The sequence below is a fragment of the Mycolicibacterium aubagnense genome, from assembly GCF_010730955.1.
Taxonomy (GTDB): Bacteria; Actinomycetota; Actinomycetes; order Mycobacteriales; family Mycobacteriaceae; genus Mycobacterium; species Mycobacterium aubagnense.
On sequence record NZ_AP022577.1, the window covers coordinates 5,706,137 to 5,763,807 of the forward strand.

52 protein-coding genes (2 of these 52 running past the window's edge) are annotated in these 57,671 nt (G+C 67.7%); 42 read left to right on the plus strand and 10 right to left on the minus strand.

Annotation, left to right across the window (positions count from 1 at the left end; genetic code table 11):
* On the plus strand, positions 1 to 524 hold the 3' portion of the coding sequence (locus G6N59_RS27265) for a phosphatidate cytidylyltransferase (protein WP_179970243.1). Its footprint begins 349 nt before the window's first position; the window shows 524 of its 873 coding nt (coding positions 350–873); the start codon falls outside the window, past its left edge; it ends in the stop codon at positions 522 to 524.
* Here G6N59_RS27265 and G6N59_RS27270 read toward each other — a convergent pair.
* Positions 415 to 1,380: a DMT family transporter gene (locus G6N59_RS27270; RefSeq protein ID WP_138230015.1), complete on the minus strand. Its 966-nt coding sequence runs from the start codon at positions 1,378 to 1,380 to the stop codon at positions 415 to 417. The two genes, G6N59_RS27265 and G6N59_RS27270, sit on opposite strands and share 110 nt — an antisense overlap.
* Before the next feature lie 82 nt (positions 1,381 to 1,462).
* Between G6N59_RS27270 and rlmN the strand changes: the two genes are divergently transcribed.
* Positions 1,463 to 2,587 (plus strand): dual-specificity RNA methyltransferase RlmN, encoded by a 1,125-nt coding sequence (gene rlmN / locus G6N59_RS27275; protein WP_138230016.1) that lies wholly within the window; start codon positions 1,463 to 1,465, stop codon positions 2,585 to 2,587.
* Positions 2,588 to 2,593: 6 nt separating this feature from the next.
* Here rlmN and G6N59_RS27280 read toward each other — a convergent pair whose 3' ends face one another.
* Both G6N59_RS27280 and G6N59_RS27285 read right to left on the minus strand, forming a co-directional pair.
* Positions 2,594 to 3,133 (minus strand): TetR/AcrR family transcriptional regulator, encoded by a 540-nt coding sequence (locus G6N59_RS27280; RefSeq protein ID WP_138230017.1) that lies wholly within the window; start codon positions 3,131 to 3,133, stop codon positions 2,594 to 2,596.
* 25 nt (positions 3,134 to 3,158) lie between these two features.
* Entirely contained in the window at positions 3,159 to 4,499 is a 1,341-nt protein-coding gene (locus tag G6N59_RS27285) for a wax ester/triacylglycerol synthase domain-containing protein (RefSeq protein ID WP_179970244.1), read from the minus strand.
* Positions 4,500 to 4,646: 147 nt separating this feature from the next.
* Between G6N59_RS27285 and G6N59_RS27290 the strand changes: the two genes are divergently transcribed.
* The 9 genes from G6N59_RS27290 to G6N59_RS27330 all read left to right on the plus strand — a co-directional run bounded on the left by G6N59_RS27290 (position 4,647) and on the right by G6N59_RS27330 (position 14,662).
* A complete protein-coding gene (locus G6N59_RS27290) occupies positions 4,647 to 5,024 on the plus strand; it encodes an ArsR/SmtB family transcription factor (protein WP_138230019.1) in 378 nt (125 codons plus the stop codon).
* Entirely contained in the window at positions 5,021 to 6,667 is a 1,647-nt protein-coding gene (locus G6N59_RS27295; protein ID WP_138230020.1) for a SulP family inorganic anion transporter, read from the plus strand. Before G6N59_RS27290 ends, G6N59_RS27295 begins: the two co-directional genes overlap by 4 nt.
* A gap of 27 nt (positions 6,668 to 6,694) precedes the next feature.
* Entirely contained in the window at positions 6,695 to 7,123 is a 429-nt protein-coding gene (locus G6N59_RS27300) for an FHA domain-containing protein (protein ID WP_138230021.1), read from the plus strand.
* Between the two features lie 202 nt (positions 7,124 to 7,325).
* On the plus strand, positions 7,326 to 8,666 hold the full coding sequence (locus G6N59_RS27305; RefSeq protein WP_197907895.1) for a Dyp-type peroxidase: 1,341 nt from the start codon (positions 7,326 to 7,328) through the stop codon (positions 8,664 to 8,666).
* Positions 8,663 to 10,252, plus strand: coding sequence for an ABC transporter permease (locus G6N59_RS27310; protein WP_138230023.1), 1,590 nt, complete (start codon positions 8,663 to 8,665; stop codon positions 10,250 to 10,252). Before G6N59_RS27305 ends, G6N59_RS27310 begins: the two co-directional genes overlap by 4 nt.
* Positions 10,249 to 11,274: an ABC transporter ATP-binding protein gene (locus G6N59_RS27315; RefSeq protein WP_163911801.1), complete on the plus strand. Its 1,026-nt coding sequence runs from the start codon at positions 10,249 to 10,251 to the stop codon at positions 11,272 to 11,274. The genes G6N59_RS27310 and G6N59_RS27315 overlap by 4 nt, the downstream gene beginning before the upstream one ends.
* 197 nt (positions 11,275 to 11,471) lie before the next feature.
* On the plus strand, positions 11,472 to 12,719 hold the full coding sequence (locus tag G6N59_RS27320) for an NHL repeat-containing protein (protein ID WP_138230024.1): 1,248 nt from the start codon (positions 11,472 to 11,474) through the stop codon (positions 12,717 to 12,719).
* 45 nt (positions 12,720 to 12,764) lie between these two features.
* Complete coding sequence (locus tag G6N59_RS27325; RefSeq protein ID WP_138230025.1) at positions 12,765 to 13,847, plus strand: extracellular solute-binding protein; 1,083 nt, start codon at positions 12,765 to 12,767, stop codon at positions 13,845 to 13,847.
* A gap of 62 nt (positions 13,848 to 13,909) precedes the next feature.
* Complete coding sequence (locus tag G6N59_RS27330; RefSeq protein WP_138230026.1) at positions 13,910 to 14,662, plus strand: YoaK family protein; 753 nt, start codon at positions 13,910 to 13,912, stop codon at positions 14,660 to 14,662.
* A gap of 51 nt (positions 14,663 to 14,713) precedes the next feature.
* Here G6N59_RS27330 and G6N59_RS27335 read toward each other — a convergent pair whose 3' ends face one another.
* Complete coding sequence (locus tag G6N59_RS27335) at positions 14,714 to 14,968, minus strand: DUF2631 domain-containing protein (RefSeq protein WP_138230027.1); 255 nt, start codon at positions 14,966 to 14,968, stop codon at positions 14,714 to 14,716.
* A 325-nt stretch (positions 14,969 to 15,293) separates the two neighbouring features.
* Here G6N59_RS27335 and G6N59_RS27340 point away from each other — a divergent pair, with 325 nt between their 5' ends.
* The 10 genes from G6N59_RS27340 (at position 15,294) to G6N59_RS27385 (ending at position 26,180) form a co-directional block, all read left to right on the plus strand.
* Entirely contained in the window at positions 15,294 to 15,800 is a 507-nt protein-coding gene (locus tag G6N59_RS27340; RefSeq protein ID WP_138230028.1) for a histidine kinase, read from the plus strand.
* A gap of 45 nt (positions 15,801 to 15,845) precedes the next feature.
* Positions 15,846 to 16,646 (plus strand): DUF4097 family beta strand repeat-containing protein, encoded by an 801-nt coding sequence (locus G6N59_RS27345; RefSeq protein ID WP_138230029.1) that lies wholly within the window; start codon positions 15,846 to 15,848, stop codon positions 16,644 to 16,646.
* Positions 16,647 to 16,734: 88 nt separating this feature from the next.
* A complete protein-coding gene (gene dxr / locus G6N59_RS27350) occupies positions 16,735 to 17,895 on the plus strand; it encodes a 1-deoxy-D-xylulose-5-phosphate reductoisomerase (RefSeq protein WP_138230030.1) in 1,161 nt (386 codons plus the stop codon).
* Positions 17,892 to 19,127, plus strand: a complete 1,236-nt coding sequence (locus tag G6N59_RS27355) for a M50 family metallopeptidase (RefSeq protein WP_138230031.1) — start codon at positions 17,892 to 17,894, stop codon at positions 19,125 to 19,127. The genes dxr and G6N59_RS27355 overlap by 4 nt, the downstream gene beginning before the upstream one ends.
* 9 nt (positions 19,128 to 19,136) lie before the next feature.
* Positions 19,137 to 20,303 (plus strand): flavodoxin-dependent (E)-4-hydroxy-3-methylbut-2-enyl-diphosphate synthase, encoded by a 1,167-nt coding sequence (gene ispG / locus G6N59_RS27360; RefSeq protein ID WP_138230032.1) that lies wholly within the window; start codon positions 19,137 to 19,139, stop codon positions 20,301 to 20,303.
* A gap of 74 nt (positions 20,304 to 20,377) precedes the next feature.
* A complete protein-coding gene (locus G6N59_RS27365; RefSeq protein WP_138230033.1) occupies positions 20,378 to 21,232 on the plus strand; it encodes a GNAT family N-acetyltransferase in 855 nt (284 codons plus the stop codon).
* Between the two features lie 193 nt (positions 21,233 to 21,425).
* Positions 21,426 to 23,171 (plus strand): penicillin-binding transpeptidase domain-containing protein, encoded by a 1,746-nt coding sequence (locus tag G6N59_RS27370; protein ID WP_425272322.1) that lies wholly within the window; start codon positions 21,426 to 21,428, stop codon positions 23,169 to 23,171.
* A 52-nt stretch (positions 23,172 to 23,223) separates the two neighbouring features.
* A complete protein-coding gene (locus tag G6N59_RS27375; RefSeq protein WP_138230035.1) occupies positions 23,224 to 23,808 on the plus strand; it encodes a DUF1707 SHOCT-like domain-containing protein in 585 nt (194 codons plus the stop codon).
* 22 nt (positions 23,809 to 23,830) lie between these two features.
* Positions 23,831 to 24,688, plus strand: a complete 858-nt coding sequence (map, locus tag G6N59_RS27380; RefSeq protein WP_138230036.1) for a type I methionyl aminopeptidase — start codon at positions 23,831 to 23,833, stop codon at positions 24,686 to 24,688.
* 1 nt (position 24,689) lies between these two features.
* Positions 24,690 to 26,180, plus strand: coding sequence for a cobyric acid synthase (locus G6N59_RS27385; protein ID WP_138230037.1), 1,491 nt, complete (start codon positions 24,690 to 24,692; stop codon positions 26,178 to 26,180).
* On the opposite strand, the gene G6N59_RS27390 is transcribed toward G6N59_RS27385, so the two are convergent.
* On the minus strand, positions 26,181 to 27,779 hold the full coding sequence (locus tag G6N59_RS27390; protein ID WP_138230038.1) for an amino acid permease: 1,599 nt from the start codon (positions 27,777 to 27,779) through the stop codon (positions 26,181 to 26,183).
* Positions 27,780 to 27,983: 204 nt separating this feature from the next.
* Between G6N59_RS27390 and G6N59_RS27395 the strand changes: the two genes are divergently transcribed.
* The 3 genes from G6N59_RS27395 to nicT all read left to right on the plus strand — a co-directional run bounded on the left by G6N59_RS27395 (position 27,984) and on the right by nicT (position 32,943).
* A complete protein-coding gene (locus G6N59_RS27395; RefSeq protein ID WP_138230039.1) occupies positions 27,984 to 28,520 on the plus strand; it encodes an alpha/beta hydrolase in 537 nt (178 codons plus the stop codon).
* 67 nt (positions 28,521 to 28,587) lie between these two features.
* Positions 28,588 to 31,824 carry a DEAD/DEAH box helicase gene (locus G6N59_RS27400; protein WP_138230040.1) on the plus strand — a complete coding sequence of 1,079 codons (3,237 nt, stop codon included), beginning with the start codon at positions 28,588 to 28,590 and terminating at the stop codon, positions 31,822 to 31,824.
* A gap of 15 nt (positions 31,825 to 31,839) precedes the next feature.
* Positions 31,840 to 32,943, plus strand: coding sequence for a Nickel transporter NicT (gene nicT / locus G6N59_RS27405; RefSeq protein WP_138230041.1), 1,104 nt, complete (start codon positions 31,840 to 31,842; stop codon positions 32,941 to 32,943).
* On the opposite strand, the gene mtr is transcribed toward nicT, so the two are convergent.
* The gene (mtr, locus tag G6N59_RS27410; protein WP_138230042.1) at positions 32,940 to 34,316 is read right to left on the minus strand and encodes a mycothione reductase; all 1,377 of its coding nucleotides are present in this window, start codon (positions 34,314 to 34,316) and stop codon (positions 32,940 to 32,942) included. The genes nicT and mtr overlap by 4 nt on opposite strands.
* A gap of 4 nt (positions 34,317 to 34,320) precedes the next feature.
* Positions 34,321 to 35,352: an alpha/beta hydrolase gene (locus tag G6N59_RS27415; protein WP_234884177.1), complete on the minus strand. Its 1,032-nt coding sequence runs from the start codon at positions 35,350 to 35,352 to the stop codon at positions 34,321 to 34,323.
* A gap of 141 nt (positions 35,353 to 35,493) precedes the next feature.
* On the opposite strand from G6N59_RS27415, the gene mqo reads away from it, so the two are divergent.
* From mqo to G6N59_RS27470, 11 genes are all read left to right on the plus strand, one after another.
* Positions 35,494 to 36,990, plus strand: coding sequence for a malate dehydrogenase (quinone) (mqo, locus tag G6N59_RS27420; protein WP_138230044.1), 1,497 nt, complete (start codon positions 35,494 to 35,496; stop codon positions 36,988 to 36,990).
* Between the two features lie 50 nt (positions 36,991 to 37,040).
* Positions 37,041 to 37,508 (plus strand): GNAT family N-acetyltransferase, encoded by a 468-nt coding sequence (locus G6N59_RS27425; protein ID WP_138230045.1) that lies wholly within the window; start codon positions 37,041 to 37,043, stop codon positions 37,506 to 37,508.
* Positions 37,508 to 39,391 (plus strand): magnesium chelatase subunit D family protein, encoded by a 1,884-nt coding sequence (locus G6N59_RS27430; protein WP_138230046.1) that lies wholly within the window; start codon positions 37,508 to 37,510, stop codon positions 39,389 to 39,391. Before G6N59_RS27425 ends, G6N59_RS27430 begins: the two co-directional genes overlap by 1 nt.
* Positions 39,392 to 39,414: 23 nt before the next feature.
* Positions 39,415 to 40,029 (plus strand): cob(I)yrinic acid a,c-diamide adenosyltransferase, encoded by a 615-nt coding sequence (cobO, locus tag G6N59_RS27435; RefSeq protein WP_138230047.1) that lies wholly within the window; start codon positions 39,415 to 39,417, stop codon positions 40,027 to 40,029.
* 7 nt (positions 40,030 to 40,036) lie between these two features.
* A complete protein-coding gene (locus tag G6N59_RS27440) occupies positions 40,037 to 41,401 on the plus strand; it encodes a cobyrinic acid a,c-diamide synthase CobB (protein WP_138230048.1) in 1,365 nt (454 codons plus the stop codon).
* 22 nt (positions 41,402 to 41,423) lie between these two features.
* Positions 41,424 to 42,653 (plus strand): uroporphyrinogen-III C-methyltransferase, encoded by a 1,230-nt coding sequence (gene cobA, locus G6N59_RS27445; RefSeq protein ID WP_138230049.1) that lies wholly within the window; start codon positions 41,424 to 41,426, stop codon positions 42,651 to 42,653.
* 85 nt (positions 42,654 to 42,738) lie between these two features.
* Positions 42,739 to 44,244, plus strand: coding sequence for an MFS transporter (locus G6N59_RS27450; protein ID WP_407665915.1), 1,506 nt, complete (start codon positions 42,739 to 42,741; stop codon positions 44,242 to 44,244).
* A 34-nt stretch (positions 44,245 to 44,278) separates the two neighbouring features.
* On the plus strand, positions 44,279 to 45,691 hold the full coding sequence (locus tag G6N59_RS27455) for an alpha/beta hydrolase (protein WP_138230051.1): 1,413 nt from the start codon (positions 44,279 to 44,281) through the stop codon (positions 45,689 to 45,691).
* Positions 45,692 to 45,749: 58 nt separating this feature from the next.
* Positions 45,750 to 46,166 carry a hypothetical protein gene (locus tag G6N59_RS27460; RefSeq protein WP_138230052.1) on the plus strand — a complete coding sequence of 139 codons (417 nt, stop codon included), beginning with the start codon at positions 45,750 to 45,752 and terminating at the stop codon, positions 46,164 to 46,166.
* Positions 46,167 to 46,214: 48 nt separating this feature from the next.
* Positions 46,215 to 46,610: a VOC family protein gene (locus G6N59_RS27465; protein ID WP_138230053.1), complete on the plus strand. Its 396-nt coding sequence runs from the start codon at positions 46,215 to 46,217 to the stop codon at positions 46,608 to 46,610.
* An 11-nt stretch (positions 46,611 to 46,621) separates the two neighbouring features.
* Positions 46,622 to 48,367 carry a proline--tRNA ligase gene (locus G6N59_RS27470; RefSeq protein ID WP_138230054.1) on the plus strand — a complete coding sequence of 582 codons (1,746 nt, stop codon included), beginning with the start codon at positions 46,622 to 46,624 and terminating at the stop codon, positions 48,365 to 48,367.
* Between the two features lie 64 nt (positions 48,368 to 48,431).
* On the opposite strand, the gene G6N59_RS27475 is transcribed toward G6N59_RS27470, so the two are convergent.
* Both G6N59_RS27475 and G6N59_RS27480 read right to left on the minus strand, forming a co-directional pair.
* On the minus strand, positions 48,432 to 48,899 hold the full coding sequence (locus G6N59_RS27475) for a ferritin-like domain-containing protein (protein ID WP_138230055.1): 468 nt from the start codon (positions 48,897 to 48,899) through the stop codon (positions 48,432 to 48,434).
* A complete protein-coding gene (locus tag G6N59_RS27480) occupies positions 48,896 to 49,432 on the minus strand; it encodes a hypothetical protein (RefSeq protein WP_138230056.1) in 537 nt (178 codons plus the stop codon). The genes G6N59_RS27475 and G6N59_RS27480 overlap by 4 nt, the downstream gene beginning before the upstream one ends.
* A 168-nt stretch (positions 49,433 to 49,600) precedes the next feature.
* On the opposite strand from G6N59_RS27480, the gene rimP reads away from it, so the two are divergent.
* The 7 genes from rimP (at position 49,601) to G6N59_RS27515 (ending at position 57,466) form a co-directional block, all read left to right on the plus strand.
* Positions 49,601 to 50,155: a ribosome maturation factor RimP gene (rimP, locus tag G6N59_RS27485; RefSeq protein WP_234884178.1), complete on the plus strand. Its 555-nt coding sequence runs from the start codon at positions 49,601 to 49,603 to the stop codon at positions 50,153 to 50,155.
* Positions 50,152 to 51,216, plus strand: coding sequence for a transcription termination factor NusA (gene nusA, locus G6N59_RS27490; RefSeq protein ID WP_163911804.1), 1,065 nt, complete (start codon positions 50,152 to 50,154; stop codon positions 51,214 to 51,216). The genes rimP and nusA overlap by 4 nt, the downstream gene beginning before the upstream one ends.
* Positions 51,217 to 51,299: 83 nt before the next feature.
* Entirely contained in the window at positions 51,300 to 51,638 is a 339-nt protein-coding gene (locus G6N59_RS27495) for a YlxR family protein (RefSeq protein ID WP_179970245.1), read from the plus strand.
* Between the two features lie 75 nt (positions 51,639 to 51,713).
* Positions 51,714 to 54,578, plus strand: a complete 2,865-nt coding sequence (gene infB / locus G6N59_RS27500; RefSeq protein WP_235678701.1) for a translation initiation factor IF-2 — start codon at positions 51,714 to 51,716, stop codon at positions 54,576 to 54,578.
* Between the two features lie 33 nt (positions 54,579 to 54,611).
* Entirely contained in the window at positions 54,612 to 55,094 is a 483-nt protein-coding gene (gene rbfA, locus G6N59_RS27505) for a 30S ribosome-binding factor RbfA (protein WP_138230087.1), read from the plus strand.
* Positions 55,063 to 56,070, plus strand: a complete 1,008-nt coding sequence (locus G6N59_RS27510; RefSeq protein WP_275938278.1) for a DHH family phosphoesterase — start codon at positions 55,063 to 55,065, stop codon at positions 56,068 to 56,070. Before rbfA ends, G6N59_RS27510 begins: the two co-directional genes overlap by 32 nt.
* A gap of 97 nt (positions 56,071 to 56,167) precedes the next feature.
* Positions 56,168 to 57,466: an MATE family efflux transporter gene (locus G6N59_RS27515; RefSeq protein ID WP_138230089.1), complete on the plus strand. Its 1,299-nt coding sequence runs from the start codon at positions 56,168 to 56,170 to the stop codon at positions 57,464 to 57,466.
* A 155-nt stretch (positions 57,467 to 57,621) separates the two neighbouring features.
* On the opposite strand, the gene G6N59_RS27520 is transcribed toward G6N59_RS27515, so the two are convergent.
* Positions 57,622 to 57,671, minus strand: the 3' end of a protein-coding gene (locus tag G6N59_RS27520; protein ID WP_138230090.1) for an enoyl-CoA hydratase. 700 nt of this gene lie beyond the right edge of the window; only the last 50 of its 750 coding nucleotides appear in the window; its start codon lies off the right edge, out of view; it ends in the stop codon at positions 57,622 to 57,624.

The window sequence follows — 57,671 nt, forward strand, 5'->3', positions numbered from 1 at the left end:
TGAAAGCCGCACCGGTCCACTACACGCGCGACGTCTCGGTGACGATCTTCCTGGCCGCCTGGGTGCCGCTGTTCGGCGCCTTCACGGCGCTGCTGATCTACCCCAACCAGGGCGGCTACCACGAAGGCGCCATGCAGGTGTTCTGCATGATGCTGGGCGTCGTGGCCTCCGACATCGGCGGCTACACGGCCGGCGTGCTGTTCGGCAAGCATCCGATGGTGCCGGCGATCAGCCCGAAGAAGTCCTGGGAGGGCTTCAGTGGGTCGCTGCTGTTCAGCATCATCGTCTCGGTGCTGTCGGTGCACTTCCTGGCCGACCGGCCGCTGTGGGTCGGCGTGCCGCTCGGCATCATGCTCGTCATCACCGGCACCCTGGGTGACCTGGTCGAATCGCAGGTCAAGCGCGACCTCGGGATCAAGGACATGGGCACTCTGCTGCCTGGTCACGGCGGTCTGATGGACCGGATCGACTCGATTCTGCCGTCTGCAGTGGCGGCGTGGCTGGTGCTGGAGGTGCTGGCCTGACGGTCCGCGCCACAGCGCGCGAGTTGAGCCAGCAGGCCAGGGCGCCGAGCACGAGGCCGACCACCACACCGAGGTCGGGCCGCTGGCCCAGCAGCAGCCAGGACAACACGCCCGCAATCGCGGGGATCACGGCGAACAGCATGGCCACCGCGGCGGCGCCGTAGCGGTCGATGGCCCGCACGTACAGCGTCATGCACAGGGTGGCGTTGAGCAGCACCACGGCGCCGACCGCCAAGACGGCGGTGTGCAAGTTGGTCACGGTCCAGGGCATGACGGCGGCCAGGATCGCCACCGGGATCAACGACGCCGCGTTCTGCAGCGCCGCGGTGGCGCGGAAATCCACGCCGCGGCAGAACCGCTGCTGGTAGACGCCGCCCGAGGCCAGCGCCAGCAGCGAGACGACCAGCAGCACGATCACCGCGTCGACCCCGCCGACCATGAGTAGTCGCTGGGCACACGCCGCGAGCACCGCCAGCGCGCCCAGGACCAGCGCGGCGACGCGCATGACCGTCAGTCGTTCACCCAGGAACACGGCAGCGAGCAGGGCGGTGGCGACGGGGTTCATCGAGATGACCACGGCGCCCAACACCGCCGGGGCGCCGTGCATCAGCGCCAGATACAAGCAGATGAATTGCACGGCCTGGGTGAGCAGACCACTGATGACGACGTGCACCAGCCGGGTGCCAGTGGGCCATTTCACACGCGCGGCCAGTGCCCATGTGGTCAGGATGGCCGCTGCCAGGCCGAACCGGAACACCAGTGTCGCCATGGGTGTGAGGGCCGAAACGGCAAGGGCGCCAATGGGATAACCCAACGCGTAGACGAAGGCCAGGAGTGACGCGGGACGGGGCGGCATGGGGCCATGGTGAGCGGTCGCCGGCCTGAGGTCCAATGATTTTCGTCTGTCGGGTCTGGTCGATGCGATACTGGAGCCCGTTATGGCCGTTTCCCTTCCTCTGGTTTTCGATGCGCCGCGGCGCGGTATGCCGCCGCGCCACCTGGCCGACCTCGATGCCGACGGCCGCGTCTCAGCCGTCGCCGAGCTCGGATTGCCCAAATTCCGGGCCAAGCAGCTGGCCAACCAGTACTACGGCCGCCTCATTGCCGATCCGCAGGAGATGACGGATCTGCCCGCCGCGGTGCGGACACAGGTGGCTGATGCGCTGTTCCCCGAACTGATCACCCCGGCCCGTCAGGTGCAGTGCGATGCGGGGGAGACCCGCAAGACGCTGTGGCGTGCGGTGGACGGTACGACGTTCGAGTCGGTGCTGATGCGCTATCCGCAGCGCAACACGGTCTGCATCTCGTCGCAGGCGGGTTGCGGCATGGCGTGCCCGTTCTGTGCCACCGGCCAAGGCGGTCTGAAGCGGAATCTCTCGACCGCCGAGATCCTGGAGCAGGTGCGTGCCGCGTCGGCGGCATTACGAAACGAACACTTCGGTGGAATTGCCGGCACCGTCGGCGGTGGCCGGCTGTCCAACATCGTCTTCATGGGTATGGGGGAGCCGCTGGCCAACTACAACCGCGTGGTGGCGGCTGTGCGCCGGATCACCGCGGCACCGCCGGACGGCTTCGGGATCGGCGCCCGGTCGGTGACGGTCTCGACCGTCGGCCTGGCCCCGGCGATCCGCAAGCTCGCCGACGAGAAGCTGGGCGTCACGCTGGCCTTGTCGCTGCACACCCCGGACGACGAACTGCGCGACACCCTGGTGCCGGTGAACAACCGGTGGAAGGTTTCCGAAGTCCTCGACGCCGCACGGTATTACGCCGACGTGAGCGGTCGGCGGGTGTCGGTGGAGTACGCGCTGATCCGCGATGTCAACGATCAGCCTTGGCGGGCCGACCTTTTGGGCAAGAAGCTGCACAGAGCGCTCGGTCCGCTGGTGCATGTGAACCTGATTCCGTTGAACCCCACCCCGGGCAGCGAGTGGGACGCGAGCCCGAAACCTGTCGAGCGCGAATTCGTGCGCCGGGTGCAGGCGGCCGGCGTGTCATGCACGGTGCGGGATACCCGAGGGCGTGAAATCGCCGCTGCCTGTGGGCAATTGGCGGCCGAGGGCTGAGCCGGGCTAGCGCAGGCCGACGGCGTGGCGCAGCTGTGCCAGCAACTGCTCGGTGTCGTCGCTCGGGACGAGGTAGTGCGACACCGCGATCCGGATGGCGGTCGCGGCCTTCAATTCGGCGTTCGGTCCCGAGAGCAGCTTCTGCAACCGGCTCCGCATGATCGGCACGACGTTGGGCAGCTGTGCCAGCACGGCCTCGGGCTCGATGTCGATGACTCGCACCCCGGAGTAGGTCTTCTGATACTGCACGATGAATCGCAGTGCGGCATCGAGCTTTTCGTTGCCCCGCAGCCCTTCGGTGGCGGCTGTCATGCCGTCGACGAACAAGTCGCGCTCGTACCGCCCGAACGACTCGAGCAGGGCCTCCTTGGAGGCGAACCAGCGGTACAGAGTCGGGCGTGAGACGCCGGCCTGCGTCGCGACCTCGGACAGGCTGAGCTTGGTTTGTCCCTGACGGGCAAGCACTTCCGCCGTCGCCACCAGGATGCGGCTGGGGGTCGAGGCGTCCTCGACTGAGCCGTTCTGGGCGCTCGCGGTACTGTCCACGAAACCGATGGTACTACTCGGTAACTTAGTCGACGGTTCCGGTGAGGCCGAGCTCGTCCAGCGCCTTTCGGGTGGAATCTGCCAGTGCCGCTTTGGTGTTCGATTCGCCCGGTTCCCATGCGGTGACCGTCACGATGATCGACGTCGGTGTCTGGCACAACACCAGGAACAGGTGACCGTTCAGCCGCTCGAGGTCCACCGGCGTCAGTCCCGGCTCGACCAGACGGGCGTGGAAGTTGTCGGCGTCGGTGCCGTCGGGCCGGTTGAACGCGGCGGGGAACAGGCCGAGGTTCGAGCAGCCGATGGGCTTGCCGACCTTGAGCACCATCTTCTCCAGGCGTCGGACCGCGAACTTCGGCACCAGCGGAGTGAGCGGAAGCGGCGTCAGCATCATCCGGGTCCACTCGTCGACACCGGCCAATTCGCGCTTGATGTCACCCCGCAACTCGCTCAGGTCGGTGCTGACCTTCTCGGGGTCGGCCATCACGGTGATGGTGCTCAGCGCGTTGCCCCGGGTGTCACCTTCGGTGCGGATGTTGACCGGGAACGAGAGCATGGCCCGGCCGTCGTCGCCCAACCGTCCCACGACCTGACCGACCTGTGCGGCCAGCGCGGCGAACATGACATTGCTGGTGCCGCCGAGCGCTTTCGCGCGCTGGTGCCACTCCTCGATCTCGATATGGGCGGTGACGAAGGGCGGCGTCACCGGCGTGGTGATCCCGCTCGAGACGGGTGCCTTCACCGATTTGGCGGACGCGGCCAGGTCACCCTTCTGGTCACGGGCGATCTTCACGGCCCCGACCACCGCCTTGAACCAACTGGGTACCGAGCGCACCGTCTGGCGGAGGTCTTCGCGCAGCGCCTGGCGCCGGCTCCGGGTGCCGGGCGCTGGGTAGCCGAGGTCGCGGGGTTCGCCATTGACTGCTTCGGTGACGGCTTCGGTGACGGCCAGGCCGTCACCGACGGTGTGTGACGCCACGAGCGACACGGCCGCGCCGCCGCCTTCGAGCGGCTGCACTCCGAGGTGCCACGGCGGGCCGTATTCGGGGTCGACCGGAATGTATGCGCGTTCGTTGATCCAGTCGTTCAGCTCGGCGACAGGCCGCGTCTCGGTGGCGATGTCGAGATCGAGCGGTCCGGTCGAGCGGACCCACCGGTGCCGTCCGAACGGCAGCGGCGACCGTTCGATCCGGCGGCCCAGTAGGCCGCCGGATCCCAAGTTGCGGTGTAGCCGGCGCAATCCATCGAGGTCAACCGGATGTTCGTAGATCCAGGTGTACTGGATGAGCGGACCGCGGCCCAGTGCCCGTAAGCCGGTGAACGAGGCTTGATCGCCCAGGTCGATCGTGTTGTCGGCGACGGTCATGTCGCGAATGTTACCCAGCCCACAATTTTCTGCTACGCGAGCCCGTGGGTTATCTGGGCGGCCGCCGATCTCGTGAATCTGTTCGATGGGCGAGACGCGCTATGATGGATTGCGAATTTCATCAATCCATCAATTGGGAGTGCCGCAATGGTCGACAGTGTGCTCGATGGCCCCGAACGGCCGCTGTATGAGATCAAGGCGAACCTCTTCAAAGCGCTGGCGCATCCAGCCCGCATCAGAGTGCTGGAGATTTTGTCGACCTCCGACGGCCCGACTCCGGTGAGCGACATCCTCGCGGCCAGCGATATCGAACCGACACTGCTCTCACAGCATCTGGCCGTGCTCAAACGTCATCACGTGGTCAGCGGGTACCGGGCCGGCAACGCGGTGTACTACACGCTGGCGCACCCGAAGATCGCTGAGCTGCTGCTCATCGCACGCACCTTCCTCGCCGATACCCTTGCCGCCCAACGTGATCAGCTCGACGTCGTCGACTCACTGCCGCCGATCGGCACCAGCCGATGACGACTGTCGTCGGCGGCCGCATTGCTCACTTCGCTCGGTTGCTGCCGTCCCGCAAGGACTATGCCGGCCTCAGCCGTTCGTGGCGGCGTGATGTCCTCGCCGGCGTTACAGTCGGGGTGGTGGCCTTGCCCCTCGCGTTGGCGTTCGGAATCAGTTCGGGTGTCGGCGCGGCGGCCGGGCTGGTCACCGCGGTCGTCGCGGGATTGGTGGCCGCGGTATTCGGCGGCTCGCACGTGCAGGTGTCGGGGCCGACCGGGGCCATGACGGTGGTGCTCGCGCCGATCGTGGCCCAGTACGGACTGGGCAGCGTCGCCGCGGTCACCATCCTGGCCGGAGTCATCGTCGTGGTGGCAGGCGTCACCGGCGTCGGGCGCGCGGTGACGTTCATCCCGTGGCCCGTGATCGAGGGCTTCACCCTGGGTATTGCCGTCATCATCTTTCTGCAGCAGGTCCCGGCCGCGTTCGGGCAGTCGGTACCAGCCGGAAGGTCTCCGCTGGCTGCCGCGGGTGTGGTTGTCTCGCACATCGAGATGGGCGTGGCGCGGCCGGCGCTCCTCGTCACGGCACTGGTGGCGGCGCTGATGATCGGGCTGCCCCGGCTGCACCCCGCGGTGCCCGCGTCGTTGGTGGCAGTCGTGGTGGCGACCGCGGTGGTAGCGGGTACCGGATCGAGCGCGAATCGGATCGGGACGCTGCCGTCGCGGTTGCCCGCACCCGTGTGGCCACACGCCGATTTGACGGTCCTGCACTCCCTGTTCGGCGCGGCACTGGCGATCGCGGCGCTGGCCGCCATCGAGTCGCTGCTGTCGGCGCGGGTGGCGGCGACGATGTCCTCGACCGGCCCTTACGACCCCAACCGGGAACTGGTGGGACAGGGACTGGCTTCGGTCGCCTCCGGGTTGTTCGGCGGCATGCCGGCCACCGGAGCCATAGCCCGCACCGCCGTCAATGTGCGCTCGGGTGCACGGACCCGCGTCGCGGCGATCGTGCACTCGGTCGTGCTCCTCGCCGTGGTGTATCTGATCAGCCGATTGGTCGGGACGATCCCGCTGGCGGCGCTCTCGGCGGTGTTGATGGTGACGGCGTGCCGGATGATCGCACCGCAGACGGTCGCGCGGATTCTTCGGTCCACGCGTTCAGACGCGGTGACGTTTCTGCTGACCGTCACCGTCACCGTCTGTTTCGATCTGATTCAAGCCGTCGAGATCGGTATTGCGGCCACGGCGTTGTTCGCGTTGCGTGCGCTGGCCCAACGCAGCAGCGTCACGCGCGAGGACCTGCCGGGGCCATACCTGCCCGGCGACGAGCGCATCGCCTTGCTGCGGCTCGACGGCGCCATGTTCTTCGGTGCGGCCGAACGGATTTCAACCGCGATCACCGATGGCAACCATCCCGACACGTCGGTCGTCATCATTCGGCTGTCTCAGCTCGGCATGCTCGACGCCACCGGTGCGCACACCCTGACCCAGATCGTCGAAGACCTTGAGGCGCAGGGAATCACGGTGATCATCAAAGGCGTCCGGCCCGAACATCGCGATCTCCTCGCCGGTGTCGGCATCATCGACTCCTTGCGGCATGAGAACCACCTGATCGACACGCTGGACGATGCCATCGCCCATGCCCGCAGCCACGCCGTCAAGTAACGCCCAGCTAGGCAAAGGAAAACCGATATGAGCCTGACCGACCACGCGCACCTCAGCGATGACCTCACCGTCGACGCCACTGCCATCCACCGCATCATCGGCGAACCGCTCAAAGGCCCTGCCGCGCAACAGAAGGCGTCCGAGGTCCGTCCAGGCTCGGGCATCCTCGTGATCACGCGCGGCCCCGGTCCGGCCGGACGGTTCCTGCTGGCGGACGCCGTCGTCGCCGCCGGCCGGCACCCCGACAGCGCTGTGTTCCTCGACGATGTCACGGTCAGCCGCCACCATGCTGAGATCCGTTGGCTGGACGACGAATACTGGATCATCGACGCCGGCAGCCTGAATGGCACCTATGTAAACGGCGCTCAAGTCCAGTCTCTGCCGCTTACCAGCGGCGACCAAATCCAGATCGGCAAGTTCCGGCTGACCTTCACCTGTCGGGCTCAAGACCGCTGAGCGCGCTGCCGAGCCCTTCGGTAGCAGGGTGCTGTGAAGCAGCTGCGAACGTGCTGCGGAGCGGGGGTATCGGGTCGAATTGTGTGTAGCCTTACCTGGCCTGATTCAGGCTAGGCTACCCAAATTTTGGACAGATACTGCTGCGAAGTGGACGACAAGATTGCGATTCGATATGGGCAACGCGGATCCGGCGCGGAGGTCGGTGACTACTCCGACTGCCGATCAGGCGGAGCCCGGTAAAGGCCGCATCTCGCGGCGGAACCTGCTGTACGGCGGCCTGTTCGTCGGCGGTGCGGCGGTCGGAGCTGCGGGCGCAGTCACCGCCGGAGCCGCCGTCAAACCCGTCGGGCCATCGGCGTCGGATACCGAACCGTTTTACGGCCGGCATCAAGGTGGCATCGTCACCGACACTCAACAGCACACCGTCATCGCGGCGTTCGACCTGAACACCGACAAGCGTGACCATGTGGTGGAGGTGCTCCGGCGCTGGAGCGAGCTGGCCGCGGAACTAACCCGCGGGGAGTCGGCGACCATCCCGATCTATGACCCGCCAGACGCCGTGAACGCCTACGCCAACACTACGGGTAAGGCCACCACGTCCGACTCGCTGGATACCTGGCAGACGGGTCCGAACCGCCTCACCGTGACGATCGGATTCGGTCGCACCCTGTTCCTGCGCAACGGTATCGATCGCTTCGGACTGCGCTCGCGGTTGCCCGAACAGCTGGTCGAGTTGCCGCACTTCCCGGGCGACCAGCTGGCCGCCGAGCAGAGCGATGGCGACCTGCTGCTGCACGCGTGTGGCGACGACCTGCAGGTGGTGTTCCACGCCATCCGGTCGATTGCCCGGATTTCGCCCGACATTGCGACCCTGCGCTGGACTCAGATCGGCTACTCGCCCAGCAATGCGGCCGGTACACCGCGAAACCTGATGGGGTTCAAGGACGGAACGCTGAACTCCAACGCGCATCCACCAGCGGACCTGAACGCCACCCTGTGGGCCGGCAACGACGGACAGGACTGGATGCGCGACGGCAGCTATCTGGTGTACCGCCGGATCCGGATCACCCTGGAGCACTGGGACCGACTTCCCGTCGCGGCTCAGGAACAGGTGGTGGGACGGCAGAAGGTGTCCGGCGCGCCGCTGGGCGGGCAGGACGAGTTCGATGAACTGCGGCTCGACGCGCGGAATGCCGCTGGTGCGCTGCACATTCCGGAGACGTCGCACGTCAGGCTGGCGGCCCCCGAGACGAACAACGGGGCGATCATCATTCGCCGGGCGTTCTCGTACAACAACGGGACGACGCCGTTCACCGAACGCTGGCCACCGTGGCGACAGGCGTTGGAGTACGACGCCGGGTTGCTGTTCCTCGGGTACCAGAGGGACCCCCGGACAGCTTTCGTTCCGATCAACAGCCGGTTGGCGCTCAATGACGCGCTCACCCAGTTCACCACCCACACCGCCAGCGCCGTCTTCGCACTGCCGTCCGGCGCGGCCGGTCCTGGCCACTGGGTTGGTGAAGAACTGTTCGGACCGTCGTGATCACCCTCGGCCGCACCCGCGCAGCTCTGCCGACCAGAGGAGTCCTTGCACTGGTCAGCATGGCGGTGGTCGGCTGCGTGGTCGCGCCGCTCGTGGTGGTGATCATCGATGCCCACTCGGCAGGTTGGCACGAGGTCCATGGTGTGCTGTTCCGGCGGCGGTCGTATGAGCTGCTGACGAACACCGTCGAGCTGACCGTGCTCGTCGGTATCGGCGTGGCGGTGGTGGGCACGGCCATTGCCTGGTGCCTGGAACGGCTGGCCCTGCGCTGGGCGCGGGCGTGGACGGCGCTGCTGATCCTGCCGATGGCGATGCCCGACTTCGTCGTCGGATTCGCCTGGCACGCGCTGTGGCCGACGATGCAGCCGCTGTTGGCGGCCACCTTGATCATGACGTTGTCGGGGTATCCGCTGGTGCTGCTGCCGGTTTCGGCGGCACTTCGGCGCGCCGACCCCAGCCTGGAAGACGTGGCCCGCGGACTGGGTCTCGGGCCGATCGCAGTGTTCGTGCGCGTGACGTTCCCGGCGATCAGGACCGCGATCGGCGGCGGTACCCTGTTGGCCGCGCTGGCCGTCATCTCCGAGTACGGCGCCTTCGAAGTGGTCAGGTTCCACACCCTGACCACCGAAATCTTCACCGAGTTCAGCTTCGATCAGCGCGCAGCCGCAGCACTGTCAATCCCTTTGGTGTTATTGGGGTTTGCGTTCATCGCTGCCGACGGAGCGCTGCCTCGTCGACGTACTGGATTCACCGCACAGGCGCGCACCGCGCGCATTGGTCGCCCGGTGGCCCGGCGACTGGCGGTGACGGGTTTCCTCGCGATAGTCGTCGCCGGGGTCGTGCTGCCGGTCGGTGTGCTGGTCTATTGGCTTCAGCAGGCCCGGCACACCACGTTGCCGGCCGTGGCGGACCTGTCCACTGCGGCCTGGACGACGTTCGGCTACAGCTCGGCGTGCGGCGTGGCCGTACTGGTGCTGTCGGCGCCGGTGGCCTATCTGGCGGTGCGCTATCCGTCCCGCCTGAATCTGTTGTTGCACAACGTCACTTTCATCACCCGCGCGGTGCCGGGCGTGATCATCGCCGTCAGTCTGGTGTATCTGTCCGTCAACTACCTGTTCAGGCTGTACGAGACGGGGTGGCTGGTGGTCGCGGGCTACACCATCCAGTTCTTTCCGCTCGGCCTGGTGTGCGTGCACGCCATGGTGACCTCGCTGCCCCGTCAGTTCGGCGAAGTGGCCAGGTCGTTGGGGAGGGGACCGGCCTATGTATTCACGAGGGTGACGATCCCGCTGATCGGGCCCGGGCTGCTCGCCGGGTTCTGTCTGGTATTCGTCACTGCGGCAACCGAACTGACGACGACGTTGATGCTGGCCCCGGCCGACAGCAAGACTCTCGCCACTCAGTTTTGGGCTTTCCAATCGGAGAGTGCGTACTCGGCCGCCGCCCCCTATGCCCTGGTGATCATCGCGGTGGCGGTGGTGCCGGGCGCGATGCTCGGGTTGTGGTTCGACCGTCGACCGCAGACCGGCGACGCCGATGCGGTACCCGGGCCGGTTGCTGTGCTGGAGTTGGAGGTGGCCCGATGAGCGCCGTCGTCGTGCAGCACGCGCGAAAGTCCTACGGCCGCAACCCTGTTCTCGATGATCTGGACCTTGATGTCCCGGCCGGCTCGATCACTGCGGTGCTCGGTGCGTCAGGCAGTGGGAAGACCACACTCCTGCGCAGCATTGCCGGGTTCGAACGCCTCGACGCGGGCACCATCGCCATCGGCGGTCAGGTGGTCGACGACGGAGCCAACTGGACGCACGCCCAGCACCGCGGCGTCGGCTACGTGCCGCAGGACGGCGGGCTGTTCCCGCACCTGCGGGTCCGGGCCAACATCGCGTTCGGCCTGCGGCGCCGGGATGTGGCCCGGGTTGCCGAGCTGGTCGACATGTTGGGTCTGGTTGGTCTGGAAAGCCGTTTCCCGCACCAACTTTCGGGTGGTCAGCGACAGCGGGTGGCGTTGGCGCGGGCGCTCGCGCCGCGGCCTTCATTGGTTCTGCTCGATGAGCCGTTCGCTTCTCTGGATGCCGAGCTGCGGATACACCTGCGCCAGTATGTGGCACAGGTGTTGCGCGACGTCGGAGCCACCGCGATCATGGTGACGCACGACCGGGATGAGGCGTTCACCATGGCGGATCAGATAGCCGTGCTGTGCAACGGACGAATCGCCGGTGTCGGTAGCCCGCGGCAGTTGTACAACGCGCCACCCGACGAACATGTCGCGCGGTTCCTCGGGGCCGCAAACCTGCTGCCGGGTAAGGTGGTCGCGGGCGAATTGCATTGTGCAGTACCGATTTACGACCGGCTAGGGTTCGAGGATGGCGCCTACACGGTGCTGCTGCGACCCGAGCATCTGTCCGTAGCGCTCGACGCGGCAGAGGGTGCCGAGGCGCGCGTCGCTGCCGTCACCTATCGGGGCGCCACGATCGCGCTCACCTTGCGGATGGACGGCGAACCGACGGCGGAACTGGTCGCTGAAGTGTCGGGAGACATCGATATCGCTGTGGGGCAAAGGGTTTGGGTGAGCGCATCGCGCTGCGACGTGGCCTGGCCGCTGAGCTGAATGGCCGATGCGGCCGTCGTGGGTGCCAGGCAGGGCGCCGATGCTGGGCAAGCGCTGTGTACCCGTTGCAAATACGCTGTGAGACGCCCTTTTTAGGGTAAAGCATGGGTAGCCTAACCACGCTTCTAGATGGTTAGGCTACCCAAATGTCTGTGGGTGGTGTTGTGGTGAATCGAGGAATGGCAGTGGGTTTCGGTGTGAGGAACGTGGGATCGGCCGGCGTGCCGCGGGTACGGGCGATCAAGATCGGGGCAGCGGCGACGAGCGTCCTGACCGGCTTGTTGCTCACCGGATGCGGCCACGATGCCTCGCCTGCCGGCCCGGCCGGGTTGGAAACCAAAGACGCGCAAGCGCTCAACGCCTCGCAGTTCTCCGACGCCGGTACCGCAGCCCGCACCACGTTGGCTCCGCAGCCGGGGTCGTTCCTGGCTGGAAAGAAGTCGGTGACCACCATCGCCTCGACCACTCCCGACAACGGCGACGTCAACCCCTACGCCGTCTGGCCGGTGACCGCGAATGTCGGCACCCTGCATGCCGGTGACGTCCTGGTCGACAACTTCAACAACAAGTCCAACAACCAGGGCACCGGCACCACCATCGTCGACATCCACCCGGACAAGTCGCTGACCGTCTTCGCGACGCTGCCGCAGAACCTGGCGGGCTGCCCGGGCGGTGTCGGGCTGACCACGGCGATGGCAGTGCTCAAGGATGGTTGGGTGCTGGTCGGAAGCCTGCCCACCACCGACGGCAAACTTGGCACCGCCGGCGCCGGCTGCCTGGTCGAGCTGAACCCCGCGGGCCAGGTCGCCGGCGCCATCGCCGGTGACTTCCTGAATGGTCCGTGGGCGTCCGCCGTCGACGATCATGGCGACACGGCCACCCTGTTCGTCACCAACACGCTGAACGGGGTCAAGGACGCCGGCGGCAAGCCTGTCAACCAGGGCAACGTCGTCCGGATCGGGTTGAGCCAGACCCCGACGAAGGCGCCGACCGTGACCAGCCACACCGTCGTCGCCGATTCCTTCCTGGAGAAGGAGGACGCTTCGGCGCTGGTGAAGGGCCCGACCGGGCTGGTGCTCGATCCGGCCGGGAACCTGTACGTCGGCGACAACCTCGGAAACCGGGTCGCGGTGGTGCGGAACGCCTTGGTCCGGCCGGATTCGGCCAAGACCGGCGACACCCTCAGTAGCGACGGGCAGCTGGCCAACCCGTTGGGCCTGGACCGGGCGCCGAACGGGGACATCCTGGTGGCCAACGCGACCAACGGCAAGATCGTCGAAATCACCCCTGCCGGCAAGCAGGTCGGTGAGTACTACGCCAACCAGGACGTCGCCCAGGACCCGCCCGGCAACGGAAACCTGTTCGGCATCGCGGTGAACCAGACCCACGATGGCATCTACTTCGTCAACGACGACACCAACACCTTGTCGCTGCTGCACGGCTAACCTCTCGTAATTCGCACGCCTGCAAGATATTTCGATCGGAGTCCCATGTTCATCACCAATGGCACCAGCCGTCGGCTGCGCCATCTGGCTGCCAGCGGCGCCGCGCTGGTGGCCCTGACGGCCTTGTCGGCCGGCTGTGGCGCACCGTCGTCCGAGCACCCGAACCAGTCGGAGCAGCCCGCTGCCGGTGGTGAATTGCTGTTGTATTCGGCCCAGCACGAGCAGACCACCAAGGCCCTGGTGACGGCCTTCACCAAAGAGACCGGCATCAAGGTCAAGGTGGTGCACCTGGATGAAGGCGCCGCCGTCGCCAAGATCGAGCAGGAGGGCGACAAGTCGCCTGCTGACCTCGTGTACACCGAGAACTCGCCGTGGCTGGCCCAGCTCGATCAGAAGGGCCTGCTGGCCAAGGTCGAAGACGCCACCCTCGGTGCGGTGCCCAAGGCTGACAGCGCCGCCAGCGGCAACTGGGTCGCGGTGTCGGCGCGGATGATGGGAATCACCTACAACCCGGACAAGGTCCCGGCCAATCAACTGCCGCACTCGGTGCTCGATCTGGCGGGGCCGCAGTGGAAGGACAAGATCGAGCTCGCCCCGTCCGAGACCGACTTCTGGCCGGTGGTCAGCTCGGTGCTGCACGCCAAGGGCAAAGACGCGACCTTGGCCTGGCTCAATGGTCTGAAGGCAAACGCCGGGGCCAATGCCGCCGTGCCGTCGAATGAGAACCTGGCGGCGGACATCAATCAGGGCAACGCCGGGTTGGGCATCCTCAACAGCTACTACTTCTACCGGTTGAAGGCCGAAGTCGGAGTGGACTCGGTGAAGTCCCAATTCGCCTATTTCGCCCCGCAGGACCCCGGCTACGTGCAGGACATCTCCGGTGCCGCGGTGGTGAAGTCCAGCAAGAACCAGGCCGCCGCGCAGAAGTTCCTGGCGTTTCTGACCGGTAAGTCCGGCCAGACCATCCTCGCCACCAGTGACAGCTTCGAGTACCCGCTGGCCGCCGGGGTGGCCGCAAACGCGCAGCTTCCTGCGTTGAACACGTTGGCGCCCAACGCATTCAGCGTGGCCGATATGGGCACCTGCGAGGATGCCAAGACGCTGCTGCAGGAGGCGCAGCTGCTGTGAGAGCGAATACTCGCTGATCGGCAAAGCAAACGCGCTGTGGTGCTGCCGTACATAATGTGCCGGTGGATGAGCAGTCGCCCGACAGGGTTGTGAGCAGGGAAGCCGCAGTCGGGCCGGAGGCACGGCTGTCGTGGCTGTTGTCGTGGTTGGCAGGCATGATCGGCGCGGTCGCGTTCTTGCACAGCGCCGGCTACTTCGTCACCTTCATGACGGGCAACACCGAACGCGCCGTGCTCGGCTGGTTCGACGTTGCCGAACGCCAGAAGGTGGCCGGTGCCGGGCCGGAGGCAGCGCTGTCGTTGATGGCTGCGTTCGTGCTGGGCGTGTTCGTCGCGTCGTTCCTGCGGCGCAAGTTCTGGCAGAACCATCCACACGGCGCCACCGCGTTGGTCACTGTCGGGTTGTTGGTGGCGACGGTCGTCGAAATCTTCGAGGACGGCTGGTACTACGCGGACGTCAACTTCACGGGCATCTTGATCATCTGTTTCTCGGTGGGGGCGCTCAACACCAGTTTCGTCAAGCGCGGTGAAGTGGCGGTGCCGCTCAGCTACGTCACCGGCACGGTGGTCAAGCTGGGGCAAGGCCTGGAGCGGCATATCTGCGGCGAGGGCACCGTGTACGACTGGCTGGGATATTTCGCGCTATTGGGTTCTTTCATGATCGGCGCGGCGATCGGTGGTGGGCTGGCCGACCGGATCACCGGGCCGCAGCTCATCGGGTCGGTCGGATTGATCTGCGGCGCAACGACGATCGTCACGTTCTTCCATACGGACCGGCGGCACCGGGAGTCCGCAGCAGCCCAGGCGGCTGAATGACAAAGGCCACGAACTCGAATGAGTTCGTGGCCTTTCTCGTACTGATCGGAGTTAGCGGATCCAGCCGCCGCGACGCAGCCACCAGCCGCGGATCACGATGGTGAACAGCAGGATGGAGAACCCGATGAGCCAGGCGTCCTCGACGTGGCCGACGTGGTTACCGCGCAGCATCAGCAGCAGGAAGAGGGCAGACAGGATGCCGCCGGCCTGAATGACGCCGCGGTTCATCTTGGACCAGCCCCACTCGGCGGAGGGGACGTCTTCGACATCGACGCCGGTGCTTCGTTCGACCTCGGTGGTGGCCACGGCTACTCCTTAACGATCCGATGGATTGCCGACATTCTTACATACGACGCTCGGTCGTAGTCGCGCGACGATCAAGCGGCGAGGGACGAGTCGCGTTGAGGAGTGCGGCACGTTGGTTGTAGTCGCGCGACGATCAAGCGGCGAGGGACGAGTCGCGTTGAGGAGTTCGGCACGTTGGTTGTAGTCGCGCGACGATCAAGCGGCGAGGGACGAGTCGCGTTGAGGAGTGCGGCACGTTGGTTGTAGTCGCGCGACGATCACGCGGCGAAGTGTGACGTCAGACTGACGCTTGCGATGACACCATTGATGGTGTCATATTAGTGTCATGGATCTGCAACCGTACGTCGACGGGGTTCGGCTCGAGTTGGAAATTGCTGCCGCCGCCGGTGGTCCTGATGCCGCCGAACTCGCCGAACGGCTCGGCGCCCCACTCGACTCCGCCCTGCGGCTGGCACTGCTCGAGGCGCTTTCGGAAGCGGCCGAGCACATCACCCGCGAGCTGGCCCCCGCTTCTGTCGATGTGCGACTCCGCGGCCGCGACCCGGAATTCGTCGTGACCGGGGTGTCGGCCGATGTCGATCCGAGGGATGAGGCCGGCGCAGAGTCGGTCCTTGCCGGCGGCGACGCGGGCGTGCCGGCCGGCGATGACGGTGGTACCTGGCGCGTCACTCTCCGGTTGCCCGAGGGGCTGCGCGGCGGTGTGGACGCCGCGGCGCGACGTGACGGGCTGTCGGTCAATGCCTGGCTGGTTCGCGCAGTCGGTGCCGCCCTCGGCGGACCGACGCCACGTGATCGAAAGCGTGGCAGCACCGTCACCGGCTGGGTCCGCTGACGAAGGCAAGAAGACGAAAACGAAACCCATCGACAGGAGAGAAAAATGCGAACGTTTCCAACGCCCGACCCCATCACCGCCACCGTTGAACTCGGGGCCGGTTCGGTGCGGATCGCCGCCGCCGAGCGGGCTGACACCGAGGTGCGCGTCACGCCACGCGACCCGATGCGGGCCGCCGACGTCAAGGCGGCCGAGCAGGCACACATCGATTTCGCGGGCGGCGCGCTGACGGTGATCGTCGGCCGGAAACTGCTGTCGCTGGCCCGCGGCGCGGTCAACGTCGACATCGAATTGCCGTCGTTGTCCAGGGTCTCGGTCGCGGCGTCGTCGGCTGATCTGGAGGTCGACGGAACCGTCGCGGACTGCCGATTCAATGCTGCCAGCGGCAGCGCTGCCCTTGCCGATGTACAGGGAAACATCAAGGCCGCCACCGCGTCCGGCGACATCACCGCGCGCCGATTGCTGGGCAACGCCACCGTGTCGACCGCCTCGGGGAACGTGGCGATCGAAGGTCTGGACGGCAATCTCAAGTTTCAGGCCGCCAGCGGCTCGGCCGCCGTCGGGACATTGCGGGGAACTGTGCACAGCCGGACCGCGTCCGGATCGCTGACTGTGGCGGGCGCCGAGTCGGGATCGGTGTCGGCCGCCACCGCGAGTGGCGACGTCGAGGTCGGTGTCACGCAGGGGACTGCCGCGAACCTCGATTTGGACAGCCGGTCCGGGAACGTGCACAGCGACCTGACGCCCACCGCGGGCCCCGAGGGCGACGACCGGCGGTTGGCCGTGCACGCCCGGACCGCCTCGGGGGACATCGCCATCCGGCGCGCCACGACGGTGCCTGCCTGACGCGGTTCGCCGTGCCGTGTTGTTTCACTGCTGATCCCGATGTGCCACCTCCGACGCCGAAGCCCGAGTGGGGCGGCACAATGGAGAAGTGAGTGAGCGGCTACGAGTCCTGGTGCTCGGCAGTACCGGGTCGATCGGCACCCAGGCCCTGGAGGTGATCGCCGCCAACCCCGACCGGTTCGAGATCGTCGGTCTGGCGGCCGGCGGCGGCAATGCCGAACTGCTGGCCCGGCAGCGCGCCGAAACCGGCGTCACCAACATCGCGGTGGCCGACGCGGCTGCGGCCGAGCGCATCGGCGACGTCACCTACGCGGGCGCCGACGCAGCCACCCGGCTGGTCCAGGAGACCGAGGCGGACGTCGTCCTGAACTCGCTGGTCGGTGCGCTCGGCTTGAAGCCGACGCTGGCCGCGTTGCACTCGGGTGCTCGGCTGGCGCTGGCGAACAAGGAATCGCTGGTCGCCGGTGGGCCGCTGGTGCTCAAGGCAGCGCGGCCCGGGCAGATCGTGCCCGTGGACTCCGAGCATTCGGCGCTGGCCCAGTGCCTGCGGGGCGGTACGCGTGACGAAGTGGCCAGGCTGGTGCTCACCGCCTCGGGCGGGCCGTTCCGGGGCTGGTCGGCTGCCGCACTGGCGGACGTCACGCCCGAGCAGGCCGGTGCCCACCCGACGTGGTCGATGGGGCCGATGAACACCCTCAACTCGGCATCACTGGTCAACAAGGGGCTGGAGCTCATCGAGACCCACCTGTTGTTCGGCATCGATTACGACCGCATCGACGTCGTCGTGCACCCGCAGTCCATCGTGCATTCGATGGTCACGTTCACCGACGGCTCGACGCTGGCACAGGCCAGCCCGCCCGACATGAAACTGCCCATCGCGCTCGCACTGGGCTGGCCGGCGCGTGTCCCGGGCGCGGCGCCGGCCTGCGACTGGACCACGGCGTCGACCTGGGAGTTCGAGCCGCTGGATGACGACGTCTTCCCGGCGGTCCGGCTGGCCCGTGAGGCCGGGACCCGGGGTGGTTGCCTGACCGCCGTCTACAACGCCGCCAACGAGGAGGCCGCGGAAGCCTTCCTGCAGGGACGTATCGGCTTCCCGGCGATCGTGCGGACGGTGTCCGACGTGCTGGGCGCTGCGGATCAATGGGCCGCCGAACCCAGTACCGTGGATGACGTACTTGATGCGCAGGATTGGGCCCGGGACCGGGCACGGCGCATCATCGCACAGGAGGTTGTGCCCGCCCGATGATGTTCGTGATCGGCATTGCGCTCTTCGCGCTGGCCATTCTGGTGTCGGTGGCCCTGCACGAGTGCGGCCACATGTGGGTGGCCCGGGCCACCGGAATGAAGGTGCGGCGGTACTTCGTCGGCTTCGGCCCGACGTTGTGGTCCACGCACCGGCCCAACCGGCTCGGCACCACGGAGTACGGACTCAAGGCCGTGCCGTTGGGCGGCTTCTGCGACATCGCGGGCATGACGTCGGTCGACGAGATCGCGCCCGAGGACGAGCCCCACGCGATGTACAAGCAGAAGGTGTGGAAGCGCGTCGCCGTGCTGTTCGCCGGACCCGCGATGAACTTCGTCATCGGACTGGTGCTGATCTACGGCATCGCCGTCACGTGGGGCCTGCCCAACCTGCACCCGGCGACCACCGCGGTGATCGGTGAGACCGCTTGTGTGGCACCGCAAATCGCCAAAACGGGGGACAACCCGTTCGGTCCGTGCCCCCACCCGGGTGCCGGCCCCGCCGCGGCGGCCGGACTGAAGGCCGGGGACACGGTGGTCAAGGTCGGCGGGCAGTCGGTGAGCACGTTCGAGGAGATGGCGAAGGCCATCCGTGGCCTCAGCGGCGCTGTTCCCGTCGTCTACGAACGCGGCGGCCACACGTTCACCACCACCGTCGACGTCGAGCAGACCCAACGATTCACCGACAAGGAAGCCGCGACTGCGACACAGGTCGGCGCCATCGGCGTCACCGCTGCGCCGCAGCCCGGACCGACCCACTACAACGTGCTGACCGCCGTGCCCGCGACCTTCACCTTTACCGGTGATCTGGCCGTCGAACTGGGCAAGTCGCTGGCGAAGATCCCGACCAAGGTCGGTGCGCTGATCCATTCGATCGGCGGCGGCGAGCGCGACAAGGAAACCCCGATCAGTGTGGTCGGGGCCAGCATCATCGGCGGCGACACCGTCGACCACGGGTTGTGGGTGATGTTCTGGTTCTTCCTGGCGCAGCTGAACTTCGTCCTGGGCGCGGTGAACCTGCTCCCGCTGCTGCCGTTCGACGGCGGACACATCGCGGTCGCGGTGTTCGAGAAGCTGCGCAATATGATTCGCGCGTCCCGCGGCAAAGTCGCCGCGGCGCCGGTGAACTACCTCAAGCTGATGCCTGCCACCTATCTGGTGCTGGTCGTGATCGGTGGCTACATGCTGCTGACGGTGACGGCTGATCTTGTGAACCCCATTCGAATCTTCCAGTAGGAGACCGTGATGACCTCCATCGGTTTGGGTATGCCGGGCGTCGGCAGTGAGCCGCCGGCACCGCCGACACTTGCGCCCCGTCGCAAGACCCGCCAGCTGATGGTGCGCGACGTCGGCATCGGCAGCGATTACCCGATCGCGGTGCAGTCGATGTGCACCACCAAGACCCACGACGTCAACGCCACGCTGCAGCAGATCGCCGAGCTGACCGCGTCGGGCTGTGACATCGTCCGCGTGGCCTGTCCGCGACAGGAAGACGCCGACGCGCTGGCCGAGATCGCCCGCCACAGCCAGATCCCGGTGATCGCCGACATCCACTTCCAGCCCAAGTACATCTTCGCGGCCATCGACGCCGGATGCGCCGCGGTGCGCGTGAACCCGGGCAACATCAAGGAGTTCGACGGCCGGGTCAAGGAAGTCGCCAAGGCCGCCGGTGCCGCGGGCATCCCGATCCGCATCGGCGTCAACGCCGGTTCGCTCGACCCGCGGTTGCTCGAGAAGTACGGCAAGGCCACCCCGGAGGCGCTCGTCGAGTCGGCGCTGTGGGAGGCCTCGCTGTTCGAGGAGCACGGCTTCGGCGACATCAAGATCAGCGTCAAGCACAACGATCCGGTGATCATGGTGGAGGCCTACCGGCAGCTCGCCGCCAAGTGCGACTACCCGCTGCACCTGGGCGTGACCGAGGCCGGCCCCGCCTTCCAGGGCACCATCAAGAGTGCCGTCGCCTTCGGGGCGCTGCTGAGCGAGGGCATCGGCGACACCATCCGGGTGTCGCTGTCCGCGCCGCCCGTCGAAGAGGTCAAGGTCGGCAACCAGATTCTGGAGTCGCTGAACCTGCGCCCGCGCGGCCTGGAGATCGTGTCCTGCCCGTCGTGCGGTCGTGCCCAGGTGGACGTCTACAAGCTGGCCAACGCGGTCTCGGCGGGCCTCGACGGGCTCGACGTGCCGTTGCGGGTCGCGGTGATGGGCTGCGTGGTCAACGGACCGGGCGAGGCGCGCGAGGCGGACCTCGGCGTGGCGTCCGGCAATGGCAAGGGCCAGATTTTCGTGCGCGGCCAGGTCATCAAGACTGTGCCCGAGTCCCAGATCGTCGAGACCCTGATCGAGGAGGCCATGCGAATCGCGGCCGAGTCCGGCACCGATACGAGCGGTTCGCCCGTCGTGACCGTAAGCTGAGCACGCACCTTGTGACTCCGGTCACCCAGCGCGCCCAGTAACCGCATCAGTCACACACACAAGAAGGTCGGTGAATGTCGGCACCTCCGCTGTTCCGGATCGCAGATGCGCGCCGGATATCTGTGGTGCGCGAAGTCGCCCAGGTGCAGCAGGTCTTCGACCAGGACCCGGTGGGCACCTGCATGGTGGCCGCCCGGGTCGGCGATCACGGCCTTGATCCGGTGGCGATCGGTGGCGAACTGTGGACCCGCAGCCTGCCCACCGAATCGCTGTGCTTCGCCGGCGTGAATCTGATCCCGATGCGGGGGACCGCGGCCGACATGATGGTCTTCGCCGACAAGGTGATGAGCGCGCCGCGGCGGTGTTCGTCGTTGGTGGGCCGCGCCGAGTTGGTGCTGCCGATGTGGCAGCAACTGGCCCAGGTGTGGGGCCCGGCCCGCGAGGTTCGGGACTGCCAGCCGCTGCTGACGCTGTCCGACGCTCCGCAGTGCGCGCTCGATCCTGCGGTGCGCCCGGTCCGAATGGACGAGCTGGACGCGTATGTCGTTGCGGCAGTGGACATGTTCATCGGCGAGGTGGGGGTGGACCCGCGCATGGGCGACGGCGGTCGCGGTTACCGGCGCCGGTTGGCGGGGCTGATCGCCGCCGGCCGGGCCTGGGCGCGGTTCGAGGACGGCCAGGTCGTGTTCAAGGCCGAGATCGGGGCGCAGACGTCGCGGGTCGGTCAGATCCAGGGCGTGTGGGTGCATCCGGATCGGCGTGGACACGGTCTCGGTGCGGCGGGTACGGCGACCCTGGCGTCGGCGGTGCTGCGCAGCGGGCGGACCCCCAGCCTCTACGTCAACGATTTCAACGCCCCGGCCCGCGCCATCTACCGGCGCATCGGGTTCAACCAGTTGGGCACCTACGCAACGGTGTTGATGGACTGACGCCCGCGCTGCGTGCGCGGCCTCACACCGGACGTCGTGCGTCCGGGTGCTCACAAAACTGTCACGGTTACGTCTCGGTGTGCCTCCGCACTACTTGCTTGTCACACTTCTAACATCAGCCCCAATGGCAACGCACACATCATCCGTTTCTCGCTCGGCCGTGTTGTTGTCGGTGGTGGCGGTCGCAGGAGCGATGACGGCCTGCACCCCGAAACCCAACGGCCCCGAGCCCACCGCGCAGGCGTTCTTCGCCGCCCTCGGCCGCGGGGACACCGGCGCCGCCGCCGACCTGTCCGACAAGCCCAATGACGCACGCACCGCGATCAACCAGGCCTGGGCCGGCCTGCAGGCGACCAAACTCGACGCGCAGGTGCTCGGCTCCAAGTACACCCAGGACACCGGCAAGATCACCTACCGGTACACGTGGCACCTGCCCAAGGACCGCACCTGGTCCTACACCGGCCAGCTCAACATGATCCGGCAGGACAACCGGTGGCAAGTGCGTTGGGGCAGTACCGATCTGCACCCGAACCTGGGGGAGCACCAGAGCTTCCAGCTGCGCGCCGACCAGCCCGTTCGGGCCTCGGTCAACGAGCTCGGCGGCAGCAACGTTCTGGTACCCGGGTATCACTACAACTACGCGCTCAATGCACGTTCGGCCGCCGGTGACCTGATGCGGACCTCTCGCGTGGTCGCCGACGTGCTGCGACAGTTCGACAACACCATGGACGCCCAGCGGCTCGCGGAGCAGGCCAGCTCGTCCACCGGACCGCTGAACCTGATCACCCTGCGACGCGAGGACAACGACAAGGTGTCGGGGGCGCTCGGCCATCTGCCGGGCGTGGTGATCACCCCGCAGCCGGAGATGGTGCCCACCGATCCCCGCTTCGCGCCGGCCATCGTCACCGAGGTCAAGAAGCAGGTGGCCGATCAGCTCGTCGGTCAATCCGGCTGGCGCGTGGTGAGCGTCAACCAGAACGGCGCCGACATCGACGTCCTCAACGAGGTGCCGGGCAAGCCGGCCCCGTCGATCACCATCAGCCTGGACCGCAACGTGCAGAACGCCGCTCAGGATGCGGTGAACATGGTGGGCCGCAAGGCGATGATCGTCGCGATCAAGCCCTCGACCGGTGAAATCCTGGCCGTCGCGCAGAACGCCGCCGCCGATGTCGACGGCCCGACGGCCACCATGGGTCTGTACCCGCCCGGGTCGACGTTCAAGATGGTCACCGCCGGTGCCGCCATCGAAACCGACTTGGCCGGACCCAACACGCTGCTGGGTTGCCCCGGCACCATCGACATCGGGCAGCGGACCATCCCGAACTACGACCGGTTCGACCTCGGCGTGGTGCCGATGTCCAAGGCATTCGCCAACTCGTGCAACACCACCTTCGCCGAGCTTGCCAGCCGGATGGCGCCACGAGCCCTCACCAACGCCGCGGCGCAGTACGGGATCGGCGCCGACTACCAGGTCGCCGGCATCGACACCGTCACCGGAAAGGTGCCGCCCACGGTGAACCTCGCCGAGCGCACCGAGGACGGCTTTGGTCAGGGCAAGGTCCTGGTCAGCCCGTTCGGAATGGCACTGGCGGCGGCCACCGTCGCGGCCGGCAAGACACCCCTGCCGCAGCTGATCGAGGGCCGTCCGACCACAGTGTCGGGCAACACCGCGGCGATCAGCTCGAAGATGCTCGACGGGCTGAGGCCCATGATGCAGCTGGTGGTGACCAACGGCACCGCCAAGGACCTGCGCGGCAGCGGTGACGTGCGCGGGAAGACCGGTGAAGCCGAATTCCAGGGCGGCTCGCACGCCTGGTTCGCCGGCTACCGCGGCGATATGGCCTTCGCGGCCCTGATCGTCGGCGGTGGCGGATCGGAGACCGCGGTCCGCATGTGCCGCGACATGTTCAAGGGACTGCCACCCGACTATCTCGCCTGACCCCGGTAACTCCGCTCCTGCCGACCGCACCAGGCCTGAGTAACCTGTTTGGGTGACCAACAGCGACGAGATCGCGGTCTTGCGCGTCTCCGACGCCGACCGCAACGGCACGCTCCGGCGGCTGCACAACGCGGTGGCTCTGGGGCTCATCGACATGAACGAGTTCTCCGAGCGGTCCGCGCTGGTCGCCCTCGCCCGGCAACAGGCCGAGCTGGCGGTGCTGGTCGGCGATCTGCCCGCGCCCAACGCCATCGTGACGGCCTCGGCCGACCGCGTCGAGCTGCGCGGGGTCATGGGGTCGCTGAAGCGGCAGGGTGAGTGGGTCGTGCCGACCCGGCTTGCGCTGGTCCGCCGCGTCGGCTCGATCGACCTGGACCTCACCCGTGCCCGATTCGGCGGGCCCATCGTGGTCATCGAACTCGATCTCAAGTTCAGCTCCCTTGACCTTCGGCTACCCGAAGGCGCCAGCGCATCCATCGACGACGTCGAGGTGGCTGTCGGCAGTGCCACCGACCACCGCAAGGACGCGCCCGCCGACGGCACCCCGCACGTCATCCTGACCGGGCGGGTGCTCTTTGGGTCGGTCGACATCCGGGGACCGCGCCGGGGCTTGTTCGGGCGCGGCGACCGCGGCTAGCCGCGCTCGCTAAGCTGGGACAATGTCTGTTCGTACCGCGCTTCGCCCCGGCGAGGTGTCTCCGACCCTGCCGGTGCCCAAGTCGATCCCGCGCCCGGAGTACGCGTGGAAGCCGACGGTGCGCGAAGGCAGCGAGCCATGGGTGCAGACGCCCGAGGTGATCGAGAAGATGCGCGTGGCCGGCCGCATCGCGGCGCAGGCGCTCGCCGAGGCCGGCAAGGCCGTCGCGCCCGGCGTCACCACCGACCGCCTGGACCGGGTGGCGCACGAATACATGCTGGACCACGGCGCCTACCCGTCGACACTGGGCTACAAGGGTTTTCCCAAGTCCTGCTGCACCTCGCTGAACGAGATCATCTGCCACGGCATCCCGGACTCGACGGTGATTCAGGACGGTGACATCGTCAACATCGACGTCACCGCCTACAAGGACGGCGTCCATGGCGACACCAACGCCACTTTCCTCGCGGGCGACGTCTCGGAGGAGCACCGGCTGCTGGTCGAGCGCACGCACGAAGCCACCATGCGGGCCATCAAGGCGGTCAAGCCGGGCCGGCAGCTGTCGGTGGTCGGCCGGGTCATCGAGTCGTACGCAAACCGGTTCGGCTACAACGTGGTTCGCGACTTCACCGGCCACGGCATCGGCGAGACGTTCCACAACGGCCTGATCGTGCTGCACTACGACAAGCCCGAGGTCGAGACGGTGCTGGAGCCGGGTATGACCTTCACCATCGAGCCGATGATCAACCTCGGTTCGCTGGACTACGAGATCTGGGACGACGACTGGACCGTCGCGACCAAGGACAAGAAGTGGACGGCGCAGTTCGAGCACACCCTCGTGGTGACCGACGACGGCGCCGACATCCTGACCCTGCCGTGACGTGACCGGCGGGGCTCTGCTGGTCGCCGGCACCACGTCGGACGCCGGTAAGTCGATGGTGGTGGCCGGGCTGTGCCGGCTGCTGGCCCGCAACGGCGTGCGGGTGGCGCCGTTCAAGGCGCAGAACATGTCCAACAACTCGGCCGTCACGATCGAAGGCGGTGAGATCGGCCGGGCGCAGGCGATGCAGGCGCGAGCGGCCGGCCTGGCACCGAGCGTGCGGTTCAACCCGATCCTGCTCAAGCCCGGCGGGGACCGCACCTCGCAGCTCGTGGTGCGCGGCCAGGTCGCCGGCACCGTGGCGGCGGGGGACTACTTCACCCGGCGGACGCAGCTCGCCACCGTGGTGGCCGACGAATTGGCGGCACTGCGAAGCGAATTCGATGTGGTGATCTGTGAGGGTGCGGGATCGCCCGCCGAGATCAATCTGCGGGCCACCGACGTGGCCAACATGGGATTGGCGCGTGTGGCGAACCTGCCGGTGGTCGTGGTCGGCGACATCGACCGCGGCGGGCTGCTGGCGCACCTCTACGGCACGGTGGCGGTGCTCGAACCGGCGGACCAGAAACTGATCGCCGGTTTCCTGGTCAACAAGTTCCGTGGCGATCCGGCGCTGCTGGAACCCGGTCTGCGGCAACTGGAATCGCTCACCGGACGCCCGACGTACGGGGTGATCCCGTACAGCGACGACCTGTGGCTCGATGCCGAGGACTCGCTGTCCGTCACGGCGCGCGGGCAGCTGGGCCGGCCGACGGTGCCGCGCGGGCACGATGCCTTGGTGGTGGCCGCGATACGACTGCCGCGGATCTCGAATTCCACCGACGTCGAGGCCCTGGCGTGCGAGCCGGGCGTGCAGGTGCAGTGGGTCGACACCGCGGCCGAGCTCGCGGGCGCCGATGTGGTGGTGCTGCCCGGCAGTAAGGCGACGGTCTCGGATCTGAACTGGCTGCGCGAGCGGGGACTGGCCGATGCCGCCACCGCGCATGTCCGGTCCGGTCGTGCGGTGCTGGGTGTCTGTGGCGGATTCCAGATGCTCTGTACGACGATCCTCGACACCGTCGAATCGGGCGCGGGCCGGGTGCCGGGGCTGGGACTGCTCGACGCGGACATCGAGTTCGACGCCGACAAGACCCTGAAGCACTGGGATACGCCGTTGTACGGCTACGAGATTCACCACGGTCGGGTCGCGCGCAGTGCTGAGCGGGACTGGCTCGGTGTCGGCATCCGGGCGGGCCAGGTCTACGGCACGCACTGGCACGGGCTGATGGACAACGACGCCGTACGCCGGGCCTGGCTCACCGAGGTTGCGGCGGCCTGCGGCAAGCACGGGTTCGTGGTGGCGGACGACGTCAACGTCGCGGCGCGGCGAGACGCTCAGCTAGACGTGATGGCCGATCTGCTTGCCGCGCATGTGGATGTCGACGCGGTGCTGAAACTGGTGGAATCCGGGGCACCGGTCCGCCCGATCATCGCCAGTACCGTGGGTGAGTGATCAGCTCGATTCGGCCACCGGTGCTGTCGGTGCTGTCGGTGCTGTCGGTTCTAAGGGCTCCTCGACCTGCTTGATGGGTCCGGTGAACCAGTTCTTCACCGACACGTGCCAGTAGATGTACAGGAGCACGAGGACGCCACCGACCAGCAACGGCGTGTAGTTGACGAACTTCCACTCGAAACTGGGGTCCCACGGCACGCCGCCCAACGACGTCGGGAACATGGCGATGATCGAGGTGACCGTGATCTCGGCGAGCGCTACCGGGGCCATCCATCGGTGGTGGCCGCGCAGATTCCAACTGCCCGTTTCGAATTCATCGCCCGCGCGCCAGCGGTAGTAGATCGGCACCGCGAAGCACAGGTAGACCCCGACGACCCCGATCGAGACCACGGCGTAGAACGCCACCGGGGTGGGCGTGCCGTTGATGTCCACCTTGACCAGGGCCGGCAGGGTCAGTGCAGCGGCCACGACGGCGGTGATCGTCACGCTGTGCGTGGGCACCCGGTGCTTGTTGACCGCCGACCACCACCGATGGCCGGGTACCGCGCGGTCCCGGCTGAACGCGAACAACATCCGCGAGGCGCTGGTCTGGCAGGCGACGGCGCAGAAGAACTGGCCGGCCGTCGAGATGAACAGCACCAACGTCGCCCATCTCGAACTCATCGCCTGGTTGAAGATGGCGGCGACCGCACCGCCGCCCTTGGACACCGCGTCGGCATCCTGGACCGCGAACAGGAACGCCAACAAGAGAACCCAGCCGCCGACGGCCGAGTAGAAGATGGATCGCCAGATACCCTTGGCGGCCGCGCCCGCCGCGCTCTTGGTTTCCTCGGAGAGGTGCGCCGACGCGTCGTAGCCGGTGATGGTGTACTGCGTGAGGATCACCGAGATCGGCAGCACCACCAACAGCCAACCGGCGCCTGACGTGGCGCCGCCGAACATGCCGCTGTTGTTGATCGTCTTGGCGAAAACGTCCGAGAAGCTCGCATGATGGCTCGGCACGAAGATTAGAATGCCGATGACGGCGGCCGCGCCGAAGACGTGCCACCACACCGACACATTGTTGATGATCGCCAGCAGATGGCTGGAGAAGATGTTGATCAGCGCCGAGATGCCCAGGATGGCCACGAAGATGAGGAACGTGCGGGTGAGGCTGTACCCCGCCAACCAGTCGGCGCTGAGGGTGCCCAAGGTGAGGTCGATGAATGTCGCACAGCCATACGCCACCGACGCCAGGATGGCCACCAGGCCGATGAGGTTGAGCCACCCCGCGTAGAAACCGGCCTTTGCGCCGCCGAGTTTTGCTGCCCACCAATAGATTCCGCCGGACGTCGGGAAGGCGGACACCAGCTCGGACATACAGAGCCCGATGACGAGGATGAAAGCCGCGACGATCGGCCAGCCCCAGGCGATGGCGGCCGGCCCACCGTTGTTCCAGCCCAGACCGAACGAGGTGAAACACCCCGAGAGGATGGAGATGATGGAGAACGAGATGGCGAAATTGCTGAATCCCGACCAGGAGCGCTGCAGCTCTTGACTGTATCCGAGCTTGGCCAGTAGCAGCTCGTCTTCGGTAAGTGCTTCGTGTCCTTCTGGCACTGCGGCCTCCTTAGGCGCCCTGGATGTTGAAGAACAATAGGGGGCATCCGGGTTTCACGCTGGCCAATTGGTGGCGGCGACTCGACGACGCGTCGGTCCGCGCTCCGCCATGCGGGAGTTGTTTTCCGTGACAGCCGGGGCACTGAGTAGCCGACCGCTGAATATTGGTACCTGCGGTCCTGCGGCGTTCGCTACGGTGGCGTCATGCCAATCATCCCGACCGTCGACGGTTTCGGCGCCACTGTCGACGTGTCTGGCCCCGACGACGCCACGACCGTCGTCATGCTCACGACGAAGCACGCGGCGGGCGCCCTGTGCGAACTGCTGCATACCGCATCGCTGCGCACCGTGGTGATCGAGGCCGATGACCGGCTGACCGTGAATTCGGTTGTCGGCATTCTGGATACGCTCGGGGTGCGGTGGGCGCTGCTGTTCGCCGACCGCGGTGCGGGCGGGCTGGCCTGGCGGCTGGCGGCCACCCGGCTGGACCGGTTCACCGCCCTGGTGGCGATCGACGGCACCCATCCGCGAGCCACCGAGGAGTCGGGTGATGCGTGCCCGCCGGTGGAGATCAACACGACCGTGGTGGTCACCACCGCCGATGCCCGGGCGCGGGCCCAGGCCGGGCAGCGCTTCATCTACGGCGAATTCCGGATGTCCGAGCTGGTGGGCCGGCGCAGCGCCGAAGAGTTCACCGCGCAGGTGGCCAACGAGATCGTGCTGCGCAGCAGTACCTGGTGACCGGTCGCCCAGGGCGAGCGAAGCGACGGGAGAGCACCCTGTCGGTCCTGGCCGTTATCGTGACGAGATGGACGGCACGGACTCGACGGCCGGGCTAGCGCTCGCGCCTCACGAGTTGCTTCGCGCGTTCAGCGCGAAGACGCTGGCCCGCGGCGAGACGTATGCGGGCCAGGGGCGGGTGGCCACCGCCGAGTACGACCCTCTCGACGGAACGCTCATCGGCTCGTGCCTGGGCTCGTCGGCCGAGTACTACGACGTCGAAGTGGCCCTCTCGGGTGCGCGCACCAGCCTGGAGATCGACTACGCCGTCTGCAGCTGCCCGGTAGGGCGGTACTGCAAGCATGCCGTCGCCCTGCTGATGGCGGCGATTCCGAGCACACCCGACCGGGCGGCGCCGCAACGCTGGCAAGTGGTGCTGGGTTCGCTGCTGAACGAGATGACCGACACCGAAGCCGACGCCGGCGGCAAGCCGTTGGCCCTGGAATTCGGGATGCTGCCGGCGGGTCGGTACCACACCACACCCATCGCTACGGTGCGGCCGCTGACGGTCGGTAAGCGCGGACATTGGATCAAGAGCGGGATCAACTGGCGGCGCCTGTTCGACACGCCCGATCCGGGCGAGTTCGACCGGGAGCAGTACGGCGCGCTGCGAGCGCTGGTGCTCGGCGTGCCCGGCTACTACCCCTACAGCAGCGACCAATTGGTGCTTTCCGGTGTCGGACAAAGCTTTTGGTCCGATCTGGAGCTGGCTGTCGAGGCCGGCGCCACTGTGCTTCCGGGCGCCGGGATCCGAGCCGTGCAGATCGCGAAGGACGTCCAGCTGAGGCTGGACTTCACCGTCTCCGACACCGGCGGCGCGCAGATGTCGACGGTGCTCGTCGTCGACGGTGAATCGCGACCGCCCGAAGGCATCGGGCTGGTCGGCGTCCCCACACCACATGGCATCCATCAATGGGTGGACGGCATCCTGCATCTCGGGGCCTTCTTCCCGGTGCCCGGTCCCACGCTGCTCAAGCTGGTCGCGGGTCGCGAGAAAGTGCAGATTCCGCCCGAGTCGCTGTCCGAGTTCGCGGTGGACGTGTTGCCGCGGCTGCGTCGGACGGTGGCCGTCGACATGGTGGAGGGACTGTTCGCCGAGCCCGACGTCGTGGGGCCGCTGCCGGTACTGAGTATCACGGCCGATGGCGTTGACGGCCACGTGAAGTGGCGCACCCGCTACGAGGTGAACGGCCGGCGTCAGGAGTTCGACGCGGTAGGTGTCACGCGCGCGAGCGGTATCCGGGACAGCGCGGCCGAGGACGCGATGTGGCGGGCGGTCGCGCCGGCGCTGGAAGCCGTCTCGGGACTGTCGGCAGCGGACGATCCGCTGGCCTCGCTGCTGCTGTCGCGCCGGCTGACACTGCCCCAGATCGCGGTGCTGTGCCACGAGGTGCTGCCGCAGCTCGCCGAATACGAACAGCTGATCATCGACGTCGACGAGCGGGTGGCGGCGTTCCGGCGCTCGGTTGCCGGCGCGCAACTGGGGTTCGGCACCGCATCCTCGGACGAGGCGCCGGCACAGGACTGGTTCGACCTGCACATCACCATCGACATCGACGGCTACCCGGTGGCGCTGTCTGCCGTCATCGCCGAATTGGCCTTGGGCGCAACACACATGCTGCTGTCGAACGGGGTGTACTTCCGGCTCGATACCCCCGAACTGCTGAAGTTGCGGGCGTTGATCGAAGAAGCCCAGGCGCTGGGCGAACTCGAGGGCGAGCGCGTGAACGCCGCGTCTCTGAACGCGACGTTGTGGGACGAGTTGCTGAGCCTGGGCGTCGTCGACCGTGAACTCGCGCAGTGGCGCGACAACATGGCGCGGCTGGCCGCGGCGCAGCCACCCGTCGCGGTGCGCACGCCGGCCGGACTGCAGGCCGAGCTGCGCGACTATCAACGCGACGGGCTGAACTGGCTGGCGTTCCTGTGGGACAACGGGCTCGGCGGGGTGCTCGGCGACGACATGGGTCTGGGGAAGACGATCCAGACCCTGGCGTTGATCAGCCGGGCTGTCGAGCAGGGCGCGGGCAAGTTCCTCGTCATCGCGCCCACCAGTGTGGCCGGCAACTGGGCCGCGGAATGTGCGAAGTTCGCGCCCGGCCTCACGACCGTCGTGGTGTCGAGCACCGAAGCCCGCGGCGCGGTGCCTATCGCCGAGCAGGTCGCCGCGGCCGACATCGTCGTCACGACCTACACGCTGCTGCGCATCGACAACGACAAGTACCGGGAAATCGCCTGGGCGGGAATGATTCTCGACGAGGCGCAGTTCGTCAAGAACCACCACAGCAAGACGCACCAGTGCGCGCGCCGGCTCGATGCCCCGTTCAAACTGGCCATCACCGGTACCCCGATGGAGAACAACCTGATGGAGCTGTGGTCGCTGTTGTCGATCACGGTGCCGGGTCTGTTTCCCAGCCCCAAGATTTTCGAGCGCTACTTCCGCAAGCCCATCGAGTCCGAGGGCGAGTCCGGCCGGCTGGCGGTATTGCGCCGGCGAATCAAGCCAGTGCTGTTGCGCCGCACCAAGGATCAGGTGGTCAAGGAGTTGCCGCCCAAGCAGGAGCAGGTGCTGGCCATCGAATTGTCGGCCAAGCACCGCAAGATCTACGACACCCGGCTGGCGCGGGAGCGGCAGAAAGTGCTCGGGCTGCTGGGGGAGTGGGAGAAGAACCGCTTCCAGATCTTCCGCTCGCTCACCCTGCTGCGGCAGCTCAGCCTGCACCCCGGCCTCGTCGATGCCGACTCGATGGAGGCTGGTTCCACAAAGGTGGACTTCCTGATCGAACAACTGGACCAGTTGGTCGCCGAAGATCACAGCGCGCTGGTGTTCAGCCAGTTCACCGGCTTTCTGGCGATCGTGCGGGACCGCCTGGATGCCGCGGGGATCGAGTACAGCTACCTGGACGGGTCGGTCGACGCGCGCCGCCGGGCGGAGGCCATCGACGACTTCAGCTCAGGCCGGACGAAGGTGTTCCTCATCAGCCTGAAGGCCGGCGGGTTCGGACTGAACCTCACCGCCGCCGACTACTGCTTTCTGTGCGACCCGTGGTGGAGCCCGGCCGCCGAAGCACAGGCTGTCGACCGGGCGCACCGCATCGGCCAGCTGCGCCCGGTGAACGTCTACCGGCTGGTGTCCGAGCACACCATCGAGGAGAAGGTGATCGAGCTGCAGGAGCGCAAACGCGCGCTGTTCGCCGCGGTGATCGACGACGGTGACATGTTCGGCACCGCGATCACCGCCTCCGACATTCGCGAACTGCTGGGCTGAGGGAGACTGAACCGCATGCGGCGTGCGTTGTCCGGTCAGGATTGGGGGCGGCTGGCAGCGATGTTCGGCGTCATCGCCGCACTGCATGTGATCGGTTGGGGGACTCTGATCCTCGTCGTCGTACCGGAGCATCACACTGTCGGCGGGACCGCGCTCGGCATCGGGATCGGCCTCACCGCGTACACCCTCGGACTGCGGCACGCGTTCGACGCCGACCACATCGCCGCCATCGACAACACCACCCGCAAGCTGATGGCCGACGGTTCCATGGCTCCTGACATGCGCGGCAGCCACCGTTCGCTCGGCGTGGGATTCTTCTTCTCCCTTGGGCATTCGACCATCGTGTTCGGACTGGCACTGCTGCTGTCGTTGGGCATCACGTCAATCGTCGGACCGCTGCAGGACGATTCGTCGACGCTGCACCGGTACACGGGGCTGATCGGCGCCGGCGTCTCGGGTTTTTTCCTGTACCTGATCGCGGCTATCAATGTCGTTGTGCTGGTGGGCATCCTGCAGGTGTTCATGCGGATGCGCGCCGGCGAGTACGACGAGGCCGCGCTGGAACATCAGCTGGGCAATCGCGGGTTCCTGAACCGCATCCTGCGCCGGTTCACCCGCACCATCAGCAAGTCCTGGCAGATGTATCCGCTCGGCATGCTGTTCGGGCTCGGCTTCGACACCGCGACCGAGGTGGCGCTGCTGGTGCTGGCCGGGACCGGGGCTTCGGCCGGATTGCCGTGGTACGCAATCCTTTGTCTACCGGTGCTGTTCGCGGCCGGGATGAGCCTGCTGGACACCATCGACGGGGCGTTCATGAATGTCGCGTACGGCTGGGCACTGGCCCGGCCGGTGCGCAAGGTTTACTACAACCTGACCATCACCGGGCTGTCTGTCGTGGTGGCCCTGGTGATCGGGACCATCGAGTTGCTCGGGTTGCTGGCCGAGGAGTTCGGCTGGTCCGGGGGCGTCTGGGACTGGGTCGGCGGAATCGACCTGAACATGGTCGGATTCGCGATCGTCGGACTGTTCGTCGTCACCTGGGTCGTGGCGCTGTTGGTGTGGCGGTGGGGCCGCATCGAGGAGAAGTGGACGGCCCGGCTCAGCCCGGCCGACAGTTAGATCAGCCCCAGCAGCGCGTTTTCGACCACCTCGGGCAGAGCCGGGTGAATCCAGTACTGGCCACGGGCCACTTCCTGTGCGGTCTGCCCGAAGGACATGGCCTGGATCAGCGGCTGAATCAGCGACGACGCCTGATGCCCCATGAGGTGCGCGCCCAGGATCCTGCCGGTGCCGCGTTCGCCGATGAGTTTGACGATGCCCGTGGTGTCCTCCATGGCCCAGCCGTACGCGGTGTCGCCGTAGTCCTGCACCTTGACCACGACGTCGAAACCGGCTGCCCGCGCGTCGGCTTCCGTCATGCCGACCATCGCGACCTGCGGATCGGTGAACACCGCGGCAGGGATGAACCGGTGATCGCTGGCCACCAACTCGCCGTCCCAGTCGCGCAGCAGGTTCTCCTTCACAGTCCGGGCTTCGTGGTTCGCCACGTGTTTGAGCTGGTGGTGCGACGATACGTCTCCCAGGGCGAAAACCCCACGCGCCGAGGTGCGTTGGTACTCATCGACCACGACATAGCCGTCGTCGTCGAGGGCCACCCCGGCCAGGTGCACATCGAGCTGATCTCCGTTCGGCACCCGACCGGTCGCCACCAGCAGCGCGTCGGCCGTCAGGGTTTCGCCGTCGTCGAACTCGAGCGCGACACCGCTACCGTCCTGCCGCGCGTCGACGACGTTCTCGTGGGTGCGTACCGTCCACTTCTTGGAGACGACCGTGCCGAACCGCCGGCAGATTTCCTCGTCACACCGCTTCAGCAGCCGGTCGCCGCGCAGCACGATGGTCACCTTCGACCCGAGCGCCGAGAACACGTGCGCGAACTCCACCGAGATGAAGCCGCCACCGATGATCACCAGATGTTCGGGCAGCGCCGGGATGCGCATGATGTCGTCGCTCGTGTAGTAGTGCACACCGGACTTGGCGATGTGTTCCGGAATCCAACTGCGCGAGCCGGCGGCGATCACCACGCGGTCGGACGTGAATTCGTCTCCGGCGGAGGTCCGTAACGTATAGGTGCCGTCGGGCAGCGTCGGGCCGAAGCGGGTGTGACTGCCGTAGACCGTGACATTCGGCAGGCCACGGCGGTACTGCTCCCCACCGGCCGCGATCGGGTCGATCCGGCCGAAGACCCGGTCCACGATGTCCGGCCACCGCACGCTGTCGATGTGGGCGTCGACGCCGTAGGTGGCGCTGTGGCGGACGGTCTGAGCCACGTCGGCGGCGTAGACGAACATCTTGGTGGGGATGCATCCGACGTTCAGGCAGGTGCCCCCGAACGTGCCCTGTTCGCAGATCGCGACCCTCAGGCCGTCATACCGGTCGTCGAGCACGCTGTTGCCCGAACCCGTTCCGATGATGGTCAGGTCGTAGTGCTCCATGACGTCAGGCCTGTTCGTGTTGCGTTGTGGGAGAAGCGGATCGGAGATAGCTGTCGAGCCAATGGTTCAGCTCGGCGAACGCCACGGCTCGTGGCGCCGGCAGCGACAAGAACACATCGTGTTTGGCGTCCGTGACGGGGACGATGGTGCTTCGGTTGCCGACGCACCCCGCCCACCGCGCGATCTGACGGACATCGAGCACCGCGTCGCCGCGCTCCATCCCGACCGGGGTGGTGGTCTCGGCCACCGTGTGGTCGGACCGCAGAATCAGGTTCGGCACCCCGACGTCCAGTCCTCGATGCAACTGCCGCTGCCCCTGCCGGATGGCGCTGATCCAGCCGACGGTGACCGGGAAGCCGCCCAACGGTTTCCAGTCCAAGTTGTAGTCGAACTCGCCGCCGTGGTCGCGGTGCAGGCTGGTGCCGTAGCCACCCTCGGTCGGCTGGCGGATCACCGTTAACTTGCGGAAGCGGGCCAACGCCCGCAGGGTGCCGGACACCGGGGCCGAACGCAGCACTGCCGGCCCGTGCAGATCGAAGAACGGGCTGTTCAGGATCAGGCCCGTCACCCGGTGCGTCCCCAGCGAGTTGTCGCGCCGGAGCTGATCGCTGAACAGCGTCGCGATCAGTCCGCCGGCGGAGTGGCCGTACAGGCATACCCGGGCTCCGCCGGTGTCGGCAGCGATGAGGTGCAGGGCCCGCCGGAGTTCGTCGTAGTACGACGCCAGGTCGGTGGTGAAGTGGGGCGTCTGCCCGGGGCGCCGCGACCGTCCGCATTTGTGCAGGTCTATCGCGTAGAAGGCGAAACCGCGGGCGGCGAATTGGTCGGCGAGCTCGGTGTGGAAGAAGTAATCGGTGTAGCCATGAATGACCAAGACCGCCTGCGCGACTTGCCCCGGCTGACCCCTCCGCGCGACGGTGGCGACAAGGTCACCTTCGCCGTCGGGGTCGGGCCCCAGTGCGATGGTCTGCTGCCAGTACCCGGGCAGCACGTCCGGCTGCCACTCGGGTTGTCCCTGTGGCTCCTGCGGCGTCACGTGCTCAACCCTAACTGCGACGAACATCATGGTCGATGGGAGGAGATAGCGCGTCGGCGCCGAACTCGGTCGCGATAACCTTGAGCACCGAGCATCCGTCAATACCGGCGGGTAACCCGAGTGCGAAGGACGAGCGATCACGTGTCGAATGCAAACGTAGCTGGGAGCGCACAGACCGACGTCGTCCTCGTGGGCGCGGGAATCATGAGCGCCACCCTCGGGGCACTGATCCGGCTGCTCGAGCCGGAGTGGTCCATCACCATGATCGAGCGCCTCGACGGCGCCGCCGCCGAGAGCAGCGATCCCTGGAACAACGCGGGCACCGGCCACTCGGCGCTGTGTGAGCTCAACTACACGCCGCAGAACTCCGACGGCACCATCGACATCAAGAAGGCCGTCCACGTCAACGAGCAGTTCCAGGTGACCCGCCAGTTCTGGGCCTACGCCGTGGAGAACGGCGTCCTGCCGGACGTCAAGAGCTTCCTGAACCCCATCCCGCACGTCAGCTTCGTGCACGGCGGCGACAGCATCGAGTACCTGCGCAAGCGTCGCGAGACGCTGGTGTCCAACCCGCTGTTCTCGACCATGGAGTACATCGACGACAAGGACGAGTTCGCCCGTCGGCTGCCGTTCATGGCCGAGCAGCGCGACTTCAGCGAGCCGGTCGCACTGAACTGGACCACCGACGGCACCGACGTCGACTTCGGTTCGCTGTCCAAGCAGCTCATCGGGTTCGCCGCGCAGCGCGGCATGACCACGATGTTCGGGCACGAGGTGACGGGCCTCAGCAAGCAGTCCGACGGCAGCTGGAAGCTCAACGTGGTGAACCGGCGTACCGGCGACCGGCAGAAGATCAATGCCAAGTTCGTGTTCCTGGGCGCGGGTGGCGGCGCTCTGCATCTGCTGCAGAAGGCCGGTATCCCCGAGGCCAAGGGCTTCGGTGGGTTCCCGGTCGGCGGTGCCTTCCTGCGCACCGACAACCAGGACCTGACGGTGGCGCATCAGGCCAAAGTGTATGGCCAGGCTTCGGTCGGCGCACCGCCGATGTCGGTGCCGCACTTGGATACTCGCATCATCAACGGCCAGTCGTGGCTGCTGTTCGGGCCGTTCGCCGGCTGGTCGCCGAAGTTCCTCAAGCAGGGCTCGGTCACCGATCTGCCGCTGTCGGTCAAGCCCAACAACCTCGCGTCGATGCTCGGCGTCGGCGTCACCGAACTGGGCCTGGTGAAGTACCTGCTCGAGCAGCTGGCCCTCAGTGAAGGCGAGCGCGTCGATTCCCTGCGCGAATTCGCCCCCAGCGCAGTCGATTCCGATTGGGAGCTGGACGTCGCGGGCCAGCGCGTTCAGGTGATCCGCCGCAAGGGCATCGGTGGCGTGCTGGAGTTCGGCACCACGGTCCTGACCGCCGAGGACGGCCGGATCGCCGGTCTGCTCGGCGCGTCGCCCGGTGCCTCGACCGCCGTGCCGGCCATGATCGAGGTGCTGGAGCGCTGCTTCGCCGACCGCTACCAGACCTGGCTGCCCAAGCTCAAGGAGATGGTGCCGTCGCTGGGCATCGATCTGTCCGGCGAACCCGAGCTGTACCGCGAGGTGTGGGACTGGGGGACCAAGGTGCTCAAACTCGACCAGTCGGCCTGATCCGCAGGTGGTCGCATGACCTACCGCGAGGAGTCGAAGGCGGATCGCCCATGAGCGTCGCGCCGAGGCGTAGCTGGGCCAAGGATCTCGACGCCGCAACGCTTTACGAGCTGCTGAAGTTGCGGGTCGAGGTCTTCGTGGTGGAGCAGGCCTGCCCGTACCCCGAACTGGACGGCCGCGACCTGCTGGCCGAGACCCGGCACTTCTGGCTGGAAAGTCCTGACGGACAGGTCATCTCGACGCTGCGTCTGATGGAGGAGCATCCCGGCGGCGAGAAGGTGTTCCGGATCGGCCGGGTATGCACCAAACGCGCCGACCGCGGCCAGGGCCACACCGCCAGGCTCATGCAGGCGGCGCTCGCGGAGGTCGGTGGCTATCCCTGCCGGATCGACGCCCAGACGTACCTCGCGGAGATGTACGCCCGGCACGGATTCGTCCGGGACGGTGAGGAATTCATGGAGGACGGCATTCCGCATGTGCCGATGATCAGACCAGGTCTGGGAGCGGGGCAGCAGTAGTGACGTATCCATTCAGCGCATTGGTGGGCCAGGACCGGCTCCGCCTGGCGCTCATCCTGTGCGCGGTGCGTCCCGACATCGGGGGCGTGCTGATCCGTGGCGAGAAGGGCACCGCGAAATCGACTGCGGTGCGCGGGCTTGCCGAAGTGCTGGCGGCGGTGGATGCCGATGCCCGCCTCGTGGAGTTGCCCATCGGTGCGACCGAGGACCGCGTGGTCGGCTCGATCGATTTGCAGAAGGTGTTGCGGGACGGCGAACATGCCTTCTCGCCAGGGCTGCTGGCCCGCGCGCACGGTGGTGTCCTGTACGTGGACGAGGTGAACCTGTTGCACGACCACCTGGTCGACGTGCTGCTGGACGCCGCCGCCATGGGCCGCGTGCACATCGAGCGCGACGGGGTCTCGCATTCCCACGAGGCCCGATTCATGTTGGTGGGCACCATGAATCCGGAAGAGGGCGAGCTACGTCCGCAGCTGCTCGACCGTTTCGGATTGACCGTCGACGTGTACGCCTCGCGGGAGGTCGATGTCCGCGTCGAGGTGATCCGGCGCCGGATGTCCTATGAAGCAGATCCCGCCGGTTTCGGCGAGCGGTACGCCGCCGACGACGCCGAGCTGGCCGGCCAGATTGCCAAGGCGCGTGCGGCGGTCTCGTCAGTGTTGTTGCCGGACAACGAGTTACGACGGATCGCGGCCCTGTGCGCGGCGTTCGACGTGGACGGGATGCGCGCCGACCTGGTGGTCGCGCGCACGGCTGTCGCGCATGCCGCCTGGCGTGGTGCGACCGGGGCGAGCGAAGCGACGGGGAATGACCTGGTGGTGACCGAGGAGGATATCCGGGTCGCCGCGGAACTGGCGCTGCCGCATCGGCGGCGCCGCGATCCGTTCGACGACCTGGGCCTGGACCCGGGGCAGCTCGACGATGCCATGGCACAGGCGGAAGCCGAATCACAGTCCGAGCCCGAGCCGGATCCCGACCCGCCGGGTGGCGGTGTCTCCGCGGACAGCTCGGCAGAGGCTGCACCGCAAGGAAACTCGGCGGCGACCGGTGCTTCGCAGCCGAGTGCTGCAAAGCCCAGCGCGCCGCCGTCGGCGACGTTCCGGACCCGCGCGCTCGTCGTACCCGGCGTGGGGGAAGGGGCGCCCGGCCGGCGGTCGCGGGCCCGGAACCGCACCGGCACTCCCATCTCGGCCACCGACGACGCCCAGGCGGGCCACGGTGTGCACGTCTTCGGCACGCTGCTGGCCGCGGCGGACCGTCGTCCGCAGGCCGGCCGGCTTCAGCTGGCGCCCGCCGACGTCCGCCACGCGATCCGCGAAGGGCGCGAAGGCAATCTGGTGATCTTCGTGGTCGACGCATCAGGTTCCATGGCGGCCCGGGACCGCATGTCCGCGGTCAGCGGGGCGACGCTGTCGCTGTTGCGTGACGCCTACCAACGCCGCGACAAGGTCGCCGTCGTCACGTTCCGGGGTGCCGAGGCCAAGCTGCTGTTGCCGCCGACCTCCTCGGTGCACATCGCCAGTCGGCGGCTGGCGCGTTTCGATACGGGCGGGAAAACCCCACTGGCACAAGGACTTCTGGCTGCGCGCGACGTGGTGCTGCGGGAGAAGGCCCGCGACCGTGCCCGTCGCCCGCTGGTGGTCGTGCTCACCGATGGCCGTGCGACGGGCGGCCCCGATCCGCTGGGCCGGACTCGGACCGCCGCCGGCCTGCTGGTCGCGGAGGGGACGGCCGCCGTCGTCGTCGATTGCGAAACCTCTTATATTCGGCTGGGGTTGGCGCAGCAGCTGGCTTGCCAACTCGGCGCGCCCGCCGTGCAACTGGCGCAGCTGCGCGCCGACAACCTGGCCCGAGTGGTCCGGGCCGGGCAAGCCGCCGCGTAAGCGAACCCGTAAGGAAAACTGTTATGCCACAAGGACAGCCGCTGACCGTCCCCAACGACGGTCTGACCACCAAGGCGCGGCGCAATGCACCCATCCTGGCGGTGCACACGGGCCCGGGCAAGGGGAAGTCCACCGCCGCTTTCGGCATGGCGCTGCGCGCCTGGAACCAAGGTTTTGATGTCGCGGTGTTCCAGTTCGTCAAGAGTGCGAAGTGGAAGGTCGGGGAGGAAGCGGCGTTCCAGGCCCTCGGCCGGCTGCACGACGAGCAGGGCGTCGGGGGATCGGTGCAATGGCACAAGATGGGCTCGGGCTGGTCGTGGACCCGCCGGCAGGGGTCCGCCGAGGATCACGCCGCCGCGGCCGTCGAAGGCTGGGCCGAGATCTCTCGCCGGCTGGCCGAGGGGCGTCATGACTTCTACGTCCTGGACGAGTTCACGTACCCGCTCAAGTGGGGTTGGATCGACGTGGAAGAGGTAGTCGACGTGCTCCGATCGCGCCCCGGCACCCAGCACGTGGTCATCACCGGCCGCGACGCCCCGCCGCAGCTTCTCGACGCCGCCGACCTGGTGACCGAGATGACCAAGGTCAAGCACCCGATGGACGCGGGCCGTAAGGGCCAGCGCGGCATTGAATGGTGAGGGTGGTGTGACCGCTGATGTTGTCCCGGCGGTCGTGATCGCGGCGCCGGCATCCGGCAGCGGCAAGACCACGGTGGCCACTGGCTTGATGGGTGCCCTGCGCCGCGCCGGACACCGAGTGAGTGCCGGCAAGGTCGGCCCGGACTTCATCGACCCCGGTTACCACGCCCTCGCCACGGGCCGCCCCGGCCGCAACCTCGACCCGGTCCTCGTCGGTGACGACCTGATCGGGCCGCTCTACCGGCACGGCAGCGCAGGTGCCGACATCGCCGTCATCGAGGGCGTCATGGGCCTGTTCGACGGCCGGATCACCGAGCAGCCGATGTCCCCGGCGCCGGGATCGACCGCACATGTTGCCGGGCTACTCGGTGCGCCGGTGGTGCTGGTCGTTGACGCGCGTGGGCAGAGCCAGAGCATTGCCGCTCTGCTGCATGGCTTTTCGACGTTCGATCGAGCGATGCGGATCGCCGGGGTGATCCTCAACAAGGTGGGGTCCCCGCGGCATGAACAGGTGCTGCGGCAGGCCTGTGAGCAGGTGGGCGTCCCGGTGCTCGGTGCGATCCCACGGGACAGCGGGCTGGAGATTCCGTCCCGGCACCTCGGGCTGGTCACCGCCGTCGAGCACGGCCGCCGGGCGCACGAGGCCGTCGACGTCATGACCGAACTCGTCGCCCGCCACGTCGACGTCGAAGCCGTCGCGCGCTGCGCGGGGATCGGGGCACCGGCACCGCAGTGGGCTCCCGAACTCGAGCCGGTGGCGAACGTCACCGTTGCGCTGGCCGCGGGCAAGGCCTTCAGCTTCGGCTACGCCGAGCACGCCGAGCTGCTGCGGATGGCCGGCGCCCAGGTCGCGGCCTTCGACCCGCTCACCGATCCGCTGCCGGACGGCACCCGGGCGCTTGTCATTCCCGGCGGTTTCCCGGAGCAGTTCACCGCCGAGCTGTCGGCAAATGCCGTTGTCCGGCAACAGATTGCCGCGCTGGCCGCCGCGGGCGCGCCGGTACACGCCGAGTGCGCCGGGCTCACCTACCTGGTCGACGACCTCGATGGGCACCCCATGTGCGGGGTACTGCCCGGCTCGGCGCGCTTCACCGAGCGGCTCACCCTGGGCTACCGGGATGCCGTCGCGACGGTGGACTCCAGCATGCACGCGGCGGGGGAGCGCGTCACCGGCCACGAATTTCACCGCACCACAGTCGAATTCGCCGACGAACAGGCGCCGGCCTGGGTTTTCCGGGGCGCCGGGCGCGTCACCGTGCACGACGGCGCGGTCCGCGGCGGCGTGCATGCCGGCTACCTGCACACCCATCCGGCCGCGCACCCGCACGCGGTGCGTCGGTTCGTATCGGCGGCAACTAAACTCGCCCGGTGACACTGCGCACGCGAGGAGCAAAATGAAACCCGAGCACGCCTACCTCGTGGGGCTGCATCTGTTCGGTAAGAAGGTCGTGGTCGTGGGTGCCGGCAGCGTCGCCCAGCGGCGGCTGCCGCTGCTGATCGCCAGTGGTGCCGATGTCCACGTCGTGGCGCCCGCCGCCACCCCGGTGGTCGAGGCGCTGGTCGACAACCCCGACGGCACCGGCATCACCCTCACGTCGCGGGAATTTCAGAACGACGACCTCGACGGCGCCTGGTACGTGCTCGCCGCGACCGACGACGAGGCCGTCAACGCCGCGGTGGCCGATGAGGCCGACCGTCGCCACATCTTCTGCGTGCGCGCCGACGCCGGCCTCGAGGGCTCGGCGGTGACCCCCGCATCCTTCGAGTACGACGGCCTGACGGTCGGCGTGCTGGCCGGCGGCGAGCATCGACGCTCTGCGGCGCTGCGCACCGCCATTCGCGAGGCGCTGCAGCGCGGCGCCATCGGCGACGCCGCCGAACCCGACAACTACAGCGGGGTGGCACTGGTCGGCGGTGGGCCGGGGGACCCGGAGCTGATCACGGTCCGCGGCCGCCGGCTGCTGGCGCACGCCGACGTGGTGGTGGCCGACCGGCTGGCCCCGCAAGAGCTGCTGGCTGAGCTCGGCCCGCACGTCGAGGTGATCGACGCCGCCAAGATTCCATATGGCCGGGCAATGGCCCAGGACGCGATCAACGCCGTGCTGATCGACCGGGCCAAGGAAGGCAAGTTCGTCGTCCGGCTCAAAGGCGGCGATCCGTTTGTCTTCGCGCGCGGGTATGAAGAGGTGCTGGCGTGCGCCGAGGCCGGCATTCCGGTCACCGTGGTACCCGGTGTGACCAGTGCCATAGCGGTTCCTGCCCTGGCCGGCGTTCCGGTGACCCACCGGGCCGTGACGCACGAATTCGTGGTGGTCAGCGGCCATGTCGCGCCCGGGCACCCGGAATCGTTAGTGAATTGGGACGCGCTGGCCGCGATGCGCGGCACCATCGTGCTGCTGATGGCGGTCGAGCGGATCGAACTGTTCGCCAAGGTGCTGCTACAAGGTGGCCGACCTGCAGAAACACCGGTCCTGGTGGTTCAGCACGGGACCACCGCGGCACAGCAGACCCTGCAGACCACACTTGCCGACGCGCCGGAAGACATCCGTTCGGAGGGCATCCGACCGCCCGCGATCATCGTGATCGGGGACGTCGCGGCGTTCGCAGGGTTAAAGAAATCTTAAGATTACTGTAAGGTAGCTTTCCATGACGGCTCTCAACGACGCTGAGCGCACCGCCATGGCACACAGCCGCCGCGAACCGCTCTCCATGCACGTGGGACAGACCGACGACGAACGAAAGAGCTGGTATCCAGCTTGGCTTCCGTCCCCCCGCTTCCTTTCCGCAGTCGTTGCCATCGGTGGCATGCAGCTGCTGGCCACGATGGACAGCACTGTCGCCATCGTCGCCCTTCCTAAGATCCAGGACGAGCTGGGCCTGTCCGACGCCGGCCGCAGCTGGGTGATCACCGCTTATGTGCTGACTTTCGGTGGTCTGATGCTCCTCGGCGGTCGCCTCGGTGACACCATCGGCCGCAAGCGCACCTTCATCGTCGGTGTCGCCCTCTTCACCATCGCTTCCATCCTCTGCGGTGTCGCGTGGGACGAGACCACCCTGGTCATCGCCCGACTGCTGCAGGGCGTCGGTTCGGCCATCGCCTCGCCGACGGGCCTGGCGCTCGTCGCCACCACCTTCCCGAAGGGCCCGGCCCGTAACGCGGCGACCGCGATCTTCGCGGCCATGACCGGCGTCGGCTCGGTGATGGGCCTCGTCGTCGGCGGCGCGCTGACCGTCTTCTCGTGGCGCTACGCGTTCCTGGTGAACGTGCCGATCGGCCTCGTCATGATCTACCTGGCCCGCACCACCCTGACCGAGACCCACCGCGAGCGCATGAAGCTCGACGCGGCGGGCGCCATCCTGGCGACCCTGGCCTGCACCGCGGCGGTGTTCGGCTTCTCGATGGGCCCGGAGAAGGGCTGGATATCCCCGCTGACGCTGGGCTCCGGCGCCGCGGCGGCCGTGTTCTTCCTGGCCTTCCTGTACGTCGAGCGCACCGCCGTCAACCCGGTGGTCCCGTTCGTTCTGTTCCGGGACCGCAACCGGGTTGCCACCTTCGCGGCGGTCTTCCTCGCCGGTGGCGTGATGTTCACGCTGACCGTGCTGATCGGCCTGTACGTGCAGGACATCATGGGCTACAGCGCGCTGAAGGCCGGTATCGGCTTCATCCCGTTCGTCATCGCCCTGGGCGTCGGGCTGGGTCTGTCGTCGCAGCTGGTCGCGATCTTCTCGCCGCGAGTGCTGGTGATCGCAGGCGGCATCCTGGTGCTCGCCGCCATGATCTACGGCTCGACCCTCAACGGCGGTATCCCGTACTTCCCGAACCTGGTCATCCCGATCACCGTCGGTGGTTTGGGGATCGGCCTGATCGTCGTGCCGCTGACCGTCTCGGCCATCGCTGGGGTCGCGCTGAACGACATCGGTCCGCTGTCGGCCATCGCTCTGATGCTGCAGAATCTCGGCGGCCCCGTGGTGCTGGCCATCATCCAGGCTGTCATCACCTCGCGCACGCTGTACCTGGGCGGGACGACCGGTCCGGTGAAGCACATGAACCCCGTGCAGCTGCACGCCCTGGACCAGGGTTACACCTACGGCCTGCTGTGGGTCGCCGCGGTGGCTGTGATCGTCGGTGCGGTGGCACTGTTCATCGGCTACAGCGCCGACGAGGTTGCCACGGCACAGGAGACCAAGGAAGCGCTGGACGCCGGAGAGCTCTAGCGCTCCAGTTCGGCCAGTTTCCCGGAGGATCGGCGTGCCTTCGTTCGTCACCCATGCGTCGTTGATGCATGGGTGGCTGCCGTTTCTGATTCAGCTGGTGACCGCCGTGGTCCTGGGCTGCGCGATCGGACGCCGGTCGCGGCACTGGAGCGTCAGACGCCTGCCCGTGGCTCTGGCTGTCGGCGTCGCGTGTGCCGGCGCCCTGTACTGGTACATCACGTCGCTCGGCGTCGCCGGTGACCCGGCTCCGGTACGTCTGTGGATCTGGACGGCCCTCGGAGGCTTCGCTGTCGCCGTGCTGATCCTCGGCTGGCAGGGGTCGCGCTGGCGACGCCGGGGACTGGCCGTACTGGCGGTGCCGCTCTGTGCGTTGTGCGCGCTGCTGATGATGAACCTGTGGGTCGGCTACTTCCCGACCGCATACGTCGCGTGGAACAAGTTCACCGTCGGGAAGGTGCCCGACGAAGTCGACCGCTGGTCGGTGACGGCCATGCAGCTCAAAGGTATTCGGCCGCCGCGAGGCGTGGTCGTGCCGGTGACGACGAGCTCCCGTGAATCGAACTTCGCCCACCGAGCGGAACTCGTCTACCTGCCGCCGGCCTGGTTCGCCACCAATCCACCACCGCAGTTGCCGACGATCATGATGATCGGCTCGCAGTTGAACACCCCGGCGGACTGGATCTGGGCCGGCAACGCGAAAGCCACCGTCGACAAGTACGCCGCCGAACACGACGGCAATGCCCCGGTATTGGTGTTCGTCGACGCCACGGGCTCGTTCAACAACGACACCGAATGCGTCAACGGCAGCCACGGAAACTCGTCGCTCCACCTCACCAAAGAGGTGGTGCCCTACCTGATCTCGAACTTCGGTGTCAGCCCCAATCCCCAGAACTGGGGCATCGTCGGCTGGTCCATGGGCGGCACCTGCGCGGTGCAGCTCACCGCGCGCCATCCCAATCTGTTCAGCGCGTTCGTCGACATTGCCGGTGATCTGAGCCCGAACATCGGCAGCAAGGACCAGACCATTGCCCGGTTGTACGGCGGTGACGCAGCCAAATGGGCCGAGTTCGACCCGAGCACCGTGATGCGGCAGTACGGCCGCTACCGCGACGTCTCCGGCCTGTTCGAGATCCCCGGCACCGCCGCCGCGTGCAATGCCCCCGGACCCGGCGTCCCGCGCGACGCACGCGCGAACCCGGAAGGTCAGGACATCGCCGCCGGCACCCTCTGTGAGATTGCCCAACAGCACGGGATCAATGCCGAGGTTCGCGCGTTGCTCGGACTGCATGACTGGGGTTTCGCCAACGAATCATTCGCCGACTCGCTGCCGTGGATCGCGGGCAAGCTGGGTGCGCCGGGGGCGGCGACCGCGCCGAGCAAGCCGGCGGGGCCCGGCAACCCGGGCCCGGCGAGTGCGGCCGGCCCGCGCACCGCGCCGACGCTCTGACCGGTCGTCACCATCGCCCGGTGGTCGGCGCCCCAGGTTCCGCTGCTACACATGGCGTATGACGGCAACCGGCGCTCGGACGATGCTCATCGCGACTGTGCTGGCCACCACGGTGGTCACCGGCTGCCAGCGCCCACCCGCTCCCGGCCCACAGGCCGGCACGTTGACGGGGGCCCCGATGCTCAACACCGTCACCGCTTCGGCGTTGGTGCGGGACATGGGCGCGGCGGGCCTGGCCGTGGCCAACCCGCGGGATGTCGCCAAGCAGAAATGCCCTGACATCAGGTGCATCGAGGCCATCGAGACTGACGCGGTGACCGTGTTGGTGTTCTCCACGACCGGCGCCGCCGCGGGCTACTCCGGTGCCACGCCGAGCACCTTCGAGGCCATGAATATCGTGCTGCAGTTCGGCCCGTCGGTGACGGCGGCGGACAAGAGTGCCTACGAGCGGGTGGTGAACCAGGCGCTGCTCTGAGGGTGGTCGTGACTGGTAGGAGTGCGACGTGAGCGCGGGGAGCGAATCATGATGCTGCGCCAGGAGATTTCCGATGCGGTGAGCCCACTGGGTTGGCGCCTGGTGCTCGGTGCGGTGTGCGCCGAGGTGCTGACGTCCGGCTTGGCAGGTGCGGTGGCGCTGGCTGCCGCGGTTGTCGAGGAGACCGGCTCAGAGTCGCAGGGCCACTTGACCATCGACGTGCGCCCGGCCGTCTGGTTCCAGCAGATGGATGCGTCACGGCCGCAGCGCAATCGCATTCACCTCGATGTCGATGTGCCGCACGACGTGGCTTCCGCACGGATAGCGGCGGCGCTGGCGGCGGGCGGCGTCATGGTCAGTGATCGGGCGGCACCTGCTTTCTGGGTGCTGGCCGACGCCGAAGGCAACGAGGTGTGTGTCTGCACCTGGCAGGGCCGCGATTAAGCTGGCCCCCCGTGATCACCCGCATGTCCCAGCTGTTCCTGCGCACCCTGCGTGACGACCCCGCCGACGCCGAAGTGCCGAGCCACAAGCTGCTGATCCGGGCCGGCTACGTCCGCCCGATCGCGCCCGGTCTGTACAGCTGGCTGCCGTTGGGCCTGAAGGTGCTGCGCAAGATCGAGGACGTCGTCCGCAGTGAGATGAATGCCATCGGCGCCCAGGAGATTCTGTTCCCGGCACTGCTGCCGCGCGCCCCCTACGAGGCCACCGACCGCTGGACCGAGTACGGCGACAACCTGTTCCGGCTGCAGGACCGCCGCAAGAACGACTACCTGCTGGGGCCCACCCACGAGGAGATGTTCACGCTGACGGTCAAGGGGGAGTACTCGTCGTACAAGGACTTCCCGCTGCGGCTCTACCAAATCCAGACCAAGTACCGCGATGAGGCGCGCCCCCGCGCCGGCATCCTGCGCGGCCGCGAGTTCATCATGAAGGACTCGTACTCGTTCGACATCGACGACAGCGGTCTCAAGGACGCCTACCACGCGCACCGCGAGGCGTACCAGCGCATCTTCGACCGGCTGGCGGTCAAGTACGTCATCGTGTCCGCGGTGTCGGGCGCCATGGGCGGCAGTGCTTCCGAGGAGTTCCTGGCCGAGAGCGAAGTCGGCGAGGACACCTTCGTCCGCTGCCTGCAGTCCGGCTACGCGGCCAACGTCGAAGCCGTCATCACCGCGGTGCCCGATTCCTTGCCGATCGAAGGCCAGCCCGAGGCCGTCGTCTACGACACACCTGACGCTCCCACCATCGCAACCCTGGTGGACTGGGCCAACACGGCTGGTCTGGGCCGGGAGATCACCGCCGCCGACACGTTGAAGAACGTGCTGCTGAAGGTGCGCCAGCCGGGCGGTGAGTGGGAACTGCTGGGTATCGGCGTGCCTGGTGACCGCGAGATCGACGACAAGCGCCTCGGGGCCGCCCTCGAGCCCGCCGAATACGCGCTGATCGACGAGGCCGACTTCGCCAAGTACCCCTTCCTGGTCAAGGGTTACATCGGCCCAAAGGCATTGCTGGCCAATGATGTTCGCTACCTGGTGGACCCCCGGGTGGTCGACGGTACGTCCTGGATCACCGGCGCCGACGAGAAGGGCAAGCACGTTGTCGGCCTGGTGGCCGGCCGTGACTTCACGCCCGACGGCACCATCGAGGCCGCCGACGTCCGCGACGGCGACCCGTCGCCAGACGGTGCCGGGCCGCTGATGTCGGCCCGTGGCATCGAGATCGGGCACGTCTTCCAGCTGGGCCGCAAGTATACCGATGCCTTCAGCGCTGACGTGCTCGGCGAGAACGGCAAGCCGGTCCGCCTGACCATGGGCTCCTACGGCATCGGCGTCTCGCGCATGGTCGCGGTGATCGCCGAGCAGCACCACGACGAGCTGGGTCTGCGCTGGCCGTCCTCGGTGTCGCCATTCGATGTGCACCTGGTGATCGCGAACAAGGACGCCGAAGCCCGTACCGGCGCGACGGAGCTGGCCGGCGAGCTCGACCGGCTCGGCGTCGACGTGCTGCTCGACGACCGCACGTCCTCGCCGGGTGTGAAGTTCAAGGACGCCGAGCTGCTGGGCGTGCCGTGGATCGTGGTGGTCGGCCGCGGCTGGGCCGACGGCACCGTCGAGCTGCGGAACCGGTTCACCGGTGAGAAGACCGAGGTGCCGGTCGACGGCGCCGCGGCCGCGATCACGGCGGCTCTCACCGGGTAGCACCGGTTACGCCGCGGATTGCGGTCACCAGGTGGCAGCAATCCGCGGCGTTGATGCCGATGGGCTACTCGTTGCCACCGGGGAACGGCGCGACGACCGGCGTCGCGCCGAGCACCGCACGCCAGCGGGCGGCGAGCACCGCACAGTCGGTGAGGGCTCTGACCGCCACCGTCCGGTCCTCGGTGGTGGTGGCCTGCTCGGCCACCGCTCGCCAGGCGACAGCGGTCTCCTCTTCCATCTGCAGGGCCAGTTTGGCGGCGTCGCCGGGGTTGTTCGCGTCGACGGGGAGCTGATAGCCCGCGGCCGGCAGCGGAGCCGGCACCGATCGTGCCGCCAGCGCCGCGATCCCGGCCTCACGGTTGGCTCGATGTTTGGCCATCGCCTCGGCAACCAGGTCGTTAACGTCCGGCGTGGTGTGCGCCGACACCAGGCCGTAGCCGTAGATGGTGCCGTGCTCGGCGGCGATCGCGTCATATACCGCGGCGTCGGAAGCGCTACCCGGCCGCGTCGGCGTGGGCTGGGGACTCGTCATGGCGTGGCCTGGCCGGCGAGCGTCACAGTGTGGGCCGCGGTGCAGGCGGCAGAGATGGAGGCCAGTAGCCCGGCGCGGTAACCGGATTGACCGGCTGCGCTGCGGCCCGCGCTGTCACCTGACTGTTCCAGCGCCGCAACGACTTCCGGGGCTGTCGGAGGCGCGGGTGCCGGCGTGGCTCCCGGTGTGGCTGACGACGGCGCGGTTGCCGACGTCGCTGTGGTCGACGACGGCGTGGCCGCCGGCGGGCTGCCCATACGGGTGAGTTCGTCGGCGAGAGCCCGGGCATGCGCGTCCCGCAGCGCCGCGACGGCAGTCAGCGCCGCCGCCAGCTGGGGCGGTACGGCGGTTGCCGCGGCGGCGGCCAGTTGACTGTCGCGGCGGGCCCGGTCGAGTTCCCCGGTCAGGATGTCGAGAGCGGGATCGCGCTGAGGTGTGGACCCACAGGCCGATACTGTGCCGCCGAACAACGCCAGCGCCGCCGTGCCCAACAGGACACGCCGTCGGCTGACGGTGGTTTCGGTGTGCGGCACAGCCACATCCTGCCATTGCCGACTCCGGCTACCGGGCACCGTCCGGCGGGGTGTTCTCCGCCGCCGCGGTCGCGATTGCCATTCGGTCATCCACTGCTGGCGTATCGTTGGTACCGGGTTCACCCTTCTGGGTGCCCTGTCCGCACAACTCAAGATGAGGAGCTCGCCGTGGCCCGGGACACGCCGGAACGACCGCTGACACCCAGTTGGTTACCGACCACAGGCCAGGTGCTTGAGCTGCTCAGCAGTGCTTTTGCGGACGCCGGATACGACATCGAAGAGGTGCGGGTGGACGCCGCTGCGCGCCCCCCGCGGATCGTCGTGGTGGCGGACGGTGACTCGGGTCTGGACCTGGATGCGGTCGCCGATTTGTCGCGCGTGGCATCCGAGCTGCTGGATCAGGTGACTGCCGATTCCGAGCCGTATGTGCTGGAGGTCACCTCGCCCGGTGTGGAGCGTCCGCTCACCGCGGAGCGGCACTACCGCCGCGCCCGCGGTCGAAAGATCGAGCTGACCCTGGCCGACGGCACGTCGATGACGGGCCGGCTGGGCGAGCACGACGGCAGTGCGATCCAACTGATCGTCGCCAATCGCGGAGTGTTGTCGGTGACCACCGTCGCGCTCGCGGACATTGCGAAAGCTGTTGTACAAGTTGAATTTTCACCACCCAATCGCCGGGAACTGGAGCTGGCGGGTATGACCGGAGAGGGGGCCGACGCATGAACATCGACATGGCGGCACTGCATGCCATCGAGGCAGACAAGGGGATCACCGTCGACGTCGTCGTCGACACCATCAAGACGGCGCTGCTGACGGCGTACCGCCACACCGAAGGGCACGAGCCCGACGCGTACATCGACATCGACCGCAAGTCGGGCATCGTGCGGGTGATCGCGCGCCAGACCGACACCGACGGGACCGTCATCCACGAGTGGGACGACACCCCCGAGGGATTCGGCCGCATCGCGGCGACCACCGCGCGTCAGGTGATCCTGCAGCGGCTGCGCGATGCCGAGAACGAGAAGAACTACGGCGAGTTCTCGGCCCGTGAAGGCGACATCGTTGCCGGTGTGATCCAGCGCGACGCCCGGGCCAATGCCCGCGGCCTCGTCGTGGTGCGGGTCGGTACGGAAGCCAAAGGCTCCGAGGGCGTGATCCCGGCCGCCGAGCAGGTGCCGGGGGAGACCTACGTGCACGGCGACCGTGTTCGCTGCTACGTGGTCGGGGTGACCCGCGGCGCCCGCGAACCCGTCATCACGCTGTCACGGACCCACCCGAACCTGGTGCGCAAGCTCTTCTCGCTGGAGGTCCCCGAGATCGCCGACGAGTCGGTCGAGATCGTCGCCGTCGCGCGCGAGGCCGGGCACCGGTCCAAGATCGCGGTCGCGTCGCGTGTCCCGGGACTGAACGCCAAGGGCGCCTGCATCGGACCGATGGGTCAGCGCGTGCGCAACGTGATGAGCGAGCTCTCGGGCGAGAAGATCGACATCATCGACTACGACGAGGACCCGGCGAAGTTCGTGGCCAACGCCCTGTCGCCGGCCAAGGTCGTGTCGGTGACGGTGATCGACGAGGCGCAACGCGCGGCGCGGGTCGTGGTGCCTGATTTCCAGCTGTCGCTGGCCATCGGCAAGGAGGGCCAGAACGCCCGCCTGGCCGCCCGGCTCACCGGTTGGCGCATCGACATCCGCAGCGACGCCGACGGCCAGGGTGCCTCGGCCGGGGGCCGCGAGGCGGACGCCGGCGGGCGGTCGCCGGGCGGTGGTGCCGGCCGCGACCGCTGAGGCGAAAACCCGCAGTTACCGGCGGCGTGTCGGGGCCGCGACCGCGATTGAAGTTCACGGGCCCCGAGACGGTAGACTGCACTGTGATCCAGCGCGAGACTCCGACTGCTCCGGTGCGTACCTGCATCGGCTGCCGGAAACGAGAGCTGGCCGTCGACTTGCTTCGAGTGGCAGCTGTACGCGACGGGGACGGTAAATGCGCCGTCTCGGTCGATTCAGCGGGTAACCTGCCGGGTCGGGGTGCGTGGTTGCACCCGGTTCAGCAGTGCCTCAATGCGGCAGTTCGGCGGCGAGCATTCGCCCGAGCGTTGCGTATCACCGGTTCGCCGGACACCTCTGCGGTGGAAGAGTTCTTCAGTTCCTTGACGGACTCGACTGCCACAGCAACAGAACAGGTAGCGAAGAACATGAGCACACCGTGAAGTCCCGATGACCATGCGTCATAGCTAAACCGAGGCGCGGCCTACTACCGCTGACGCCTCACGATGAGGAGAGAAGTGGCAGCAGGTAAGGCACGCGTACACGAGTTGGCTAAAGAACTCGGTGTGACCAGCAAGGAAGTCCTCGCCCGACTGAGCGAACAGGGCGAATTCGTGAAATCTGCGTCCTCCACTGTGGAGGCGCCCGTCGCACGCAGATTGCGTGAGGCGTTCGGCGGCGGCAAGCCCGCCAGGTCCGAGACACCGGCCGCACCCGCGGCCGCCAAGCCGTCCGGTGCTCCGAAGCCCGGCGCACCCAAGCCGGCCGCCGTCGCGGCGCCGGCCGCACCTGCACCGGCAGCGCCGGCCGCAGCTTCGGCACCCGCAGCACCCGCGCCGGCAGCTCCCGCCGCCGGCGGTCCCAAGCCCGGCACCCCGCGGCCCCAGGTTCCGAGCGCGCCCGCAGCTCCGGCTGCTTCCGCCGCTCCGGCACCGGCAGCATCGGCTGCCCCGGCGGCTCCGGCCCAGCCGCGTCCGGCCACGCCGGGTGCGACTCCGGGTCCACGACCTGGCGCACCCAAGCCGGCTCCGCGGGCACCGCGCGTCGGTAACAATCCGTTCTCTTCCCAGCAGCCGGTCGAGCGCCCGGCCCCGCGTCCGGCTCCCGGTCCCGGTGGTCCGCGTCCGGGTCCCGGCGCTGGTGGTCCCCGTCCGGGCGGTGGCCCGCGTCCGGGTGTCACGCCGGGCAACATGCCCCCGCGTCCGCCGGGTGCCCGTCCGGGTGCCGTCGGTCGTCCGGGTGGTCCGCGTCCTGGTGGCGGTCCCCGTCCTGGCGGCGGCGCAGGTGGCCCTCGTCCCGGCGGTGCCGGTGGCGGCGGTAACTACCGCGGTGGTGGCGCCGGTGGTGGCGCAGGAGCCGGCGCAGGTGCCGGTGGCGGCTTCCGGGGTCGTCCCGGTGGCGGTGGCGCTCCCGCTGGCGGTGGCCCCGGTGGTGGCGGCGGCGGTCGTCCCGGTCAGCGCGGCGGTGCCGCGGGTGCCTTCGGGCGTCCCGGTGGCGCGCCTCGTCGTGGCCGTAAGTCGAAGCGCGCGAAACGCGCCGAATACGAAAACATGCAGGCGCCGATCGTCGGTGGCGTGCGGTTGCCGCACGGCAATGGCGAGGTCATCCGCCTCGCTCGCGGCGCGTCGCTGAGCGACTTCGCCGAGAAGATCAACGCCAACCCGGCCTCGCTGGTGCAGGCGCTGTTCAACCTGGGCGAGATGGTCACCGCTACCCAGTCGGTGGGTGACGAGACCCTCGAGCTGCTGGGCGGCGAGATGAACTACGTCGTGCAGGTCGTGTCCCCGGAGGACGAGGACCGCGAGCTGCTCGAGTCGTTCGACCTCACCTACGGCGAGGACGCCGGCGACGAGGACGACCTGGCCAGCCGGCCGCCGGTGGTCACCGTCATGGGCCACGTCGACCACGGTAAGACCCGACTGCTGGACACCATCCGTAAGGCGAACGTTCGCGAGGGCGAAGCCGGCGGCATCACCCAGCACATCGGTGCCTACCAGGTGCTGACCGAGCTGGACGGCAACGAGCGTCTGGTGACGTTCATCGACACCCCGGGCCACGAGGCGTTCACCGCCATGCGTGCCCGTGGTGCCAAGGCCACCGACATCGCGATCCTGGTGGTCGCCGCCGACGACGGCGTCATGCCGCAGACGGTGGAGGCCATCAACCACGCACAGGCCGCTGACGTGCCGATCGTGGTTGCGGTCAACAAGATCGACAAGGAAGGCGCGGATCCGCAGAAGATCCGGGCGCAGCTGACCGAATACAACCTGGTGGCCGAGGAGTACGGCGGCGACACCATGTTCGTGGACATCTCGGCCAAGCAGGGCACCAACATCGACGGTCTGCTCGAAGCGGTCCTGCTGACCGCGGACGCGTCGCTGGACCTGCGGGCCAACCCCGACATGGAGGCCCAGGGTGTGGCCATCGAGGCGCACCTGGACCGCGGTCGCGGCCCGGTCGCCACCGTGCTGATCCAGCGCGGCACGCTGCGGGTTGGCGACTCGATCGTCGCCGGCGATGCCTACGGCCGCGTCCGCCGCATGGTCGACGAGCACGGCGAGGACGTCCACGAGGCGCTGCCATCGCGTCCGGTCCAGGTGATCGGTTTCACCTCGGTGCCCGGCGCCGGCGACAACCTGCTGGTTGTCGACGAGGACCGCATCGCCCGCCAGATCGCCGACCGGCGCAGCGCGCGCAAGCGCAACGCGCTGGCCGCACGTTCGCGCAAGCGGATCAGCCTGGAAGACCTGGATTCGGCGCTGAAGGAAACCAGCCAGCTGAACCTGATCCTCAAGGGCGACAACTCGGGCACCGTCGAGGCGCTCGAGGAGGCCTTGATGGGTATCCAGATCGACGACGAAGTGGAACTGCGCGTCATCGACCGCGGTGTCGGTGGCGTCACCGAGACCAACGTCAACCTGGCGTCGGCCTCGGACGCGATCATCATCGGCTTCAACGTCCGTGCCGAGGGCAAGGCGACGGAGCTGGCGAACCGCGAGGGCGTCGAGATCCGGTACTACTCGGTGATCTACCAGGCCATCGACGAGATCGAGAGCGCGCTCAAGGGCATGCTCAAGCCGGTCTACGAGGAGAAGGAGCTCGGCCGCGCCGAGATCCGCGCCATCTTCCGGTCGTCGAAGATCGGCAACATCGCCGGTTGCCTCGTGCAGTCGGGCATCATGCGGCGTAACGCCAAGGCCCGCCTGCTGCGCGACAACATCGTCATCGCCGAGAACCTCACGGTGTCTTCGCTCAAGCGCGAGAAGGACGATGCCACCGAGGTGCGCGAAGGCTACGAATGCGGTCTGACGCTGACGTACAACGACATCAAGGAAGGCGACGTCATCGAGACGTACGAACTCGTCGAGAAGGCTCGTACCTAGTGATGAACGCTTGCGCGAAGAACAGAGGGCAGCGTGGCTGATCCGGCCAGAGCAAAAAGATTGGCCAAACGCATCTCGACCATCGTCGCCTCGGCGATCGAGTATGAGATCAAGGATCCGCGGCTCGACGGCGTGACGATCACCGATGCCAAGATGACCGGTGATCTGCACGACGCGACGCTGTACTACACGGTCATCGGGACCAGCCTCGACGAGGAGCCGGACTACGCCGGCGTCGCGGCTGCCCTGGAGAAGGCCAAGGGTGCGTTGCGCACGAGAGTCGGTGCGGGAACCGGGGTCCGGTTCACCCCGACGCTGACTTTCGAGCGCGACACCGTGCCCGACGCGGCTCTGAAGATGGAGGAGCTGTTGGCCCGGGCCCGTGCCGCTGACGAGGATGTGGCCCGGATCCGCGAGGGTGCCACGCACGCCGGTGACGCTGATCCGTACCGTGTCAGTGAGGACGCATTCGAGGGCCCCAAGGATGAGGGTGACAGCGATCGAACCGACTACTGAGATCCGCCAGCAGGGCGCGCGGGTTGACGCGCGCGCTGCGGCTGATCTGCTCGGTGCGGTCGACAGCGTCAGCGTGGTTGCCCACGTGTACCCAGACGCCGACACCATCGGGGCGGGCCTGGCGCTCGCACTGGTGCTCAGCGAATCCGGCAAGGATGTGCAGGTCGGCTTCGCTGCGCCCGCGACCGTGCCGGACTCGCTGCAGACCCTGCCCGGCGGGCATCTGCTGGTGCCGCCGGACCAGATGCGCCCCGATGCCGACCTGGTGGTCACCGTCGACATTCCGAGTGTGAACCGCCTAGGGTCGCTGGCCAAGCTGGCCGAGCCGGGGCGGCAGGTGCTGGTGATCGATCACCACGCCTCCAACCGCCTCTTCGGTAGCGCCAATTACGTTGACCCGTCCGCGGATTCGACCACCATGCTGGTGGCCGAGCTGCTCGACGCCTGGGGTAAGCCGATCGAGCTGCCGGTGGCGCACTGCCTGTACGCCGGGCTGACCACCGACACGGGTTCGTTCCGGTGGGCCAGCGCCCGCGCCTACCGGCTGGCGGCGCGACTTCTCGACATCGGCGTGGACAATGGTGCGGTCAGCCGTGCGCTGTTCGACACCCATCCGTTCTCGTGGCTGCCCATGCTGTCCCGGGTGCTGTCGACGGCGTGCCTCGTACCCGACGCCGCCGGCGGCAAGGGACTGGTGTATGCCGTTGTGCCGTATCAGGAATACGCGGCCGCGCGGGCCGAAGAGGTTGAGAGCATCGTCGACATCGTGCGGACCACGTCGGAAGCCGAGGTCGCGGCGGTGCTCAAAGAGATCGAGCCGGGGCAGTGGTCGGTGTCGCTGCGCGCCAAGACCGAGGTCGACGTGTCGGTACTGGCCAGTTCGTTCGGCGGCGGCGGCCACCGGTTCGCGGCGGGCTACTCACCCACCGGAAGCACCGAGGACGTCGTCGCGGCCCTCATCGCCGCGCTGAGTTAGTGCCCCTCCTTTTCCCGCGAGCGTGCGTGTCTGTCCGCCGACTCGCCGTGTTTGGTGTGCATTTCGGTGACGCTCGTCGTCGGCGACGGTGCGCGTCATGACCACCGAGGTCACGAGTCGTCGGATCGCGGCGCTGGCCTTCCCGGCACTCGGGGTGCTCGCGGCCGAGCCGATTTACCTCTTGCTGGACACCGCGGTGGTGGGCCGCCTCGGCGCACTGCCGTTGGCCGGTCTGGCGGTCGGCGGCCTGATCCTGAGTCTGGTCGGGTCGCAGCTGACATTCCTGTCGTACGGCACGACGTCGCGCTCGGCCCGGAGCTTCGGTGCCGGTGACCGGGCCGGTGCCGTGCGTGAGGGCGTGCAGGCCACCTGGCTGGCGTTGGCCCTCGGTTTGCTGATCGTCGCGGTTGTACAGGCGCTGGCGCCGGTTCTGCTCACCGCCATCGCCGGGTCTCGTGGCGGCATCGCCGAGACGGCGCTGCCCTGGCTGCGCATCGCGATCCTGGCCGTCCCGGCGATCCTGATGTCGATGGCCGGCAACGGCTGGCTGCGCGGCGTCCAGGACACGGTCCGTCCGCTGCGTTATGTGATTGTCGGCGTTGGTGTTTCGGCGATTCTGTGCCCACTGCTGGTCTTCGGGTGGCTCGGGTTGCCGCGGCTCGGGCTGACGGGTTCGGCGTTGGCCAACCTGGTGGGGCAGTGGATCGCCGCGGCGTTGTTCGGGTATGCGTTGCTGTCCGAGCGGGTTTCGCTGCGGCTGCGGCCCGACGTGCTGCGCGCGCAACTGACCATGGGCCGCGATCTGGTGCTGCGGTCCCTGGCGTTCCAGGTGTGCTTCCTGTCTGCCGGTGCGGTCGCAGCGCGGTTCGGCGCGGCCGCCGTCGCTGCCCATCAGGTGGTCCTGCAGCTGTGGAATTTCCTTGCGCTGGTGTTGGATTCGTTGGCCATCGCAGCGCAGTCGCTGGTCGGTGCGGCTCTCGGGGCTGGGGAGCCGGGGCACGCGAAGGCGGTGGCGCGACGGGTGACGGTGTACTCGGCTGCCGCGGCAACGGTGCTGGCCGCAGTGTTCGCCCTGGGTGCCGGTGCGCTGCCGGCAGTGTTCACCGCCGACCACGCGGTACGGGCTCAGATCGGTATCCCGTGGTGGTTCATGGTGGCCCAATTGCCCATCGCCGGAATCGTTTTCGCGCTCGACGGCGTGCTGCTGGGCGCCGGCGACGCGAAGTTCATGCGCAATGCCACGCTGATCAGCGGGCTCGTCGGCTTCCTGCCCCTCATCTGGCTGTCGCTGGCTTTTGGCTGGGGCCTCGCCGGCATCTGGTCCGGGCTGAGCACGTTCCTGGTGCTGCGGCTGATATTCGTCGGCTGGCGGGCACTGTCCGGCCGCTGGACTTGACCAGGTCGCCCGCGAGTGTTTGCGCACGAAACGCCGTGGGTTCCGCACAAGAACGTTCCGCTCATCGCTGGTGAGCGGGACGTTCTGGTACCCCGTTGGCGGCGTGTCGGTGTACAAACATGCACGCTCGCCGGGGAAGGGGGGAGGGACAGGTACTAGACCTGGCTGCGGCCGCGCTGCATGACGGCGTCGCGGTTGGCGGCGA

Bases quoted from the DNA above. Each gene is read 5' to 3' on its own strand.
- cobA (WP_138230049.1), top strand. From the start codon at position 41,424: ATGAAACCCGAGCACGCCTACCTCGTGGGGCTGCATCTGTTCGGTAAG.
- G6N59_RS27460 (WP_138230052.1), top strand. From the start codon at position 45,750: ATGACGGCAACCGGCGCTCGGACGATGCTCATCGCGACTGTGCTGGCC.
- G6N59_RS27325 (WP_138230025.1), top strand. From the start codon at position 12,765: ATGTTCATCACCAATGGCACCAGCCGTCGGCTGCGCCATCTGGCTGCC.
- G6N59_RS27340 (WP_138230028.1), top strand. From the start codon at position 15,294: ATGGATCTGCAACCGTACGTCGACGGGGTTCGGCTCGAGTTGGAAATT.
- G6N59_RS27395 (WP_138230039.1), top strand. From the start codon at position 27,984: ATGCCAATCATCCCGACCGTCGACGGTTTCGGCGCCACTGTCGACGTG.
- cobO (WP_138230047.1), top strand. From the start codon at position 39,415: ATGCCACAAGGACAGCCGCTGACCGTCCCCAACGACGGTCTGACCACC.
- G6N59_RS27465 (WP_138230053.1), top strand. From the start codon at position 46,215: ATGATGCTGCGCCAGGAGATTTCCGATGCGGTGAGCCCACTGGGTTGG.
- G6N59_RS27315 (WP_163911801.1), top strand. From the start codon at position 10,249: ATGAGCGCCGTCGTCGTGCAGCACGCGCGAAAGTCCTACGGCCGCAAC.
- G6N59_RS27355 (WP_138230031.1), top strand. From the start codon at position 17,892: ATGATGTTCGTGATCGGCATTGCGCTCTTCGCGCTGGCCATTCTGGTG.
- rlmN (WP_138230016.1), top strand. From the start codon at position 1,463: ATGGCCGTTTCCCTTCCTCTGGTTTTCGATGCGCCGCGGCGCGGTATG.
- G6N59_RS27345 (WP_138230029.1), top strand. From the start codon at position 15,846: ATGCGAACGTTTCCAACGCCCGACCCCATCACCGCCACCGTTGAACTC.
- nicT (WP_138230041.1), top strand. From the start codon at position 31,840: ATGCGGCGTGCGTTGTCCGGTCAGGATTGGGGGCGGCTGGCAGCGATG.
- ispG (WP_138230032.1), top strand. From the start codon at position 19,137: ATGACCTCCATCGGTTTGGGTATGCCGGGCGTCGGCAGTGAGCCGCCG.
- G6N59_RS27450 (WP_407665915.1), top strand. From the start codon at position 42,739: ATGCACGTGGGACAGACCGACGACGAACGAAAGAGCTGGTATCCAGCT.
- G6N59_RS27365 (WP_138230033.1), top strand. From the start codon at position 20,378: ATGTCGGCACCTCCGCTGTTCCGGATCGCAGATGCGCGCCGGATATCT.
- G6N59_RS27515 (WP_138230089.1), top strand. From the start codon at position 56,168: ATGACCACCGAGGTCACGAGTCGTCGGATCGCGGCGCTGGCCTTCCCG.
- G6N59_RS27425 (WP_138230045.1), top strand. From the start codon at position 37,041: ATGAGCGTCGCGCCGAGGCGTAGCTGGGCCAAGGATCTCGACGCCGCA.
- G6N59_RS27285 (WP_179970244.1), bottom strand. From the start codon at position 4,499: ATGACCGTCGCCGACAACACGATCGACCTGGGCGATCAAGCCTCGTTC.
- map (WP_138230036.1), top strand. From the start codon at position 23,831: ATGTCTGTTCGTACCGCGCTTCGCCCCGGCGAGGTGTCTCCGACCCTG.
- G6N59_RS27510 (WP_275938278.1), top strand. From the start codon at position 55,063: ATGAGGGTGACAGCGATCGAACCGACTACTGAGATCCGCCAGCAGGGC.
- G6N59_RS27400 (WP_138230040.1), top strand. From the start codon at position 28,588: ATGGACGGCACGGACTCGACGGCCGGGCTAGCGCTCGCGCCTCACGAG.
- G6N59_RS27300 (WP_138230021.1), top strand. From the start codon at position 6,695: ATGAGCCTGACCGACCACGCGCACCTCAGCGATGACCTCACCGTCGAC.
- mtr (WP_138230042.1), bottom strand. From the start codon at position 34,316: ATGGAGCACTACGACCTGACCATCATCGGAACGGGTTCGGGCAACAGC.
- G6N59_RS27270 (WP_138230015.1), bottom strand. From the start codon at position 1,380: ATGCCGCCCCGTCCCGCGTCACTCCTGGCCTTCGTCTACGCGTTGGGT.
- G6N59_RS27290 (WP_138230019.1), top strand. From the start codon at position 4,647: ATGGTCGACAGTGTGCTCGATGGCCCCGAACGGCCGCTGTATGAGATC.
- G6N59_RS27295 (WP_138230020.1), top strand. From the start codon at position 5,021: ATGACGACTGTCGTCGGCGGCCGCATTGCTCACTTCGCTCGGTTGCTG.
- G6N59_RS27370 (WP_425272322.1), top strand. From the start codon at position 21,426: ATGACGGCCTGCACCCCGAAACCCAACGGCCCCGAGCCCACCGCGCAG.
- nusA (WP_163911804.1), top strand. From the start codon at position 50,152: ATGAACATCGACATGGCGGCACTGCATGCCATCGAGGCAGACAAGGGG.
- G6N59_RS27475 (WP_138230055.1), bottom strand. From the start codon at position 48,899: ATGACGAGTCCCCAGCCCACGCCGACGCGGCCGGGTAGCGCTTCCGAC.